Below are 57671 nucleotides of genomic sequence, written 5' to 3'. Positions count from 1 at the left end.
GTATAAAGTAAGAGTATTCAATTCCTAAGCTGAAAAACCAAGCCATGAAAATTAATATATGGAACGTATGCTATATTTCATCTTTGAGATAAGCAGTGTTCTCCCTTTTATCTTCAAAGGATATTCTGTTCAGAATATAAACCATATCCCATAATCGGGGTTGATTGCCCGGTTTTTTTTCAGTCAAGTTTTTTTAAGTGCAAATCCACAGTAGTCTGTGGATTTGTGATTTTATTTAACTTTTGTACTGTCTGTTTTTACTTTTGAAGTATCAGAGGTTGTGGGAGAAGGTATTGAGTTGGCTACAGCAGAATCTCCCATTCTGTTTCTTAATGAATCTTTGTCGTGAGCATCTTTATATTCTTCTCTTTTTTCTTTGTTTTGAGCACAACTTCCAAGAAAAAGAAGTCCAAGAACGGCTCCTATCCATAATTTTTTCATAATAGTCAATTTTAATGTTTGGTTTTAATCAAATATAAGAATTTAATTAAAAGATAAAAGATAAAAGATAAAAGATAAAAGATAAAAGATAAAAGATAAAAGATAAAAGATAAAAGATAAAAGATAAAAGATAAAAGATAAAAGATAAAAGATGTTGTCTTAAATGTCTGGATTCAATAATTTAATAGGAGTGGGCTTTAGCCAAAACCTAAGATAAGGGGTCTTTTCAAGCCAAAACTTCATTATAGATCCAACATTTGTGGCTATCCAATAAAAAAATCTGCAGAGCTTTCATCTGCAGATTTCCATTTTTAGATTGAATGTTTATAATTACTATTTGGCAGGAGATTTCACCACGAATCCTTTTTCATCTTGATACTATCAGGATTCGTCATCTTGGTAGTCATGGTATCAGTAGTTGTAGGCGTTACGCTTTTCCGCGCATTGTCTACCTTTGCTGAATCCCTGCTACTCGTTGACATGGTCGATTCTTTGGTTCCACAGCTCACTGCAAATATTCCTATTCCAAAGGCTGCTAGCAATAACTTTTTCATACTATTTTATTTTGGGGTGTTGTACTAATAAAAAATCAACAATTATTCCTAATAAGGTATGTGGAGTCTTAAAATATCGGTAAGGTTTGTTAAAAGATGTTATTGGGAATCGGGTTTCGTAATGCGGGTTTAGAGGTTTAAAGTTTAATATTTATAGCCTGGAAAGAACCTTTATGAACTCAATATTCAACTTCTCTCACACCCAAATTCTCACTCTCACACTCTCACACGCTCAAACTCTCGAACCCCGCAGCCACCTTACAAAAAAGCCTCGAAACCGAAATTCCGAGGCTGTTAAATCATTGATCAATGATCATTTATTGTTTATTATCCAAGATAAGGATATTTATAGTTCTTTGGAGAAACAAAAGTTTCTTTTACGCTTCTTACAGACGTCCATCTTAGAAGATTCATTTTAGAACCTGCTTTATCGTTGGTTCCTGAAGCTCTACCACCACCGAAAGGCTGTTGACCTACTACGGCACCAGTTGGTTTATCATTGATGTAGAAGTTACCAGATGCATTTTCTAAAGCTTTATAAGCTTCATTAATTGCATAACGGTCTTGTGAGAATACAGAACCTGTTAATGAATAAGGAGAAGAAGAATCTACTAATTTAAGAGTCTCTTTCCAATCTTGGTCTTCGTACACAAATACAGAAAGAATAGGTCCGAAGATCTCTTCTACCATACTTTCGTATTGAGGGTTTGTAGTTTCAATTACTGTTGGGTGTACGAACCATCCTTTAGAATCATCCACTTTTCCACCGATTGCCACAGTAGCTTCACCGGAAGCGTTAGCTCTGTCGATGTATCCTTTACATTTTTCAAAAGAATTTTTGTCGATTACAGCATTCACAAAGTTAGAAGTATCTTCTGGAGAACCTACTTTGATGGTACTCATCTGAGCTTCCATTACTTTTTTCACATCAGCCCAAAGAGATTTTGGTACATAAGCTCTTGAAGCCGCAGAACATTTTTGTCCCTGATATTCGAAAGCACCTCTTACCAATGCAGTAGCTACAGCTTCTACGTTAGCAGAAGGGTGAGCAATAACAAAGTCTTTACCTCCTGTTTCTCCAACGATTCTTGGATATGTTCTGTAGTTATGGATATTATCACCAATCATTTTCCACATTCCCTGGAATACTTTTGTAGACCCTGTAAAGTGAAGACCTGCGAAATCGCGGTGTGCCAATACTTTTTCAGCAGTTTCTTTTCCGTCAGTAAAGATCATGTTGATAACCCCTGCAGGAAGACCCGCTTCTGTCAATACATCCATGATTACTTTTGCAGAATATACCTGCTTGTCAGAAGGCTTCCAAACCACTACGTTTCCTAGCATCGCCATACAAGTTGGAAGGTTACCGGAAATAGCTGTAAAGTTGAATGGAGTTACCGCAAAACAGAATCCTTCTAATGGTCTGTACTCAACACGGTTCCAGATTCCGTTGTCAGAAACTGGCTGCTCAGAATACATTTCTGTCATGAACTCTACATTGAATCTTAAGAAGTCGATGAACTCACAAGCTGCGTCAATTTCAGCCTGGTGTACATTCTTAGACTGCCCGATCATGGTTGCAGCGTTGATCACATCTCTGTAAGGACCTGCTAAAAGATCAGCTGCCTTTAAGAAAATTGCTGCACGCTGTTCCCAGCCTAGTTCATTCCAATCGTTTTTAGCTGCCAATGCCGCATTGATAGCGTCATCCACATGCTGCATACCACCTTGATAGTAAAATCCGAAATCATGTGCATGATCCTGTGGAGACTGAAGCTGTACTTTTGTATCAGTTTTTACTTCTTTTCCGTTGATGATCATTGGGATTTCTACCTTTTCAGCCCACATTTTCTTATAAGTGTCGATAAGGCTTTTAACTTCCGGAGATCCCGGTTCGTATGAATTTACCGGCTCGTTTACCGCTAATGGTACTTGCGAAATTGCTTTTGACATATTACGTTTTATTATTTTATTTAAATTTAATAAGATGTGTATACAAATTTACAATAATTATAAAGAAAGAAAAAATGCCAGCTCTTTTTGTCAGATAAACTCTAAAATAGATCAGCTAATAATATATCAATTTATTTTTACTGTAAATTTTGTGAAATGTTAAGGTATTTGATCTTTTTTTTAGATTTAAGAAAAAAATACGCTGATTTGCTATAATTATAGGAATTGGGACAATAAAATATTTGTCATACTTTAAAAATAGCTATTAACCGCTGTAAATAAGGGATTTGTGGTGTAATGTTAAAATTGTATAAATTCACATTTGTTGCGATTTTGAACATTTTAAATAATTTTTTTGATAGCGGGAGGGGTAAGATTGTTCTACTTTTACATCATTATTAACAGGTATGAAAAAAAGAGTCTTATTTTTCTCTTTTATAATATTTTTCTCAGCGTTGTGTGCAGGTCTTTTTGCACATAAAGGGAAAACTCAGCCATACTCTGATTTCCTTTCAAAAATTCATCTTCTTCAGCAGAAATCTGATCAGCAGACTCAGCCTGAAATGTACAGCTTTTCAGATGTACAGGACGTACAGGACTCCAATGACTGGGAGAAAGTGAAATTTGATTATTCAATACTTGCACAGCAGTGGTTACACTATTTCTTTGCAGGCTACACTTACAATACACAGGTTGCGGCCGTTCAAAACCGTACTTATATTACAGCACCCAGATACATTCTGTATCATTGCTTGCAGATAGCGGGCTGCTAATCTCTTTTTAACATTTTTAATGATTCATCATGGTTTGTATTCACGTGAGTACAGATCTGTAGATATCATTCCCATTTTACATTTTTGAACATATCTGTTTGCCTTTACGGAGAGGTGAATAGGATATTGTTTGTCCAATTTTAAATAAAAAATATTATGCACTTAACACCGAGAGAAACGGAAAAGCTTATGCTGTTTCTGGCAGGCGAACTCGCTCTGAAAAGAAAGGCAAGAGGCCTTAAATTAAATTACCCGGAATCAATAGCATTGATCAGTCACTTTTTGCTTGAAGGAGCAAGAGATGGAAAAAAAGTAGCTGAACTGATGCAGGATGGCGCTAATCTTCTTACCAAAGAGGATGTAATGCCAGGTGTATCAGAAATGATCCACGATGTTCAAATAGAAGCCACTTTCCCGGATGGGACGAAGTTGGTAACCGTACACAATCCAATTCGTTAATACCTACTGATTATGATACCAGGAGAAATTTTTGTAAAAGAAGGTACAATTATCTGCAATGAAGGCAGAGAAACTGTAAAAATAAAAGTAACCAACACGGGAGACCGACCTATTCAGGTAGGTTCACACTTCCATTTTTTCGAAGTTAATAAAGCGATGAGCTTTGACCGCGAGAAAGCTTTCGGAAAGAGATTGAATATTGTAGCAAGTACTGCAGTGCGTTTCGAACCGGGGGAAGAAAAAGAAGTGGAATTGGTAGAAATAGGAGGAACCAAAAAAGCAATGGGCTTCAATAATCTTGTTGACGGACAGGTAGATTCTGAAGAACAGAAAAAAGAAAGCCTTGCAAAAGTTGAAGAGTTAAACTTTAAAAATCACTAAGATGAGCTTACACGTAGACAGAAAACAATACGCCAATATATTAGGTCCTACAGCCGGAGACAAAATCAGACTGGGAGACACTGAAATTATTATTGAAATCGAAAAAGATTTCACTCATTACGGAGACGAAGCCGTTTTCGGAGGAGGAAAAACCGTACGTGATGGTATGGGACAGAATGTTACCGCTAAAAGAGACGAAGGTGTTCTGGATCTTTGTATCACAGGAGCCGTAATCATTGATCACTGGGGAATTGTAAAAGGAGATATAGGAATCAAAGACGGCAAGATTGTAGGAATCGGAAAAGCAGGTAACCCGGATACAATGGACGGTGTAACACCAAATATGATCATCGGAGCTTCAACGGAAGTTCATGGTGGGAAAGGATATATCGTAACAGCCGGAGGTATTGATACCCACATTCACTATATCTGCCCTCAGCAGATCGAAACATCGCTTTACAGCGGAATTACAACAATGATCGGTGGTGGTACAGGACCTAATGACGGAACCAATGCTACAACCGTTACTCCGGGGAGATTCAACATGCAGAAAATGCTTGAAGCAGCAGAAGAATACCCTATGAATCTTGGTTTTTTTGGAAAAGGAAACTGCTCGGCAGAAGAACCTATCGAAGAACAGGTAGAAGCAGGAGCTTTGGGAGTAAAAATCCATGAAGACTGGGGAGCAACTCCGGCAACCATTGATGCAGCATTGAAGGTAGCAGATAAATATGACGTTCAGGTGGCCATCCACACCGATACTCTTAATGAAGGAGGATTCCTGGAAGATACGATGAGAGCCATCAACGGAAGAGTCATTCACACTTTCCATACAGAAGGTGCAGGTGGAGGTCACGCACCGGATATTATTAAAGCTGCAATGTATCCAAACGTGTTGCCGGCTTCCACCAACCCTACACGTCCGTACACAGTCAATACAATTGATGAGCACTTAGATATGCTGATGGTTTGCCACCACCTGAGCAAAAATATCCCTGAAGATGTAGCGTTCGCAGATTCTCGTATTCGTCCTGAAACCATTGCAGCAGAAGATATTCTTCACGACATGGGCGTTTTTAGTATCATGAGTTCAGACTCTCAGGCCATGGGAAGACCGGGAGAAGTAATCACAAGAACTTGGCAGACGGCTAGCAAAATGAAAGAGCAGAGAGGTGCTTTGGAAGAAGATCATAATGCAGAAAACGATAATTACCGCGCAAAAAGATATGTAGCGAAATATACCATTAACCCAGCTATTGCACACGGTATTTCAGAATATGTAGGATCTATTGAAGAAGGAAAATTAGCGGATTTGGTGATCTGGAAACCTGCATTATTCGGAGTAAAACCGGAAATGATTGTAAAAGGAGGGTTCGTCATTGCTGCTAAAATGGGAGATCCCAACGCATCTATTCCAACGCCTCAGCCGGTTATTTACAGAAATATGTTCGGAGCTCACGGAAAAGCGAAGTTTGGTACTTGTGCAAACTTTGTTTCGCAGATTTCTATTGACAATGGAACAATCGCTTCCTACAAACTGGAAAAAATGATTCTTCCGGTGAAGAACTGTAGAAATATTGGTAAAAAAGACCTTATCCATAATGATAAGACTCCTTTAATTGAAGTGAATCCTGAAAATTACAAAGTAACAGTAGATGGTGAATACATCACTTGTGAACCAGCGGAAACACTGCCTTTAACACAGCTTTATTACTTGTTCTAAGATAAACTTAAACAATAATGGATATCAACCTTATAGGTTTCAAAAGCCTATAAGGTTTAATCAAAGTTTATCCAATTCAATGTAAAACAACTATAGAACTAAGCTTAGAATGAAATATTTAAATAAAACAGTTTTTTCTCTTGCTATAGCGGGTATGTCTATGCTTTCAGGGAGTCTGAGTGCTCAGTTTCTGGGCGGACACAGGCTTAAGAGTGATGAAGACGGACCTAAAGGGCAGTTTATGGTCTACGGTTCATTAGACTATTCAAAAATTACAACACCGTCAAGCAGCAGCAGTACAGTATCAAGTGCACCGCTTGGGGTAGGATACTTTATCAATAACAACGACCTTATTGGAGTCAATTATGCGTACTCGCAGAATACGGTTGATCATAATGTGGTTTATAAACAAAATGAAGCGGGAGTTTGGTATAGCCCTTCAGTAATGCTTGGGAAATACTTTGTATTGATCGGCCAGGTGGATGCTCATTATGTTTGGGGGCAACAGCTTTCAACAGCAGCAGATGCTATGCAGAATTTTAACGGATTTCGTCTCCGTGCCTATCCTTTGATCGGGATATTGTTAGGAGGTGGCTGGGCACTGAAATTCAAATTTGCAGAACTATCCATGCTTCAGACGAAAACAAAAGAAGAAGGCTGGACAAAAAGCTATGTAGCAGGAATCAGTGGTTCCACTTTCGGGGTAGGAATTTCCAAAAACTTAGACTTCAGAAAAAAATCTAAAAATGATAATTAATCAAATCATAGGCAATCTCGCTGAAAATCCTTCGGAGAAAACCATAGACTATCTTGATCTGGAATGGTTTGAAACCACCAAAAGAATCCAGCGCAAAAAAACCAGACAGGGAACTGATGTTGCCATCAAATTTCTCAGAGAAGGGCAGCGTTTGCGTGAAGGAGATATTCTTTTTGAGGATACCGAAAAAATAATTGTAGTCAACGTTCTGGAAACAGACGCTATTGTGATGTCACCAGCATCTCTGTTGGAAATGGGTACTGTATGCTATGAGATCGGAAACAAACATATTCCGCTTTTCATTCAGGATGATAAAGTACTGCTTCCTTTTGAAATGCCCATGTTCAGATGGCTGGAAGCAAGTGGTTTCAAACCGGAAAAACAATCTGTGAAACTGCTGAATCTTCTTAAATCTAATGTAGAGCCTCACGGACATGGAAGTCTGGGATCAACAATCTTTACAAAAATCTTAAAAATGGCCGCCCCCAAAGATGAATAATATGAACATTAACTTCCTGTTAGGACTGCTTCATCTTGCAGATCCTACACTTCCTATCGGAGGATATACCCATTCTAACGGACTTGAAACGTATGTTCAGGAAAGAATTGTGCATGATCTGGCGACCGCAAAAGAATTTGTGCAGAATATGCTTCAGTACAACCTTAAATTCAATGACGGCGCTTTTGTAAAACTGGCTTATAAAGCAGCCGAAAAAGGAAACTTAGAGGCATTGATACTTCTTGATAATGAATGTAATGCGATAAAATGTCCGAAAGAAATCCGCCAGGCCAGCCAGAAACTTGGGCTCAGACTGATTAAAATTTTCAAAAGAAGAGACAGTTTTCCTTTTATGGAAGCTTTTGAAAAAGCAGTTCAGAATAAAGAAGCTAATTCTCATTACTGTATTGTGTTTGGAGTGTATGCTTACCTAATGAAAATACCTCTGTATGAAGCACTTTTAGGATTCTATTATACTTCGGTTGCCGGAATGATCACGAATGCAGTAAAGCTGGTTCCTCTTGGGCAGCTGGATGGACAAGATATTTTATTCTCACTATATCCCGTAATGGAAAAGACAGTCTGGGAAACCATGGAGTTGGATAGGGATATGGTGGGACTTTGTAATACTGCCTTTGATATCAGATGTATGCAGCATGAAAGACTGTATTCAAGACTTTATATGTCATAAAAAATAAAAATAAAAGACAAAAGGGAGGAAAGGCAAAATGATAAAAGAAGATTGGAAAAGCTAAGGAAGTAAAGAAGCGTAAGACTCAATGAATATGAATGCTTATTAGCCGAATGAAATGCCTTTGCATCCCTTACATTATTCTCAGTTAATAAAAAAACAACGCCCATTGCGTTTAAAAAATCAATTAAAAATTTAAAAAAATGGAAAATAGAAAGTATATAAAAGTAGGAGTAGCAGGACCTGTAGGTTCAGGGAAAACTGCATTATTGGAACGTTTAAGCAGAAAATTATTCGGGACTTATGATCTTGGAGTAATTACTAATGACATTTACACCAAAGAAGACGCTGAATTTATGGCAAAAAACAGCCTTCTTCCCCACGACAGAATTATCGGGGTAGAAACAGGAGGATGCCCTCACACCGCTATTCGTGAAGATGCAAGTATGAACCTTGAAGCAGTAGATGAGCTGGCAGCCCGTTTCCCGGAGATCGAACTGGTTCTTATCGAAAGCGGAGGAGATAATCTTTCTGCGACATTCAGTCCGGACCTTGCAGATGTTACCATTTTCATCATCGACGTAGCAGAAGGAGAAAAAATTCCTAGAAAAGGAGGTCCCGGTATTACCAGATCAGACTTATTGATTATCAACAAAATTGACCTTGCCCCTTATGTAGGAGCCAGTCTTGAAGTCATGGAAAATGATGCGAGAAGAATGAGAAAAGGAAATCCTTTCGTTTTCACAAACCTTAAAACAGATGAAGGACTGGATAAAGTAATAGGTTGGATTAAAAAATATGCTCTTTTAGAGGAAATTGAAGAACCGAACTTAGTAAGATAAATGGATAGTCGTTTAAATATAATTGCAGGATTCAAGGGGGGAGAATCCTATGTGAAAGACCTTTATGTCTCGCTTCCTTTCAGAGTAGTATCTGTAGGACAGCGAAAAAGTGACAAAAAGCTCTATCAGATGGTGATGAGCTCCTCTCCCGGAATTCTGGATGGAGACCACTACCATTTGGATGTTGCTCTTGAAAAAGGAGCTGCCCTTCAGCTGCAGTCGCAATCCTACCAGAGACTTTTCAACATGCAGGACCAGGCGCTTCAGGAGCTGAACGTTTCTATGGAAGATGAAACTTCTTTCGCCTATGTTCCTCACCCTATAGTTCCCCACGAAGATTCCAACTTTAAGAGCAAAGCGAATATTCATATCGGGAAAAACAGTCAGATCATCATCAGTGAGATCATTACCTGCGGGCGAAAACATTATGGAGAGGTTTTTAAATTAAAACGTTTTCAGAATGTGATGGAAATCTATCATAACAATAAACTTGTAGTGAAAGATAGCGTTCTGATTCAGCCTGACATGATTCCGATCAGCAGCATTGGAAACCTGGAGCAGTATACCCATCAGGGAACCCTGATTTTCTACAGTACAAAGGAAAATATAGACAAAAACGGATTGATAGAAGAGATCGTTGAAGCTGCAGCACAGCATCGTGAAGAAATGGAAGTAGGAGTTTCCGCCATGGAAGACAATGGTTTTGTAGTAAGAGCTTTAGGACACGGAGGAGAAATGATGTATAACTTCTTCCTGCATATTCAGGGAATCCTTTGGTCTTTAGAATAAAAATTAAAATGATTCTTTATTTAAGTTACAGAGAAAATATTCAATAGAGGCGGGCTTTAGCCCGCAATACTAAAAGATACGCTTCCATTGGCTTTAGCCAAAACTTAATAGAGAACAACAATAGATAAATAGAAAATGGACAGTACAGTTTGGGCGCTTCTTTTGAGTGCCGTTTCAATAAGTTTTATACATACCGCTTCAGGGCCGGATCATTATCTGCCATTTATTGTGATTTCAAAATCCAAAAAATGGAGCGGAATGAAAACAGCTATATTAACGGTTGTCTGCGGATTTGGACATGTGTTCAGTTCCCTGATTTTAGGTTTTATCGGGGTTTTTCTCGGATGGCAGCTGAATAAAATCTCCTGGTTTCAGGATATCAGAGGAAATTTTTCAGGATGGGCACTGCTGATCTTTGGAGGAGTTTACCTGGTATACGGCCTTATTCAGGCCATCAGAAACAAACCGCATAAGCATTTTGATGTAATGGGTGATGATGTGTATGTATACGAACATAATCACAGTGAAGTGGTAATGCCTCAAAAAAGAATAAAAGTAACGCCGCTTGTGCTTTTCATGATTTTCGTAATGGGACCAAGTGAACCTTTGATTCCTTTATTATTTTATTCAGGAGTGAAACATTCCATGTCTGAAATTGCAGTACTGGTAACTTCGTTCACTATAACTACAGTGTTGACAATGCTCGGAATGGTTCTTTTGGGACGCTATGGCTACTCAACACTATTCAATACAGAAAAACTGGAAAGATACATGGGAGTGGTAAGCGGAGCAGTAGTAACCGTTTGTGGTGTCGGAATGGTCTTTCTTGGCTGGTAAACGAGTTTCCGGTTTCGAGATTCGAGAGGGAGAGTTTGAGTAAGAGAGTTTGAGAGTTTGAAGGTTGAAGAAAGAATTGAAGCTGAAAAATGATGAATTTTCCATCTCGTATCTAATCCTTGTACCTCGCACTCCGAAACTTGCATCTCGAAACCCGAAACTCGCATCCAGCATCTAGCAACAAAAAACAACCAACAACCCTCTAAAATCACTCAATACTATTAATAAATTTTAAAAAAACTATGAACGAATTTTTAAAAAAACTACCCTTTATAGATCATGTTTTAAAAGGAATCGGGCAGATCATGCTTCAGGAAAACAGATGGACCGGGCTTTTGTTTCTTATAGGAATTTTTATGGGAAGCTGGCAGTGTGGAGTGGCGGTATTGCTTTCAACAGCAGCCGGAACTTTTACCGCAATGAAGCTTCATTATGACAAATCTGAAATCAATGCCGGGCTTTACGGCTTCAGTGCAGCTCTTGTGGGAGTAGCGTTGGCATTTTTGTTTCAGACAACGTTATTGATCTGGGTTCTTATCATATTGGGTGGGGCACTGGCAACTGTTATTCAACATTTCTTTATCCAGAAGAAAATTCCGGTATTTACTTTTCCTTTTATCATTATTACATGGGTTTTGGTATTTGCACTGCATCATTTTACCCATATTCCGCCCTCTGTGATGTTGAGCAGTGAAGTGGTTCCAACAGAATATGATGATTTTCTAGCCTGTACCAATGGATTTGGTGAGGTGATATTTCAAGGTGGAATACTTTCGGGAATGATTTTCTTTCTGGCTGTTTTCATCAGTTCTCCGATAGCCGCTTTATATGGATTGGCAGCATCTATTCTGGGTGCAGGATTATCGCAGTTGAATGGAGAACCTATCAAAGAAATTCACATGGGATTATTTGGTTTTAATGCGGTGCTTTCAGCCATTGTTTTTTCAGGTGTTAAAAAAACAGATGGTTTGTGGGTACTGATTGCAGTTCTTATCACCATTGCTATTGATGATCTTTTAATAGATAATCATTGTCTGGATATCGTTGGCGGAGTATTTACTTTCCCATTTGTAGCCGGAACATGGATTACCATTTTAATTCAGAAGGTATTTCTTAAAGCAAAAAGCTAAGAGGTTAGAGAGTCTGAGGGTGGGAGAGTTTGAGAATGAAAGACTGTTTAAAGTTTATGGTTCAAGGTTTAAAGCTCTTTCTCAATAATTGACTATTCACTTGCGAAGTAAAATTCACTGTCGACATCTCTCTAATTTCTAAATTCAAAATACATATTAAATCAAAAACAATTCAATCAAAAAATGAAGATAACAAAAATAGCAGCTGTTTTTCTGGTCATGACATTCAGTGGAAAAATAATGGCGCAGGAAACCGAAAAACAGTTGCTGATAAAAGATGCAGATGACAAATTCCCCATTGCGGATGTTTTGGTAAAATACGACCACAGAAACAGCCATACCCACACAGGAACAGACGGTACATTTGCCGTTCCTGTAAAATCCCTTCCTGATACCCTTGTGATCAGCCGTCAGGGATATGATGAAATAAAATGGGTAGTGACCCATGATGATGATAAAAATAAAATTATTTTTTTACAACATAAGCCCTTTCAGATTTCTGAAGTAGCCATCAATCACAGCTCGTTTTTATCAGCCATTACAAAGGTCGATCTGAACAAATTTCCAGTAAACTCAGCGCAGGATCTGCTCAGAAAAGTTCCGGGGCTGTTTATTGCACAACATGCCGGAGGTGGAAAGGCAGAGCAGCTTTTTTTAAGAGGATTTGATGCCGATCACGGTACTGATGTAAGCGTAAATGTAGACGGAATGCCAGTGAACATCGTTTCTCACGCCCATGGTCAGGGATATTCTGATCTACACTTTGTAATTCCTGAAACTGTTAATAATATAGATTTCGGAAAAGGGGCCTATTATATGGATCGTGGAGACTTTAACACCGCAGGATATGTAGATTTTCAGACGTATAATGGTTTAAAAAACAGTATGATTAAGCTGGAAGGAGGTTCTTTCAATTCAAAAAGAGTCTTGGGAATGTTCAATATTCTGCATGATGATCTGGGACGAAAAAATGCCTATATAGCCGCAGAATACAATTATACAGACGGACCTTTCGATGTAAAACAGAATTTCAACAGAGTCAATATCTTTGGAAAATACAATCAATGGCTTACTGATAACGACTATTTCAACATCCAGTTTTCAACATTCAATTCTTCATGGAATGCTTCCGGACAGATTCCGGAACGTGCAGTAGACGAAGGAATCATTGGCAGATGGGGAAGTATTGATCCTACAGAAGGCGGAAAAACGTCCAGAACAAACCTTCAGATGAATTTCAAGCATATTATTTCTCCTACCGAGCAGATAGATGCTATGGCTTTTTATTCAAAGTATAACTTCAACCTGTATTCTGATTTTACCTTTAATTTAAAAGATAAGGATCATGGTGATGAAATTCAGCAGACCGACGGCAGAAATATCTATGGAGCTGAAGTAAAATATACAAAGACTTTTTCCTTGGCCAACAGCTCTTTAAACTGGACTTCAGGAATCGGATTAAGAAACGATGATATCAATACTCTACAGCTCAACCACGTTTATCACAGAGATCTTCTGTTGGACAGATTATCTGATGTAATGGGAACGGAAACCAATCTTCATGCCTATTCAGGTCTGATATGGAAAATAGGAAAATGGACCATTAATCCTGCTTTGAGAGTGGATCATTTTATTTTTAATATGCATAATCTGCTGGATGTGGAACAATTACCGTCCGGACAATCAAAAGAAGCAACAAGACTGAGTCCAAAATTGAATTTCTCCTACGCTCAGAATGACAATGTAATGTGGTTCCTGAAAACAGGGATGGGCTTCCATTCCAATGATCTGAGAGTAGTAGTTCCCAATAAAAATGAAAATACGCTTCCATACTCTATTGGCGCGGATTTCGGGGTACGATTACATCCATTCAAATTCTTGATTATTACTCCGGCATTATGGTATATGGATCTTCAGCAGGAATTTGTGTATGTAGGAGATGATGCAGTGGTAGAGCCTTCCGGGAAATCAAGACGTTTCGGGGCGGATCTTGGAGTTCGCTTCCAGCCGTTGGAAAACTTTTATCTGAATGCGGATATCAATTATTCCCATGCACGATTTACCGGAGAAGAAAAAGAGCAGGATTACGTTCCGCTGGCTCCGGTAGTAACCAGCACAGGTTCTGTAAACTGGGATTTCCTGAATGGCTTTTCTTTAGGCCTTCAGTACAGGTATCTGGGAGCAAGACCTGCTGTAGAGGATAACAGCATCAGAACCAAAGCCTATTTTGTGAATGATCTTATGCTTTCTTATAACCGTCAGAAATGGGGCGCCAATTTTCAAATTAACAACCTTTTCAATGTGAAATGGAATGAAGCTCAGTTTGCAACAGAAACTCAGCTAAAAGGAGAAGCAGAACCTATTACAGATCTTACGTATACACCGGGAAGTCCTTTTGGAGTGAGAGTGGGAGTGTATTATAAGTTCTAATTAATAAAGTGAAAGGGTAAGAGAGTGGGAGAGTGAGAGCGTTTGGGAATATGGGGTTGGAGGATAGAGTGTGATATTCGGGTTTCGTGGCTATTCTTTCACTCTTTTGCCTTCTCTGCTTTAAAAATATTTTGTATAACTTTAAATAATCATAACAAGGATATGGAAGTACTTTCCAATTTTCAATATAAAAAGCTTTTTCTTCCGAATATTACGGACAAGATATTAGCCAATAATGCTGATATACAGCTGTATCGGATAGAAAACTATCTTAAAGGCATTCTGATGCCGGTGATTCCGTACCGTACCACGTTCAATTTTATTATTTTCGTTACCAACGGGCATATCAGACAGTATCTTGAAAATAAAGAATATCATGCTGAAAAAGGAGGCGTAATCTTTATCAAACAAGGGACAATCACCGCAACGGTAGAATTATCAGACGATATCGAAGGCTTCTTCCTCGCTTATGAAAATAATATTCTTTCTGAACAGGAACTGCCGAAACATAAAAGCAGCATCTTTTTCATGACTCCCTTCCTGAATCTTGACAGCCTGACTTATGGAACTATTACCCAGCTCCTCCCGATAATGGAGCAGGAATTGTGGCTGAATAATTTGAATATCAATGATGTAGTAGTAACGATGCTTCATCTTATTCTAATCAAAATGCTAAGCACAGATTCAGATACCCATCACAAATCTGCAACACGTCCCATGGAGCTGTCTCTGCAATTCCGGGATCTTTTGTTCAAATACCATGTGGGGGAAAAAAGAGTCGCTTTTTATGCGGATAAACTGTCCGTAACAGAAAGCTATTTGAATAAATGCGTAAAAGGAGTTACCCAAAAATCACCGAAACAGTGGATCAATGAGATAGATATCAATTACAGCAAAGCATTGCTTCATTCCAGTAAAGACATTGCAGAAATTGCTTACGAGCTGAATTTTCATACTGCCTCCCATTTTACCCAGCTTTTCAAAAAAATTGCCGGAATTACCCCAAAGGAATACAGGGTTCAGTTTTTGAACAACAGTAGAATTTCAGTCTGAGATAAAGAATCGAATTTGTGTAATGTCAATGGTCAATTTTTGCTGCGCAAGTTAATCAGTCAATGAGTTGATGAAGTACAGAATAAAAATTCACTGCGAAGCATATTCACCATTCACTATTGACACACAAACGTCCTACATCGTCTCGTTTTCCAGAATCTTCAGCACCAGCTTTTCTTCTTTTGTAAGATCAGCTTTTCCGTCATTTTCTTCAATGATTTCAAGCTCGTCAAGGTATTTTTTGATGGTGTTGTTTTCGTAAAGATTGATAACTAAAGGATGAACGTAATACTTTCTGCATACAGCTGAGGTATTTCCCAGATTCTCTGCTACCATATCCAAAGCTTCTTTTATTTTCTTTTTACTCTGGGCATCATTTTCTGCATAGCCTATTTCTTTAAAAGCAATCAGAGCGCCTACTGTTCCGGACCATGTTCTGAAATCTTTGGCCGTAAAATCTTCGCCGCTTATTTCTTTAATATAATCATTCACCATTCCGGAATCTATAGAATGTCTGTTTCCTTCATCATCTAAATATTGGAAAAGCTCTTTCCCCGGAATGTCTTTACATTTCTGAACCAGCCTGGCCAGCCTTTGGCTTCTAAGATCAACATGATGCATAACCCCTTTTTTACCTTTAAAAGAGAACGTTATTTTTTGTCCTTTTACTTTTACATGTTTATCCTTCAAAGTCGTTAAGCCAAAAGAACCGTACAGTTTTTCGTAAATAGAATTACCAATACGGATGTTGGTTCTTTGCATGAGGCTTACAATTAAGGCCAGAATTTTCCGCTTCTCGAAATTTCTTAATGCAAGATCCTGTTCTATATGCAGCCGCATTTCCGGTAACGCGTACCCGAACTGAAGCATTCTGTAAAATTTTGTATGATTTCTTAAAGCCGTCCAGAGTGGATGGTAGCGGTATTGCTTTCTTTGTTTTACATCAAAACCTGTTGCCTGCAAATGTCCATTTTCGAAAGCGCAGATCCATACATTTTCCCATGCAGGTGGAATCACCAGTTTGTTGATTCTTGTAATTTCTTCCTTATTCTTTACTTTTTTCCCGTCATTATAATAAGAATATTTCTTTCCTGTTTTCTTACGGGTAATTCCGTTGGTTTCTGCATCGGTGGTATATACGAGACGTACCGCCTTTGCAGAAGCTTCCGGATCCTTCATTATTTTAACAATTTTTGAAGGCTTAAGGTGAGAAATAATTTCCAAATCTGTATTCTTCTCCATAAGCATGGTTAAGAGTTTTTACCCTTCGAAAATATCAGTAAAAGAATCCCTACTATTACACAGACTAAGATAATTCCCCACCACATCCCTGCTTTAAAAATCGTTTCTACCGCTTCACAACTTGTTAGTGTCAATAAACTGAATATTGCAATACTGTAAAAGGTCCATTTTTTCATAGGTATGTATTTTGTTGGTGTGTTAGATTCTGAGACGGTCAGCTCTCCAATTTTTGATAGACCTTTTAATTTCATCTCCTGAGATGTTTTCATGAAGTGCTCTGTATAAAAGCTCTTTGAACTCATCATCATAGGTAAATCTCAATGCAGCAATCTCATCGAATCTCAGTTTTTCAGCAGTTTCATCAGATCTTTTATTGAAAATCTCGAAATAACGCTGTTTAAATTCCAGGACAACCATTCTGTTTTGAAGTCCCAGTGCATAATGCTGCCGTGTCATAAATGCCAGATAAAAAGCAAAAAAATCACGATGGAAAATAATATCCAGACCAGCTGATTTTCAGGGTCGTCCCAGATTTTATAAATTCCTAGAATCTCCAATATAATGAGCAATGGAAGATAAATAAAATGATGGGGCGGATAAAATTTCCTGTGGTTATTATAGTTTTGCTGTTTCATGAAATAGAATGAAGCAATAATCTTTCCAAAAATTTATTATTTTAATAATGTGGTAGCTTTTTTTACTGTAAAATGGTTTGTTTTGTTGAATATTTTTAATGCTTTCATTTTTTTATAATCTCTTTAAAAATAACAGATGATGAAGCAAAATAGCCGGTAAATTTGCCCTTCAGACCCCAATTTTTTTGTAACTTTCGGTGGTTAAAAATAAAAAGAATGACTTCAAAGGAAAAAGTGGCTGCACTTCGTGAAGAAATGCAGAAAAATAATGTTGATGCATTTATAGTATATTCTGCAGATCCGCATATGAGCGAATACCTTCCTGAAGAATGGCAGGAGAGAGCCTGGCTGTCAGGTTTCCTGGGTTCTGCTGGTTTTGTGGTAGTAACCAAAGACAAAGCAGGACTTTGGACAGATGGAAGATACTTTACCCAAGCCGCTATCGAGCTGGATGGTTCCGGAATTGATCTTTTCAAAGATGGAATGGAAGGAACTCCTCATTATATCGACTGGATTATTTCAGAAATCCCTTCAGGCGGTAAAGTGGCAGTAAGTGCTGTTGCAGCTTCCAATGCCAATTGGGAACTGCTTTCTCAAAGATTCAATGCCAAAAATATTTCTCTTGTAGACCTTCCGCTTTTAAAAGAAGTCTGGAAAGACAGAGGTACACCGTCTGCTAATCCTATTTTCGTACACCCGGTAGAAAGAGCAGGCAAATCTGTATCTGATAAAATTGCTGCAATCCGTCAGAAAATGGAAGAGCAGGAAGCTACCGTACACATTATATCAAGTCTGGATGATGTGGCGTGGACCCTGAACCTGAGAGGAAGTGATGTGGAAAGTAACCCTGTATTTTTAGGATACATTGTCATTACTAAAAATGATGCTGTTGTGTTTACAGGATTAGAGAAAATGGAAGTAACGGCAAGAAAACAAATGGATGATTCCTTTGTGAAAATGATGCCTTACGAAGAATTCTACAATTACCTGAAGATCTTCAAAAACGAAAAAGTGCTTGTTTCTCCAAACAGCAACCAACAGATTTTTGAAACATTAAAAACAGACAACCAGTTTATCAAAGCTCCGGTTCCTGGTAACCTGATGAAAGCCCAGAAAAACGAAGCCGAGCTGAATGGTTTCAGAACCGTAATGGTAAGAGACGGAGTGGCAATGGTGAAATTCCTTTATTGGTTAACACACAATGCAGGAAAAGAAGCGATGAACGAATATTCTATCGGACAAAAACTGAGAGGTTTCCGTGCAGAAGGTGAAAACTTTGTAGGAGAAAGTTTCGGATCTATTGTAGGATATAAAGATAACGGTGCTATCATGCACTATTCTGCCAAAAAAGAAGGAAGCAAAGAAGTAACCAATGAGGAAACGATCCTGGTAGATTCAGGAGGTCAGTACCTTGAAGGAACTACAGATATTACAAGAACTTTTGCCTTAGGAACTCCTTCGGAAGAGTTTAAAAGAAACTCAACATTGGTATTACAGGGATTAATCCGTTTATCAATGGTGAAGTTCCCGAAAGGAACAAAAGGAGTACACCTTGATGCTATTGCAAGACTTCCGCTTTGGATGGAAGGGAAAGACTTCAACCACGGAACAGGGCACGGTGTAGGAAGTTTCATGAATGTACATGAAGGACCACAAAACATCAGAAAAGATCTGAACCCACAGGAACTTCTTCCGGGAATGGTTTGTTCAAACGAACCTGGTTACTATCTTGAAGGACATTATGGAATTCGTCACGAAAACCTGATTGCCGTAAAAGAAGCAGAAAAAACAATCCACGGAACATTCTATGAATTTGAAACATTAACATTCTGCCCATTCTTCAAAGATACAGTGGTAAAAGAAATCCTTTCAGAAAGCGAAATCGCATGGCTGAATGGTTACCATAAAACTTGTGAAGAAAAGCTTACCCCTCATTTGGAAGGAGAAGTGAAAGAATGGTTCCTGCAATTAGTAAGCCCCCTTTAATAAAGATTTAGAGGTGAAAGTAAATGACAATCATGTCTTTAAACTTTAAACCTTGAACCTTGAATTTTAAATAGTAAACCGAATATTGTTAGATAAACCAAAAGTCCTGTAAGGTATTTCCTTCAGGGCTTTTCTTTTTATACAACCGTATTTTTACGGATATAATTCTAGGGATTCCACTGATGCATAAAAAACAGGGTTGACCTATCTTTGTTACAACAAAACATCATTCATATCTTCATAAATAACTCAAGTAAATTCAAAACGGTAGATCATCTCGTCCTGAGATGATTTTTTTTGTTGTTAATTGAAATTCATCAGATAGGCTATGATAATAAATGTCCAAATTGATTTATTTGAAAACGCAAAGAACCTATTAGAACATCTTATTTTAAGTGAGCTAAGATCTCGACAAAGTCACTTATGAAGCTATATGTTTATTCGACTGCTTAAAAAGAATCAATGAAATTGATTCCGTCTTTGCTTTCTTTAAATAAAAAACTCACAAAAATGAAAACTTTGCGTTTATAAAAAAGATTGCTTCCATCTTTTTATCTATTTTCGTAACTCGTTAGAATATCCTTACTTTTAAAAATCATGATACAAGACTACTTTCGAAGCTTTAATCTGTTTTCAGAAGATGAAATTGAAGAGTTTCTACAGCTTTTTGAAATCCGAAAGCTTAATAAAAATGATTATTTCGTACAGGAAGGCGAGCGGTGCAGAGAAGTTGCATTTATCAATTCTGGAATTTTCAGATCTTTTTATACTTCCGATGATGGGAAAGATATGACCTATTGTTTCAAGTTTCCCAATACCATGATTGCTGCTTACTCATCATTTATTTCAGGATGCCTCAGTAAAGAAAGTATCCAGGCAATCACCGATGTGGAACTGCTGATTCTGAAAAAGGAAAAAATGGATGTTCTCGTTCAGGATGCTCTGAACTGGACTCAGTTTTTAAAAATTATTGCTGAGCAGGAATATCTTGAACTTGAAAACAGGTTTTTTCAGCTTCAAAGGGATACTGCCACTCAAAGATATGCTGCGCTTATTGAAAATTATCCGGATTATATTCAGAGAATTCCGCTGCAATATTTGTCATCTTATCTGGGGATTACCCAAAGGCATTTAAGCCGAATTAGAAAGGAAATTTCTTTTTAGACATTTGTCCTTTTGATTGGAATGGAGGCACTATAATTTTGTCAAAAAAAATTATGGAGCAAAATATTTTAATTATCGGAGGAAATGGATTGGTTGGAAAGACAATTTCCCGAATTCTGAAATCAAGAAATCCTCATGTTACTGTTTTTATTGGAGGCAGAAAAGGCGGAAAAACAGATAAAGACCTGAAGATTGATGTTACAGACCCTTCCTCTTTTAAAGTAATTTCTGACAAAAAAATACATCTCATCATTCTTTCCGTGAATGATAAAGAAGATCATGTACTTCATTATGCAATTACTCATCAAATAGATTATCTGGATATTACAAAACCTACTCCGGCTTTGGTAAAAGCTTATAATATTGCCAGAAATGCAGAGGTGAAAAGCAGAATTGTATTCAGTTCAGGCTGGATGGGCGGGATTGTCCCCGGTTTAGTTAATACCTTATCTGATTCAGGGGATATTAATGAAGTAAAACTCTTTGTCTATTATTCTGTGAAAGATCAGGCAGGGGAGAGCTCTGCGCACTTTATGGCAGAAAATGTAGCGGTTCCTTTTGTCCATTATAAGAATGATAAACCGGTTGCCATCAGACATTTCCTGGATACTGAAGCTTTTAATTTTTCCTATGGAATCGGGCATAGAAGTGCTTATAATTTTGATGTGCCGGATTTATATATTCTCAACAAAGTAGAAAGAATTTCTGATGTGAGTGTGAAAATGACCTACAATTCAAAATTCATTACCTGGCTGCTGGGATCATTTCAATACCTTAGGATCTACAATATTCTGTCTTTAAAAGAAAGAAAAATGATTTTCGGATCAAGTGGAAACGGTGATCAGGCTGTTTTTGAAATTGTAGTTGATGATCAATCCGGACAAAAGAAATTAAGTCTTCAAAGTTTGAAAGGACAGGCAGAACTCACCGCTTTATCTGCCGTTCTGCACACCGAAGAACTCCTGAGAACTCCTCACGAAAATCAGGTGTATTTCAGTCATCAGCTGCATGAGCCTTTATCATTAATGGCACAGCTTAATGCTTATGATACTATAAACATCAACATCACACAATGAAAAAAATAGCCATTATCAACGGGCATCCCAATAAAGATTCCTTCAATTTTGGGGTTGCAGAAGCTTACAGACTGGGTGCAGCGGAAACAGGAGCAGAAGTAAAAGAAATTGTGATAAGGGATTTAAATTTCAATCCCAATTTACAGTTTGGATACCAGAAAAGAATGGAACTTGAGCCGGATTTGATGAAAGCCTGGGAAATTATTCAGTGGGCAGATCATTTGGTGTGGGTGCATCCTGTTTGGTGGGGTGGACTTCCCGCTCTGATGAAAGGATTTATAGACCGTCTTTTTTTACCTGGAATGGCTTATAAATATCGAGAAAATTCTGTCTGGTGGGACAAACTTTTAAAAGGTAAAACAGCTCATATCATGACAACATTAGATCAACCGGGTTGGTATTATCGTTTGTTTTTTGGAAGACCCAGCGTTAATCAGCTCAGAAAATCTATTCTGGAATATTGCGGTGTGAAACCCGTTAAGCTGACTTATATCGGGGTAATCCGGAATTCTAAAGATGAACAGCGGACTCAATGGCTGAGAAAAGTAAAGGAATTAGGAAAGAAACTGAAATAGTCTGCACAATAATTTTAGGTAACAGAGAATGATAACTTTATCTGGTAATAATGGCTTTTTATTATCAGATAAAGTTTCATTATTCAAGGAAAAAACTTTTTTTCTCCATTTTTACAGTCCTTTTTTACCCTCAATCCAATATGCCTGTGATTTTATACGCTTTGGCGAAACCCCTCTGGCTTTAAGGAATTTTCTGATCAGTGACATCCGTTCTCCGTTTCCGGTAAGATAAAAAACTACTTCATCATCAGAGATGGTCTCTTTTTCTTCTTTCAGAAAATCATTCAAAGCTTCAATCATTCTCATGGTATTGTTTTTAGGGCTGTGGTAACCATATAAATTCAGCTTTTCTAACGCAGAACATTCCTCTAATTCATGAAGACAGATGAATGAGGAGCCGGATTCCTCTACTGCTTCTTTAATCGAAATAGAACTTCCTAAAGAAGTTTCATCTCCCACAGAAAAATGAATTCTGGCATCAGGAGTAAAGAATTGTTTTCCTCTGGGCATTAAAAGTTTGATGGAATCTCCCTTAGCGAGTTGAGTTACAAAATGACTTCCGGCCGCAGACGCGTCATGAAGATGAAATAAAATATCAAAAGTTCCGGCATCTCTGTTGAAGTTGAAAGGAGAATAATTTCTGAAATCACGATCATTGATTCTTATTCCTATGGCGTAGGCAGGTTCATACTGAACATCCTGTAAGTCCGTTTCAAAGCGTATGAGACAAAGGTCATCCGTAATTTTTTCTATATGGCTAACGGTACATTCTTTAAATTTCGAGGACCAAACATTTTCTACGGTGTCATTGATCCATTTTGGCAGGCTTGGCATAAATTATTTTTTTATTGCAAAGGACGTTGCAAAATCAGAAAATAACGATAGCGGTTTCGGGGAATTGATTGGATTATTCGTGGTTGAGTGGCTATTGGTGTTGATTCCTGAATTCAGAAGGAGATTGATCTTCCAGTTTGGAAAATAAACGGCTGAAATAGGTGTGGTCACTGTATCCCAACTTATAAGCCACTTCTTTTACACTCAAATTGGTAAAAACCAGTAATCTTTTGGCTTCAATTAAAATTTCCTGATGAATCCAATGCTGTGCGGGCTTTCCCGTTATTTCACGAACGGCTTCAGTCAGATATCCTCTGGTGATATTTAAAGCTTCTGCATATTCAGATGGACTTTTCATGGTTTTAAAATCTTTTCGAACCAAACTCCTGAATGCTCTTGACAGTTGTAATGCACGATTTTCTCCTGAAGCCGGAGAAATACTTTTCTGAGAATATATCAAAGCAAACATGCCGAGAAAGGCATTGAGAAGTGACTGAACGACCAAAAATCCTTCTTTAGTGGAAAGCATTTCATTGGTATAGGCAGCATGAAGTAAACCGGCTGTTGTATTAATCTTTTTGACAAGGCTTTTATCCATAGACAGCGGTTGTATTTCACCCAAAGACTCATCGAAAAAAGAACGTACCGAATCAGGAACAAGCTCTGCTTTCACAGCAACAAACCATCCGCAGACCTCTTTCATTAAAAGCCCCTGATGCACCTGCCCCGGCAATACACAGAAAATAGTGGAATCTTTGGCCTCAATTGTTTTAAAGTCAACCATCATTCTTACATGGCCGCTTTCCATACAGGTGAAAATATAATGACTGTCCCGGTGTATCCCCTTATCCAGCAGAATATCCTCAGCTTCCTGAGTGCTTTTGTCCATCCTTTTCACATGAAATTGATGATGGGTAATGCCGTTTAAATTATAGGTGGGAATGGTCTGTTTCATCTTTTAAACCTGTTGTGAAGAGGATAATACGCAATGGTAAAATTACGTATTTTCACGGTTGCACAGTCAAAAGATTAATCTCAAATTCGCGGTGCATAATCATGATGTTTTCCTCAAGTCAGATTTTATATGAATATACACCGGAATTCGGAACAGAAAGAAACCTGTTCCGGATTTATTTTGCCTTAGAAAATGCCATTTTTATAGCCAGATAAGTCAGTACGCTGGCCATAAACCATTTTTGAACTTTTATCCAGACTGGGTTATTGGAAAAGAACAGCGCGACTCTTGAAGCGGTTAGTACAATGATAAAGTTGATGCTGAAACTGATCAGAACCTGAATAACTCCCAATTCCAGGCTTTGCGTGAAAACAGAACCATACTCAGGTTTGATAAACTGAGGAAAGAATGACAGGTAAAAGACAGCCACTTTTGGGTTTAATACATTCGTTAAAAAACCAATGGTGAAAAGCTTTTTGGGGCTATCATGAGCCACATTCCTATCGACATCAAAGATATTCCTGCTTTTAGGTTTTATAGCCTGATAAGCAAGGTATAAAAGATATACAGTTCCCAGTGTTTTAAGGACAGTATAAGCTAGTGGTACAGCCAGCAAAACAGCTGTCAGACCGAAAGAAACCATGATGATATGGAATAAAAACCCACATACTACTCCGGCTAATGAGATAAATCCAGACTTTTTACCCTGTGTTATAGACTTTGAAATAAGATAAATCATATTGGGGCCAGGGCTGATGACTAAAATGAGTGCAGCCAGAATGAAAAATATAAGTTCGTGAAATGGAATCATGGGAGTATTTCTTTAAGTGAGAGGATTTCCGGTGCAAAGATACGGGGTGTGTCTGATTTAATTTTATGAAAGACAAAAGAATAGTTAATTTTTATTCAATTAAATTTTATTTTCCACCTGAATGTGATTTAAAAATAAATACCATTCTCTTTTTTTTGTAAATTTCAACACATAAAATAATTATCATTCACAAATAAATATTACTATGACTACTGAAAACATCTTTGAAGCTATCAGAAAATGGAAAAATCTTATTGATTCTTATAAAAATGGAATTGATATAAAAGGATCGGAAATTTTGATTTTTTTAAATCAAGGAACTCACTTCAGCGTTTCAGGTGAAGAAATTGAACAATGGAAAAAAAATTTGGAAACAGCAGAGCCCAAAATGATTCATGTGTATGTGGGCATTCATGAAGACCAGCTGAAATTCTTCCTGATTGATTCTAAAAGCGATAAAGATGCTAATTTCAATACAATTCTTACCAAAGATTTTTTACGGAATTTCAGTGAATCCAAAATAGAAAGCAGTAATGATATTGTGTTAGATGTTCCTCCCATCACTGCAGAATCCGCCATTAACAGAAACTTCAGATGGAATATGTTTGGAACCTCGTGGCTGCAGGCTCAGAAAACAGAAGACATGTTTCAATTGATTTCCATTCCGTTTTCAGATTATGAGAAAATGGGAATTACGGGATCGCAGACATGTACCAGTTTCTTCGGACTTACAGATGATCTGGAAAAAAAAGATCCGGATTTCCCTTATCATATTGAAATTATTACGGTGAAAAGCCTTGCCATTAATCATATGAGTGAGACCGCAGAAAATTATTCTACCCCAAGACCTCCTTTTACCATTATTGATACTCTTAATGATTATCAACTTCTGAAGCAAAGCACCAGTGTTTTCGTATAACAGTTTATCCCTGTATCTGCAGATTATTATTAATCTCGTTTTATGTACAGGGCTGATTATATTGGTAAAAGAAGGGATGAAAACTAAAATTTCTGTGATTGTACTTCTTTTAGGAGAATTCATGCTTGAGCTGACAGATTTAGCCGGCCGAATGATGAAATTGAATACATTCAATACATACAATTATATGTTGAGCCAGTTTTTTGGTTTGATAGTTCTCACGGTGATCTATGGCAATTATTATATTCAGCTTTCCCGTGAGCTAAAATGGATGATCTATGGTTATGCAATATTAACCCTGATTACGAATGTGCTGTATGTACAAAATGATATGCAGGTTACCTTTTATTCCAATATTATTACCAGCATTATTATTTGTAGTTATGCAGCTTCCTATTTTATGAAAATCATTAGGGAAGGCAGAACAGATAGGAATATGTTTGTTGTAAACATTATTGTTTTTCTGTTTTTTTCTATAGAATGTCTCATATCCACTACGTATAATTTTTTAATCAGCAACCACCTGAACTGGGTAGCCCCTATCTGGCTTTTCAGAGGCATTCTGCTATTGTCTTTTTACATTGCTTTTATTAATCTGGGATGTGGCGTTGGGAAAATCAGGATCAGATAGTTGTATGGATATGGATTGGTATTGGACTGTTTTCTTTAACAACATTATTAATTACGTTATTGGTGATTAATTATTTAAAAAGTATAAAGAAAAACAAGCAGAAAGTCTCCAGGATAGTTCGGAACACAAGAAATGAATATTGGGAGAATATGCTGCTTTTGCAGGAACAGGACAGAGAATATCTGGCGGAAGAACTTCATGATAATATCATCTCACAGCTGAATCTCATCCGTTTGAATCTTAATGATAAAAATACAGAAGAGCTTAATCGTGATTTAAAAAGATCAATGCAGCTGATCCGGGAGTTATCTCACAACCTTACACCACCGGATCTTGATGAAATTGAGTTAGCGGATTTACTGGCAGATTACCTTGAACAGGTTAATAAAAATATAGATGTGATTTTCTGGCATTTCGCTATACAAACCCCAATCAGCAGTCCTGTAAAACTGAATCTTTTCAGAATCGTACAGGAACTGATCACCAATATCCTGAAACATGCTGATGCAAGTAGAGTAGAGGTTTCCTTAAGAATATCTTTGAACTATCTGATGCTGACGATAGAAGATAACGGCAGAGGATTTATTGCAGAAAATCAATCGGGAGGTATTGGTCTGAGAAATATTCAGTCAAGAGCACAAAAAATTGAAGCAATTTATAAATTTAAAACAGAGCCTGAAAAAGGCACAAAATTCATTGCCTGTATGGCCATACAATAAAAATAAACATGGAACACTCAACAATTAAAATCGGAATTGTAGATGACGATCTGCTGTTTGTACAGCTTTTGAAAAACTATTTTGAAAATAATGGAGACTATCAGGTTGTCCTGACCTCTACAGGTGGGAATCAGTTTCTCACAGAGCAGAATTCTGCAGTCTTAGATATTTTGATTCTGGATCTGAGGATGACAAATGGTGACGGTCTTGAAGTAATGGCTGAACTCGCCAAACAAGAAACGGAAACAAAAATAATTGTTCTTTCCAGCTTCTACCGCCGCTCATTCATGGGACAAATGCTGAAGATGGGTGCTCACGCTTTTTTACCCAAAGAAATTGAACTGGAAGAACTTTTGGCGGTCATCAAAACCGTTCACCATACCGGACATTATTTTTCCAATGATCAGATTGATGTCATGAGAACCCAGCTTTCCAATAAACTTCCGGAATTTCACGCTTTTTCCAGGAATGAACTTACCGAAAGAGAAATAGATGTTTTACGGTTGGTGTGCCAGCAATTGAGTACTAAGGAAATTGCAGATTCTCTTTTTATCTCACCCAAAACGGTAGAAACCCATAAGACCAATCTCATGATCAAAACAGGAGTGAAAAACATGGCAGGACTCGTTATTTACGCTGTACAAAACAAGGTAATAGATCCCAACGAAATTGTATTATTTGATAAATAGTTTCTACCCAAAAAGAATCAGGGAGCACATAACTGTACTCCCTGATAACAAGAAATCTAAAAAAACACTATAATTTAGGATTCAATACTTTAGCAATAGAAACTGCATCTGCTACAGTGTCCAGGCTATAGATCTGCAGAATACCCTGAGTAGTTGCTGCCTGACCTAAAATGTTTTGTTGGTTTTGTGCATTCACTGCATTTTCAAACATGATTCCTGTAGAATGTGCAGCAGATTGATAAACGTTACTTAAAGCCATTGCAGGAGATTCTGCTACTACTTTTACGTTTGACTGCGTTACTGCGTCTGTGATTTGTTCGTTTACTGGCATAATGATTATTGTTTATTTTGGTTAAAGGTTAACCGGATTTTCCGGCGGTTTGGATAATAGTTTTAAAGAGGTCCGCAAATGGATTACGGATTAAGGATTTTAGCCATAGAAACAGCATCTGCAATGGTATCCAGACTGTAGATCTGTGCGATACCCTGTGTAGTAGCTGCCTGAGTGACAACGTTCTGTTGGTTTTGTGCGCTCACTGCGTTTTCAAACATGATTCCTGTAGAATGGGCTGCTGTCTGATATACGTTGGCTATAGCCATTGCAGGAGATTCTGCAACTACCTTTACGTTCGACTGTGTTACCGCGTCTGTGATTTGTTCGTTTACTGGCATAATGATTATTGTTTATTTGGGTTTAAAAAACAACCGGATTTTCCGGTTGTTCGGATAAGGAATTTAAGCTGTTCGCAAAAATGGATTACGGATTAAGGATTTTCGCCATAGAAACAGCATCAGCAATGGTGTCCAGACTGTAGATCTGAGTGATACCCTGTGTAGTAGCTGCCTGAGAGACAATATTCTGTTGGTTTTGTGTATTTACTGCATTTTCAAACATGATTCCTGTAGAATGTGCAGCAGATTGATACACGTTAGCTAAAGCCATTGCAGGCGATTCTGCTACTACTTTTACGTTGGATTGCGTTACTGCGTCTGTGATTTTTTCGTTTACTGGCATAATGATTATTGTTTATTGGGGTTAAAATAACCGGATGTTCCGGTTCTAAAATTGATTGTATTCTGCGGTATACAAAATGGATTAAGGTTTAAGAATTTTAGCAATTGAGATAGCATCAGCAATGGTATCTTTACTGTAAATTTGAGTGATACCCTGCGTAGTGGCTGCTTGTGTAACGATGTTGTGCTGATTTTGATTGTTCATCGCATTTTCAAACATGATTCCTGTAGAATGTGCAGCAGATTGATACACGTTAGCTAAAGCCATTGCAGGCGATTCTGCTACTACTTTTACGTTCGATTGCGTTACTGCATCTGTGATTTGTTCGTTAACTGGCATAATGATTATTGTTTATTAAGGTTAAAAAACGACCGGATTATCCGGCTGAGAGAATGACTTTTTTCTCAAAAAAGTTTAAAAAATTACGGCTTAAGAATCTTCGCGATAGAAACCGCATCTGCTACCGTATCCAGGCTGTAGATCTGCAGAATACCCTGAGTGGTTGCTGCCTGACCTAAAATATTCTGTTGGTTTTGTGCATTCACTGCATTTTCAAACATAATTCCTGTTGAATGTGCAGCAGACTGGTACACGTTGGCTAGAGCCATTGCAGGAGATTCTCCTACTACTTTCACGTTAGATTGCGTTACTGCATCTGTGATTTGTTCATTAACTGGCATAATTGTAATTGTTTTTTTGAGATTGGATCTCGGTTAATAATTATTGAGGTAAACTAGTTTTATGTTGTATTTTTTAAACTCACCACAGATCCTCCAGATGAAAAGATTTCAAAGGCATTGGTATTGACAGGTTATGAATAAATTAGACTTGAAGGGTGGCTCTGAATACAATGGTTGAAACCCTATCTGTAAAATCTGCGCGAGTTTAAAGCATATTATATAGTAAAAGGATGCGGCTTCTATTTTTAATATCTGTCTTAAAAATAAATTCCTGCAGATATGCTGACAATGCCGGATTCCTTTGGGCAAATATGGATTCTGAATGACTGCTTTTGGGCATAGACAGCATCTGAAAGAAAGTGCAAAATAAATGTTGACCTGATTGTATTATGTTGAGGGCACCAGCTTTCATCTTTGCAGGGAAATCAACCGCATCCGTAGTTTTTTTGGAAACTGAATCAGAAGCGTCCTTTTCTTAAGGTATCCAGTTCCCTGATTTTCATATTTTTCGGACTCATTTTTTTTAAGCCCATGACGTAATTGCTGATCCCGGTCATCGCATTCCGTTGTTGATTCAGTGCGGAATTGATCTGCATCTGTCCGGTAGAATGGGCACTTACCTGTGTGGAAATAGCCTGAGGCACGGCAGTAGACATTCCTGTAATGATTATATTAATTTCGTCCATATTAATTTTTGTTTTTATGGTTCTAAGGTCGGATATTCCCGAATCTGGCATTCAGTTTATTCATTCGGTCCATGATTTTGAGCTCTTTCTCCTTTACCTTTGCTGATGAGGCTTCCTGAAGTTTTTTCAGTTGTTCCTCATAGTTCATTACAGGAGTATCAGGAGGAGCTTGTGTGGCAACCTGAATCTGGGCAGATTCCTGCTGTTTTACGGCTTCTTCCAGTTTTTCAAGGAGAGGAGCAAGCGACTTCATCGTCTCTTTGACAGCTTTGTCTTTGATATAGTTCACGATTTCATCTTCATGTCTTAACACAAAAGGCATAATTTCTTTTTCTACCATTTCTGGTTCAGTCACCGGTACCGGAGTTTTAGGAACGGGAGCTTTCTTGCGGATTCTTCTGCGCATACATCTTGTTTTAGAATATTATACAACGATTACAGCAGATAATTGATAAATGCAGACGCAGATTTCCAGTCCCGGTTGAGATCTTTAACCACGTTATATCCCGTAATCTCCAAAGCGATACATGCTGAAATCGCACTGGCAGACAACATTTCTTTTAACTGATGCGGAGGAAGAGTAAGGATATAATCATCCGGAATAATAAGTGACTTGGTGCCGGATGGTGGAGTTTCATTCACAACAATACTCAGTATTTCCTGAAAATAATGGGCAATCAGCTTGGAGGCCTGAAACTCCAGTTCCCTTTTTAATGCAACGACTTCATCCTGGGTCACCAGTTCTGAAATAGCACTTACATCCACATCATGTACAGAATATTGTGCTTCGCCGGTGTCTGATGGCGTGATGGTAATATCGGTTTTCAGCGTCCATTTTGATTTTTCAAGATTAATTGTGAGAAGCTTTGAATCATAATCCGGGACGGCAATTTCGTTCAGAGTGGTAAGAGGTAAGATTCTTACATTGCAGTAAAAGACCTTTGGATCATCCAGTTTGACCATAATCACGGCAATTCCTGTTGATTTATCTTTAGGTTCCACTACAAAAGACTGAAAATGATTGTATCTTTTGCCTCCTCTGTTGAGGCAGTTCACCAGTCTTATGGAAGGTTGAATATTAATATCGGAAGTCTGAAGATTAAATACAAAACGTTCCGAATTGTGTTCCGTCTTTTTAGGCTCGGCACTTTTGGTGTCCAGATAATTGATTTCACTGTTTTTGATCAGATATAATCTTTCATTTAAATCATTTAAACTTTCCAGGTTTAAAATTTTGGCGGGTTTAGTTACTGAGGAATAATTCATCTCTTATTTATTTTAATTTTTTCAATGAGTTGGGCGATTATTGTTTTTCTCTTTGGATGTACTTCAGATTCTTCTGAAGGGATTACTGCTTCTTTAATCTCTGGTTTTACGAGTGGCTGTGCCAGTTTTACTGACTTTAATACTAATTTTCCCCCATGATCAGCCGTGATAAAGCTCTTTCTCATACCTTCGTTTTCTGATGAGACTTCTTCCGGAACCGGATCTACTCGTTTTTTTTTTCAGGATCTTCAGTCTCAGGAATTACTTCCGTATAAGATGGGGGAGAAGAAGGTGCTTCTGAGACAGGAAGCGTGTTGACATTATAAATAGTATTGGAAATCTTTGCCTTTACTTCAGCATATTCACTTACCATTTTGAATAAGTCTTTCATCATTTCATTTCCTTTTCCTGCATCCTGACCCTGAAGGTTCTCGGCCATGTGAACAGAGGTTTCTTTACTTCCCGGAGCGGGTCCGAAAGTTGTTCCATACGTCAGTAAATTATTGGCTAATCTGCTTAATGCAATAAGACCTACCTGCTCGAATCCTTTTAAAAAAGACTGTAAATCCTGAACCATCATTCCTGTAGACTGTTCTATCATTACTTTCGTTACTCCGGTCATTGGAGAAGCCTTAGGCGGAGCCAATACCTCACTGTTCACAAATACTACAGCTTTCTCCGCCGGAGTGGTAGCATTGGCTGCCTGGGATTGTTGGCTTTCACTGTTATGTTCACTCATGATGGTAAGATTTTAGGTTATCCTTTTAAGATTTTAATGGCATCTGCAACAATCGCAGGGTTGAGCTGGTTCAAGTTCTGCTGGTTTGTCACAGAATTCTGGATGGAAATTCCACTGGCATGGGTGGCCATCTGGTAAAGCATACTCATAGCCTGTGCGGGAGACTCACCAAGTACGGTAACGTTCGTCTGCGTTACTGCATCTGTAGTCTGGGTGTTTACTGTATCTGCCATATTCTGGTTTTAATGGGTTACTATTGTTTTTATTTTCAAAGACTTTCCTTTCAACTCAACCTTTATATTATTTTTTGATTAAGTCTTCAATATGAGATTGGTGATCTCTTTTGTCTGATACAAATTTCATCAAACAGAATAAATCTTCATTAAGGGAAAAAACTGAATTTTAAAAAATAAGGGAATTCTCTCATGAGTGAAATTTTGAAAGAATGAATGGTATTTTAAAAATGATAAACTAAAAAAAAATTCTATAAGTTTAATTTGATAAACACTCAAACACTCAAACACTCGAAAGCCCGAATACATTATTCGTAAATACGGGTAAACCCTGAGTTTCCGAAAATAGGTGCATCCCCTCTATATCACCATCTGCTTTACCTTGAAATTTGTCTGATAACTTATTCTAACCTTTAAAATCATAATATGAATAATCAGAACAACACAAATTCGGAGGAGGTAATTCCCTTTATAATAGTGCAACCGGGATACGCCACAGGAGATATGTTTGCTATCGCTGCAACATTGATCAACAATCAACAATACCATGTATTAATATCTACAACGATGGATGAACATGAAAATGTGAGAGATCCGTATGACAACAGTAAATCAATTAGAGAGTTCTACAGAAGCTCAGGAATAGAAGAATACAGGATACATACTCATAATGTGAATGAAGTGAGAGCTCCCGGGCTGGCAAGTCAGCTGAAAATGGAAGCATTCAATATCATAAGAGAGCAATATAAAAATGATTTATCAAAAAGAGCATTTGAAAATAAATACTACAAGCCTGTAGGAGAGGGAACCCAATACATCGCCAAAAATTTTTCTGAGGAAATGAGGAATCAATTAAAAGTTGCATGGGAAATCAATGGAAGCCAGAATGATGCGATAAAAATATGGCTGGAAGAACAAGGCATACCCACAAGTGGAAATAATCTACTGATTTTATGGTCCCGTTTCAGCGGAAAAGGCGGAGATATTCATATAGAACATGATACCAGTTATTGGGGAATCAAACAGATTGTACACAGAGTGGCGGATATGTATGATGCCGTCATCATTACCGGAGATAAAGGATATGTGAAAGAAAGAGCAAAGAAATATGATGAAACAGCCAATGAGATTAATGTACACTATCAATCCAAAAAAGTATTCAATATTACAGAATTCTGGAAAGGAAACTCTCCCGCACTGAAAGCATGGGGAGGAAACACCCGTATGGGACAGTTTAAGCTCTACGAATATTTTGATACACACTTTAAGAATGTAAAACACCTTGGCTTCAGAAGCGGTAATCTGGAAGTGATGGCTATGCTGGGATATAAGGTTCGGTATATGGAAGAAAAAGGAAGTGAAAGTGGAGGCAGAATGACCACATGGTTTGAAACGGGAAGTGGTGAAACAGCGCTAGGGGGGAGAGCAACTGGATATGAAAGGCTTATATTGGCAGAACCACCTACAAGATCTGGTAAGTTTATTCAGTATAAGATTCAGGAAATAAACAGAGAAACCCAGGACAGCATTAAAAGATTGAAAGAGAGTTATGAGAGTTCAGGGAATCTGGATGTAAAAAAACTTGAAAAAGAGATAAAAGCAATAGAGGATGAGGGTGAGGCCAGAAAGAAAATATTTGCAGGTCCCGAAATGGCTCCTTCTCGTAAAGATCAAATTTATCCGACTCCCATCCCAAGAAAAGGCAAAGAAAGTTTTTCAGAAGGATTTAGCGAACGTGATATGGATACTATTCTCAGCTATTTACAACCTTCAGACTGGGTAGAAAGAGAAACAGGATATCAACGGATTATCGGGCAACGAAATAAAAGTTATGAAAGACTATTGGAGAGCTCCGAAAAAATAATTTAAAATAAAAATACGATGTTCCAAAAAATAGCATTCTGACATGATTCAGAATGCTGTTTTTGTTTCATTCAAATATAAAAAGTTTTAAACCTTACTTTCACCTTCTGGCAGTTCTTTTCTTTTTCTCCAGAAGAAATAAGCAACAACAGCTGTCGCGATAGGTAAAGCGATCCCAAACTCATCAATATAATAATTCGTATTCCCTGTATCTACAGTAAGCGGTGTGAAAATAGACTGGATAAATAGATTGTGGCTGGCATGTAAAATAACACCCGTCCATAAACTTCCGGATTTTAACCTGAGCCAGGTGAAGATAAAACAAGAAGCAAATATCATGATCGTAAAACATAAAAGAGCCAGCCATTTAGGTCCTCCTGTATTATAATTGGAAAAAAGCAGGAGAGGATAATGATAAATTGACCATATGAGACCCATCCAAAGAGAAGTCGCCGTATAAGAATTCATCTTAGCCAATTGCGGAGTAAGAAGACCACGCCATCCTATTTCCTCACCCAATGCAGATCCTACAGAACGTACCATTCCAAAGCTGCTCATCAGAATAATATATAGAATGATAGTAAGACTATCAGAAAGGTTCCAGCCCATTCCTTTGCCTGCTTCAGCTACAAACTCATGATTATAGAAACCACCGGCTCCACTGATCCAAATGATGAGATAAGGAACGAAAGCGTAAAGAATAGGAATGCAATAAGCCATGATCTGGTATTTCGTAAGTCCCCATTTCCAGCCGAGGGAAGAAATAGGAATTTTCCGGATACGGCAGGTAAGAAGAGCAGCAATAGCGGGACACCACATGACAATAGTGGCATATGATATAATTCCGCCACCAAGTTTTCCGGTACGGATACACATATAATAGACTGGGAGACAGAAAAGAAGAGTGAGAATCAGATAAGTGGCAATATTCTTCCTGATTTCGGATTTGGAGATGGTATTTTCCATAAACTGATCTGGTGTTGAGGTTTGTAAATGATTGAAAAATAGAAAGTTATTTTTAAATAAAAATACATTTAATTTTTTATATGAATATTAATTTTTAGCATCATTAGATCTAAAGAAAACTGCTTCTGTTTTTTAATAATGGAAAACTGTAAATTAGCCAAAACAATTTTTTCGAATACCCTAAACGATGTCCAAGCTAAAAACCATAAGAGAACAAAAAAATCTGACTCAGGAAGAACTGTCAGAGAAATCAAAAATCTCTGTGAGAACCATTCAACGCATAGAATCCGGAACAGAGCCTAAGGGGCATACGTTAAGAACACTGGCACAGACATTGGAAATCGAAGAAGTTGAATTACTGCAGACCCCGCTGCCGATCATTAATGAACCTGATGAGGTTGAAACAAAAGTAGAAGAAGAGCCAATTCCAATTCCGGTCAATTATTCTTACATTAAAATCATTAACCTTTCATCCTTATTATTTATCCTTTTACCTCCATTGAATATTCTCGTTCCATTGTTGCTGATGTTTACGATGAAGCAGAAGAATAGTCTCGTAAGACAAATTATCTCGGTTCAGATGATCTGGACAGTAATGGCTCCTGTTATCTTCTTCACCGGGATCTTTTTAAAGCTCGGGAGACCGTTTACGCTGATCCTTATGGCTCTGATTGTTCTCTCCAATGTGTTTATTATTATCCGCAATGCTGCAGAAATAGATCGGAATAAGAAATTGTATTTCTATCTGAAATTCAGTATGATATAAAACGTGTCAGGACTTTGTCGGGTTTTTGTCGGGTTCATTTTTAATGAAAAAACTGATGAAAATATAATCTTTGTCAAAAAAATAACAATGGCAAAGTTCTCACAGATTATCGTTTCTTTTTGCATCCTATTCTTTAGCATAACACAGGCACAAATCAAAAATACAGATCCTCTTTACAAAACAATAATGTCCAAAGACAGTCTGTTTTTTTCAGCAGGTTACAATCATTGCAACATCAGCCAGATGGAAAGTCTATTAAGCGATACTTTTGAATTTTATCACGATAAAGGCGGATATGAAGACAGAAAGCAATTTATAAACGATTTTAAAACCGGATTGTGCAAATCTCCGGAAACCTATCAACTCAAAAGAGTTCTGGTGGGGAAAAGCACTGAAATTTATCCCATGTATAAAGATGGAAAGATGTATGCTGCCATTCAGAATGGAGATCATCTGTTTTATGAAAAAGTAGGAAATCAGGCTGAGAAATTAGTGGGAGAAGCAAAGTTTACCCACCTTTGGATGTTGGAAAATGCTGAGTGGAAGCTTAAGAATTCATTGAGTTTTAATCATCACCCAAAGCAGACTACTGATAGTGAAACCATGTTTGATAATGATCAGTCGATGGAAAGCTGGCTGAAAGAAAATAATATTCCTACTCTGGGATTAGGAATTATTGAAGGAGGAAAGCTGAAGCAGGTAAAGGTTTTTGGAGATTTTAAAAAAGGAATTCCAGCACCTCATGATGCCCTATTTAACGTAGCATCACTCACCAAACCCGTTACAGCAATGGTAGCCTTACGTATGATAAGCTTAGGAAAATGGAAGCTGGATGAACCATTAGATACGTACTGGACAGATCCTGATATCATCAATGATCCAAGACATCAAAAACTGACGACAAGGATTATTCTGAGCCATCAGAGTGGTTTTCCCAACTGGAGATGGATGAATACTGATAAAAAACTGAACTTTCAGTTTGATCCCGGTACAAAATATCAATACTCAGGAGAAGGCTTTGAATACCTTCGAAAAGCGCTCGAAAAGAAGTTTGGGAAGTCGTTGGATCAGCTTGCACAAGAACTCATTTTTAACCGTCTCAAAATGAATCATACAAACTACATTTGGGACCAAGCCACTGATGCATCAAAATTTGTAACAGGATACAACGAAAAAGGAGAAGCTTACCCAATAGAAAAAATCAAAACGGCTAATGCTGCCGATGATCTGCATACCACGGTGGAAGATTATGGAAATTTTATGGCCCATGTGATGAAAGGAAAAAATCTGAAGCCTGAAATTTTTAAAGAAATGGTCAAAAAGCAGGTAAAGGTTAAAGAAAATAAATATTTCGGACTAGGTTTCGAGGTATATGATCTTGGAAATGATGAATATGCATTATCTCATGGCGGAGCAGATCAGGGAACAAGATGTATCACTATTGTATTGCCCAATTCAGGAAAGGGAATTGTGATATTTACCAATGTGGATGATGGTTATAAAGTCTATGAAAAGCTGGTACTTCATTATTTAGGTGAAGAAGGAAAAAAGATTGTAGAGATCGAAACCAGATAACTGCTTATGCAATGAAAATCTTTGTATATTCGGAGTATCAATCTGAAAATAAATACAATAGGGATATATTTGTTTTCAGGAATCAATAGTATGAACGGAAATAAAAACAAAACCATGTGGCAATATTATCTCATTCTTGGAGCAGGAGTCATTCTGTTTGCAGCAGCATTGCTGAGTCTCAAAAATACTCTTTTTTTCTTAAAAAATGCTGAAAAAGCAACAGCTACCGTCACTTCACTACGGGTGTTTGAATCAGACGGAGAAGTATTCAGTCCGCTTTTTACCTTTCGTACCCGGAATAATATAGAATATACCTATGAACTGCCGGAAGGTACCAATCCTTCAGCGTGGTAAGTAGGAGAAACAGAAACCGTTATTTATGATCCTGCTGATCCGTCTTCCGTAACGTTGTATACTTATTTCAGAATCTTTGCATGGCCTCTGATACTGGTTTCTATAGCTTTGCCCTTATTGGTAATAGGAGGAGGTTATTTTATTGCCAATCAGTTTTTAAAATAACCTTCTCCCGTTATATTTTTATTTTACCTTTTCAAGAAGATATAATTTAGCTCCCGAAAATGCCAGCTTAGGCATCAGGTTTCCCTCCAGCACCATGGTCTTACTATTTACATCAATCACAGAAATATAATTGTTAGAATTGTACTCAATATAATTCTCCTTTTCTTTCGTTGAAGGATTTTTTCCGAATTCCATAGAATATTTCACCCAGTCTTCATCCTGTGTACTGCAGTGTACAGGCTTGAATTTAGACTTTTTAGCCTTGAAAACAATCTGATCAAACCCCTCCGTACATTCTGAAGTAAAAGAGCCGTCTGGATTCTGATCTTTAGAGAAATCTTCAAAAGAACCACGGTATACTCCTACTACTTTCCAGGTGCCATCCAAACGGTCTTCATCTATTTTTCCTTTCGCTTTGCTTACCGCCCAGCTGATTCCGTTTACCGTTCCTTTTACTGCTTTATAGCTTAAGCTTACCGCTCCTGATACTACTTTGGTAGCCGTTCTTACCACACATGAATTGAGAACAAGGAGAGCCGATGCCAGCAATAGTATTTTCTTCATTTTGTCAAATTTTTAAGGTACGAAGATACTGTTTTTGAAAAAACTGATTGTTTTCAAAAGACTATTTATCAAAATAATGGGTAAGATCAGAAATACTTTTAATATGAAGCTCTTCAGCCTGCTTTCTCCTCATCATAAGGGCATAAGCATTATTAAAACCTAACGGTTTCAGCCATTGAATTCCATATTGTTTTCCAAATTCTGAATTCACGTAGTTATAGGTTGTGTCAGGACTTTTGGAAACATTTCTGATAGCCTCTTCTGTTGGCTTTAAAAGTACCAGAAGCCCGGTTCCCGTGTATTCAGGATAAAAATCAATGGCATCATTCATTAAGGCATCAAAACATATTTTTGTTCCTCCTAAACCGGTTTTGGTTTCCACTTTATAATCTGTATACCCTTCAATAAGCATAGTGTACATTTCTGCGAGAATATATTGTTCACCAAAGATTTTTGAGCCAATTCTGACTGTTCCGGAATTTCCTTTTCCGGGACTTTTGTACAGATTGTTTCTGATGAGAAAATCCTTTGCAATCTTTTCAGGAGCCTGATGAAGATGATCAGATCTGTAATTCAAGTCTGTCATAATAGAATCGGTGAACTTTCCAGCCAGGAGATTTAAGGTTTTCTCCAGTTCCGGAAATTTTTTCAGCGTTTTGGTCTTGATAATGGGAGCTGCGTAATAAGGCGGAAATATTTTTTTATCATCATCCAGTACATACAGATCATACGCTTTTATCCTGCCGTCTGTAGAATATCCGCTGATCAGATCCAGCTCCTTCTCATAAGCAGCCTTATACATAATCGCATCACTTACCACAAGGGGATTCACATTGAGTCCGTATACCGAACGAAGCCCAATATCACCATCCTGTCTTCCCATAAATTCCGGTGTAAAACCTGCTTTAATCGTCCGGTGTGACACAAAAGTCAGAAGATACCCTATTCCCAGAATAATAAGGACAACAGGAAGAATATATTTCAGTTTTTGAAAGAATTGATAACCTGATTTCTGAATCATAGCAATGACCTGATCAAGAAAAACAGCCAATAATGCCGCCGGAATAGCTCCAGCCAGGATCATATTTGTATTGTTGAGCGAGATTCCTCCGAAGATAAACTCTCCCAAACCTCCCGCTGCCACAAAAGAAGCCAGTGTAGCCACTCCTACATTAATAACAGCAGCAGTTCTGATACCGGCAATGATCACCGGCATGGCTAAAGGAAGTTTCACCTTAAAAAGAAGCTGGCTTCTGTTCATTCCCATGGCCTTGGCTGCCTCAATCACTGCCGGATCTACACCCGTAATTCCGGTATAGGTATTCCGGATGATAGGAAGAAGAGCATAGATTAATAAAGCAGCAATGGCTGGCTTCGGGCCAATGCCGAAAACAGGAATCATAAATCCCAGCAATGCAATACTCGGAATGGTTTGTAAAATACCTGCGATGCCCAGCACCGGACTGGAAAGTTTCTTCTTTCTGGAAATCAGTATTCCTAAAGGTACCCCAACAATGATAGCCAGAAGCAGAGACAAAAAGGTAAGTCCAAGATGCTGAATGATCTGGGTAGTCAGCTTTTCGTGCTGTTCAGCAATAAATTGGCAGAGACTTTGTTGCTGTGTCATACCATCTGTGATTTTCTGTAATGATTAAATGCTCTCACCACTTCTTCATAAATTTCAGCATTTTGATGGTCAGAACTCAATTGTTGTAAAATATCCCACACACTTGTATGGGCTGTACCGTCTGGGGTGGAGTAGGAGTTTCCCGGAGTGAGAAACGGACTGATATGATGTAAAGCCGTTACTTTATATTCCAGTAAAAGTCGGTTTTCAGCAAAAAAATCACGGACAAAATCGGTTGCCGGATGGTAAAGTATTTCTCTGGGAGTACCAGTCTGTACAATTTTTCCCTGATCCATCAGACAAATCCGGTGACCCAGTTCAAAGGCTTCCTGTACATCGTGGGTAACCAATATGATTGTTTTACTTTTAAGATCTTCCAGCGATTTAAATTCCGAATGAATATCAGCCTTGGTAATCGTATCAAGCGCTCCAAAAGGTTCATCCATCAGTAAAACGGGATTATCTGCAATCAGTGCCCTTGCAATACCCACACGCTGCTGTTGTCCACCGCTTAACTCATGGGGAAATCGGGGAAGAACTTCTTCAGAAAGGTGAAGTTTAGCCAAAAGCTCATGCGTTTTTCTTTCTGTTTTCTTTTTGTCCCATTTCAATAGTTCAGGAACTACCGCAATATTCTGCTGAATTGTATAATGAGGAAATAATCCGGAATGTTGCATGACAAAGCCAATTCCCATCCTCAGTTCCTCGGGTTTCTGATCACGGATGTTTTTGCCATCTATGAAAATGTTTCCGGAATCTGCCTCTATGAGACGGTTGATCATCTTAAGCGTGGTCGTTTTCCCACATCCGCTGGTTCCCAAAAGCACAAGGATTTCCTGATCAAGTGCCTGAAAAGAAATTTGATCTACTGCTTTTTTTCCGTTAAAACTCTTTGAGATTGATTCTACTGCGATCATCGGTAAAAAATTACTGGGCTAGTCTGATTCCTGTGAACTGCCATTTTAAATTGGTCTGAAAGAAATTACGGTAGGTATTTCTGCTGTGCCCCGGAGGTGTAGCTTCTGAAGCGCCTCTTAAAACCATTTGATTGATCATAAATTTCCCGTTGTATTCACCTACAGCGCCTGCTTCCTTCTTAAAATGAGGATAAGGCAGATAAGCAGAATTCGTCCATTCCCAGCGTGTTCCCCAGTCAAAATAATCCGAAGCTGTTTCCCATTCTTCCTCTGTGGGCAGACGCATTCCTTTCCAGGAGGCGAAAGCAGAAGCTTCATAGAAATTGATATGGCACAACGGAGCATCAGGATCTATTTCCTGTAGTCCATTGAGTGTGTAATACATCCATTTGTTTTCAATATAATGCCAGTACAGTGGCGATTTTGCTGAATTTTGTTTCACCCAGTCCCATCCTTCAGCATGCCAGTGCCTGAAATCTTCATAGCCACCTGCTTTCATAAATTCTAAATATTCACTATTCGTTACAAGCTGGCTGGCAATCTCAAAGTCAGGGAGATATACTTTATGCCTTCCTAATTCATTATCAAAGCAAAATCCTTCTCCTTTAAATCCAATTTCATAGATCCCTTCAGAAAACCTGAGCATTTCCAGATTTCCGGAACCGTTTTGTACGATCTTTTCTTTTGTATAAGCCGGGAAAAGCGGATTATGCCCTAAGATATATTTAATGTCAGTGACTAATAATTCCTGGTGCTGCTGTTCATGATTAAGTCCCAGTTCCAAAAGAGGTTCAAGATCTTCTGTCAGAAATGAGCTTTGAAGAAAAGCTTCCATGTGCTCATCTACATATTTTCTATACTCATACACGTCCGAAACAGAAGGGCGGCTGAGGTTTCCACGGTCAGTCCGAATTACCCGTGCTCCGATCGTCTCATAGTAACTGTTAAAAACAAAATTATACTGAGGATCAAAAACCTTATAATCCGGAAAATGCGGAGTAAGAATGAAGGTCTCAAAAAACCAGGTGGTATGACCAAGATGCCATTTCGGAGGACTTACATCTACAATCGGCTGTACTACATAATCTTCAATTTCCAATGGAGCACAGATTTCCTCAGAACGTCTGCGGATGTCCATATACTTTTTAGTGATATTTTTTGTGGTAATCTCTGGTGTCATGTCTTTTAGTTTTTAATAATTGGTGCTCAATGAAAGAAGCATGATTTTATTTTTTCACTTTTGCAGATATGCTGTACAGTCTTTTTTTATTTTACCTGCCAGATGGTATCTACAAACCATTTCTTAGAATCTTTGATCTCTCCGGTAATGGTAAACCCTGATTTTTCACCCAATTCCCTGATCTTTTCAGGAGAGAATTTCTGTGAGATTTCCATATCGATAAGTTCATTTTCTTCAAAATAAATCTTGGTGTTGCCAATGGTCACATCCTGACTGATAAGGCTTATCAGAAAACTTCTGCAGGCTCCGGTAACCGGATCATAATTCTGGTAATGCTGAAATTGTTTCACATCAAAATTACCATCCAGTTCATTGTTGATTCGGGTCAGAAGATTAAGATTAAAAGAAGCTGTGATTCCTTCTTTGTCATTATACGCATTCAGAATAGTGTGCGGATTTTTCTTTAGGTCAAATCCTACCAATACACGATCGTTCTGTGATAGATTGCTATTCAGATGGAGACAGAAATCCTCAGCTTCCTCCGGAGTCATATTCCCGATATTACTCCCTAAAAATAAAACAATTTTTCTCCGGTCAGATAAGGAAGCTGCTTTTTGAAGCATTTCAAAATAATCTCCTTCCAGACAGGTAATTTTCAGTTCCGGAAGCTGACTGCTTAGTTTTTTGTGGAGTATGGAAAGAATATTTCCCGAGATATCAATCGGCATGTAAGTAAAGTTAATCCCTTTCCTGATCAGCTGTTCCAGTAAATAGGTTGATTTCATTGCGTCTCCTGCGCCTAATTCAATCAGATCAAAAGATTCGTCTCCGGGAATGAGAAGATCAATAAGTTCATCTGTTTTATTTTTGAAAATATCCAATTCACAGCGGGTCAGATAATAGGAAGGCATGGCCATTATTTTCTGAAAAAGATGATCGCCGATCTTGTCGTAAAAATATTTTGAAGATAATTTTTTAGGTGTATTCTTTAGTCCGTTCAAAACATCGGAACGGAAATGGTCAACAGCATTCTTTTCACTCTTAGAGTGTGGGTCTAACTGTACATTCATAAAACTTATTTTGTGTGATTTTGTAGATTATTGCAATTATCCTGCCTTTTACAACATGAAAATTCTTTGCTTTTATCTAATTAAATATAAACAATTTTACTTTTAATAGGATGATTATCATGATGTTTTTACCAGATGTGGTATTTTTTATCCATTATGAGCCCTTTCTTTTAATTGTTAATGCTAACGAAGGAGCGCTGTCTGCTTTAGCACCAGAAAATCAGGATTGCCCCTTCAATATGACCTGTTCAAAGTATTTACCCTTATTCCTATTTCTGTTTCACCATAATTTTACCATCATAAAACATCACTATTATGAATACCACATTGAATTTCAGTAAAACAATACAATCCATTTTATCCCTGTTTATTTTGATGGGAGTAGGATTATGGTCTCTAAAAGCACAGACTTATACTGCTGGTGAAAAAGAGCAGGAAAACGCAACTGTCAGATTAGCTTTTCAGAATACAAAGAAAATCAGAGCCGGATTATTGGATGTGGGCTATGCAGAAATAGGTCCTGGAAACGGAAAACCTGTCATTCTTCTTCATGGGTGGCCTTATGATATCCATAGTTTTGAACAGTCTTCTGCGATACTTGCTGAAAAAGGGTATCGTGTTTTAGTTCCTTATTTGAGAGGGTATGGAACCACTACCTTCGTGTCACCCAATACAAAGCGTAACGGTCAGCAGAGCGCTATCGCATTGGATATCATTGCTTTTATGGATGCTTTGAAAATAGATAAAGCAATTATTGGCGGTTTCGACTGGGGTGCAAGAACAGCAGATATTATGGCAGCACTGTGGCCTGAACGTTGCTCAGGTTTGGTTGCGGTAAGCGGATATTTAATAGGAAGTCCGAAGGCTAATGAAAAACCTCTGTCACCCAATGCTGAATTTTTATGGTGGTATCAGTATTATTTTTCCACGGAAAGAGGGTATAAGGGGTATCAAGCCAACACAGTAGCATTTAATAAATTAATATGGAAAAATGCTTCACCCAAATGGGCTTTTGATGACCAGACTTACGAACGTTCCGCCAAATCATTTGATAATCCTGATCATGTTGATATCGTGATTCACAATTACCGTTGGCGTTTAGGATTAGCTAAAGGAGAAAAACAATACGATGTGCTTGAAGCCAAATTGGCAAAATCTCCGGCTATTACAGTTCCTACGGTTACTTTGGAAGGTGATGCCAACGGAGCGGCATTTCCTGCCCCGGAAAATTACGCGTCCAAATATACAGGTAAATATGTACACCATACGATTACAGGCGGAATAGGGCACAATTTACCACAGGAAGCTCCCAAAGCATTTGCAGATGCGATTATAGAGGTAGATTCTATGTCACAAACCAAATAATACAACAAACCCACTGCTGTTGAGCAGTGGGTTTTTATTTCTATCAATGGTAAATTCTTCTTATAAACCTTCTTCCAGCTTTAATTTATTCACTAAAGGATTGGCATACATGGCTAAGAAATACTCTTTGGAAACCGGGTCAGACGGATCAATACGCATTTCAAGCCTGCGGATAAATAACTGTTTTTCCTGTTCCGTATATTCGGAGGCGTAGGTATCGGTATTGTGAAGGAGATCGTAAGCGATATACTTGGTAGGCCAAAGCTTATAGTTGCTGATGATGGAGCGGTCAATCACCTGTGCAATCGCCTGCAGCTGTTTATTTTTATTGTCAATAGTGGCTGCGATATCATCCAGTTCCGTATCAATAACGTCACCGGCATGCAGATGAATACGCTTCTTTTGTCCCAGTATTCCGCTGAGCATTGTGGTAAAATCCTCATTTTTTCCTTTTATGTACTCCTCGTCTCTATGCTGAGCCAGCAGTTGAGGCATTTTTAAAGAATCAGTAGGATCGTATTCGTAAGAAATGGAGATAGGAACAATCTTCAATGTTTTAAAATAATCTGTCAGAGACTGATCTCCCGCTGCCATGGCAAGCATTTTTAAAACACCCTGCTGGGTGGCGTCATTTCCGTTTTTTGTACGGCCTTCACGCTGGGCAATCCATACAGAACGGTTTTCCTCTAGAATTTGCGTTTTAATATATTCAGACATGGTCTGTGAACTGGTAAGCTGATCACGCAGAGACAAACCTCTTTGTACTAAAAAGTTACGGTTCAGTTTAGCCAGTACGTTTAAAAACTTTTTGTGTACAAGGTTATCACCAATAGCAGAAGCGGTCATAATAAGACCACTTTCCAGCAATACCAGATTAAGAAGAGAGGTATCTAAAACAATATCTCTGTGATTTGAAATGAAAAGATAAGAGGTATTTTTATCCAATCTGTCGAAACCTGAAGTTGTTAATCCCTCAGAACTTTTCGCAAGAATCTGACGAACGGCGTAAGCCACAAACTGATGTTGAAAATCACTGATAGAATGAACCTCTTTAAACTGTTCCAGCCATACCTGCTCATCCGTATCAGGAAAAGTAAAGCTCATGAATGCTTTCATCATAGGATCACGGGCAACATCCGCTAATCTTTCATTCACTTCATGATCATAGAAATACCGGATTTCATCAAACTTCGACATGCAATTATTTAAAATTAAAACTTTTTGCAAAAGAACGAAAATTTATTTGGGCACAGGGTATAATGGGTGTTAAAGTATTATGAAGGGCGTAGGAGTTCAGGCTTAATAGCTCTCTTTTATCTTAGCCAGTTGTAGAAATTCAATAGAAATGGGCTTTAGCTCATTTAAATAAGAAAACATTCCTTCTTTTGGCTTTAGCCTAAACTTCAGCATATTTATTGAGATTCCTGTGGAATGACAAACTGTGTAGCTCATCTAAGCGTATAGTTTGTATTACATCTGGATAAATATCCATATTGAGCGTCCACTTTGTCATTCCGGTAGGAATCTAGGTTTTTTTATTATAAAATTTATGTTCTAATCAATCTTTTAAAAGACTTAGATCCGTAGTAGCTGAGGTAAGAAAATAATCATTAAAAGATTAAACATCATCTAACTTTCCAATGATGTCTTTAGTCTCAATTGGATTTCCCAGACTGATTAAAGTTTCAATGATAGAGAATGTTGAAATTCTATTTTTAGATTTAAAAATTAGAAAACAACATACCTGAAATATGACTGGGCTATTCTTCTTCATCCAGACGTATCTCAATGTTTCCTTCTTTCATGATAAATCTATATCCAAAAGGTATTGCTAAATATTTCAAAACATCAGGACGAGCAAAAGCAACATGATAAAAATGTACCATTTTTAATGACTTAATATCATCATTGTAATCATCTGTAATAAGATACCATCCACTCTCATCATGAGGTGAATCATATCTTATTCCTTCAACATCCTTTCCTTCATAAACACCATTTGAAATAACAACTGATTGATTAAAATTTGGAAAAAGAGGAATAAGATTTTGTTGCCAACATATTTCACTTTGCTTTCTAACAACTGAAATTGCCGTATCACAACCTTTATTAAAGTCACTACCGTCAGAATTTGCTTCATAGAGATCATAGTAGTTATTTTCACCCAACCTAAATTGTAAAAGCCATGAATAATAGCCAATGTTTTGGTTTTCAGAAATAATCGGTTTACTATCTATAATATAATCTATAATATACTTAATAACCTCTATATAGTTTTCGAGTTGATCATTACCAATGGTAATTCTAATTTCTTTAGATATATAAGAATCTAATTCTTTCGTTTCCAAGTAAAGATTATCTACTACATCTATTTGAATTCCTTTATATTTTATCATCTATTTAATAAACTTCTTCATTAAAACTATGATTATGAAAATAAATGCTACTCCTGTAAAAAATTTTATATACCCTGCTGTCTGATCTTGTATTTCTTTATAATTTCTTTTATCCCCAATGAGTTTACGGAATAAAAAATATATACCATTACCAATTAAATTGATAAGTATTTGCTGAAATATGAATTCAAAAATTCCCATTTTTAGTTTTTATGTTTATCTTCTGATAACGGTTTTATTAAACTTGTTGTACCTAATTTAAACATTCCAAAGTTATTACCCAAATTTATCCCTTTGTTTAAATACCTATTTATTATTCCTCTTGTAGCTGGAGCGGCTCTTGCAATTGCAGTTCCTTTAAATGTACTAGAGAATTTCGAAGCACTTAAAGATCCTAAATTATCAGCTAATTTAAAAGCTGTTTTAGGAAGAACTTGCTGACCTACTCCAGCAACTTTGAATTCTGATGACAAAGGGTTGAAAGTTGATGTAAAAGCAAGAGCTCTATCTCCTTCATTATATTGATTTGATCCGTCAAGATTACTATATATTTGTTGGCCTGTGAGGCCTGAAGTATGCTTACTTCCCATAAAATTGAACGTATCCAATACTTGAAAACCTAAATAAAAACTATTTGTGACATTATATGAAATTTTTCCAGCAAGATTATTAGAGGCCGCCCATTCTCCCCATAGCCCCTTACTTCCTCCATCCCATTGTCCGACATATGCTCCAGTAGATATATTTGTTCCTGCTGGAGTAGAAAAACTTCCACCTAAATTGTTACCACTTATATTATCTGTTACAGAGCCATCTTGATTTAATGAATAACTATATTTTCCAGTGCCCATAAATCCTTGTCCAGATATATTAGCATAAGAATAAACAGCAGCTGCGTCTTTAATTCCTGCTGCTTTAGCTTGAGAAACGGTCTTTACACTTGCCATATATGTCCATTTTGAAACGCCATTAATGTTTTCTAAAACCCAATCAACCGGTTTGTTACCATCAGGATCAACGTACCGAAGCGGGTTATTTAGCACATAATTATAAGGCGAAACTCCTGCAAATTTTTCAGTTAATGGATCTAGTACTCCCCATCGTCCAATATCTGACATATACATTCTGGCTCCATAATCACTCCATCCTGTCTCCTGCTGTTTCTCTTTTCCTTGAGTGGAGTATTTATAGTTTGGAGAAATTGAAAATGAAGTTCCTAAATAATCTCCAAATTCAAGTCCGAAAGGATAATAATTGGTAGTCCTGTCCACTTTCACATTTCCGGAAGCATCTTTATAATACGCAATTCTGATGTTACCCTGATGATCTGTATAATTGTAAATATACTTATTTTGAACGAAATCATAATATCCCTCTGAGGTAGGCACAAAATTTAACACATCATTGGAGTACTGGAATCCATCGAGGTAATCAGTTTTGTCTACGGTTTCCATCTGTCCCCTGCCTGATCCATAGGTATAAACTTTTCTGAGTTTAGTTCCCGCCGCATTATACAGGTATGTTGTGTTCACTTTTTTGTAAACTCCAGTATCATGGGAAACATAATCCTGATCGAATTTTAAATAATTAGGCAGATTAAGGTAATTGTATGCAATCTGTCGAATCCCTCTATCAATATGACTGGTCATATTCCCGTTACCATCATATGGGATAGGATTCCCAGAGGTATCCGGATAACCACCATAATTACCTGAAGTATCCGTTACTGAGGTGAGCCTGTTCCCATCATAAGTATAAGAAAGGTCATCCATTTGCTGTACTCCAAAATACTGCAATAATCTATTTCTTTTCAGGGTTTGGATATTTCCGTTTACATCATAAGTCAGAGATTCATTGTAGTAATCATTCATTGGAACCGTTACATTAGGCTCGGAATAAATCCCATTTTTTAGTCGGTCTAAAGCATCATACTGGTAATTAAACCTGCTAAACGGTCTGCCATCTGCTGCCTGCCAGTCTAATTCTGCAATATTTCCATTGTACTTTCCTGTAGAAACTGTTGAATATACAGGATTATGGTATTTAATCTCATAGGCAAAAAGCTTCCCGTTTAAACTCGTAGGATCATTTACTTTGGTAAGCCATCCACGGATATTATATACATGGTCTATTGACTGCAAAGGAGTACCCGTAGTATTTCCTGTCTTTTTATTAGTAAGCTGCCCAAGGTCATTGTAGGTGTTTTCTACAAGAAGTTCTTCTATTAAATTGTTCACCTTATGATAGTGCTTCAGCAGTCTTTTCTGGTCATCATATACAAATCTTTCTTTGATAAGAACCTCAGCGTCAGAAGCCCCCTTTTTGTGATAGGTATAGCTTTCATTCATAGCGCCAGAGAAGTCAACCAGAAACTCCTTTTTGGTATAGCCTCCTAAATGGTTCCAGCTTTTTTCAGCTACTTTTTCTCCTTTGGTATTGTAATAGAAATAGGTTTTTGTCCAATTATCATCCTCAATATTTTTCACATAAGAAGCTGTGGGCAAACCTTGGGTACTTACACCTCCGTTAACTGCTTTATCTTCATTAACAACATACTGATTCTGGATTTTTGCAGGTGGGAATTCTTTAGCGTCCCTTGGGTAAGTGTCATAATAATTAACGGAAAGAATACTTTCAGGGATAAAATATACAGCTGTATAATAAATGTTTATACCGTTCCTGAAAAAGCCTGCTGAACTCGGGGCATCATAAATCACAAGATTTGCAATCTGATTCTGAATTACGCTTCTACTCTCATTACTGCTGAATGTTCCAGTATAGGCAACACGCCCAAAGGCATCATACTTGGTCATCAGCCACTTCCCTTTGTTTTTAAGGTTCACGTCCTGAGTAAGTATTGGACGGTCAGTGGCATCATACACCACAGATTCCCAATCATCTCTTCCGGGTAGTCTTTTCTCGACTTGCCTGCCGAATCCATCATATCGGTACTGGTAACAAAGGGTATTGAGCAGCTCTTCTGTGATGGGCTTATGAATAGCCTTGGGAGGAAGTATAAAGGCTAACTGATCATATTCATTATATATATAGTAGGTGTCAATATGAGTATCGGCATCCAGAATTTTTCTAAGAAGCAGTATCTGGTCTTTAGCATTTCTAAATTCCACAACCTCATTTCCATCTTCATCTTTTACTGTATTTTTATATAATGTACCTGCTGTGTAAGTTTCACCTGGTGCTAAACTCAAACTACTTTTTGTGATTCCACCCTGTGTTGTGGTACTGGTAACATATTTATAGATGTCACTGGAGCTATTTGTCTCATATTTATATTTCTGCGTATGTCCACTACCTATTTTCCATGGATCACCTGCCTGGGCTAATTGTAATACTCTGTCTAATGGAGAATTTTCTATCTCTTTTTCCGTGTAGGCATTGGCTGCACCATAATAAGAATTAGCTGTACTTTCATTTACAATTCCGGTATGAATCGCTGAATTGAGGGTATTTGCAGGAACCGGAAAAATTTCCTTGACTTGTCTTCCAAATCCGTCATAAGTGATAGGGGTAACCAGGTCTTTTCCTGTAGTGGTAGCTTTTACATTAATAATCTGCTTGGGTCTTCCCAATCCATCAAAATAAGTGATCGCCTCTGTTTTCTTAGTACAGTCACCGCTTAGGCATGTTTTAGATTGTACAAAATTTTCTGTTGTACTTTGTGCATAGGTCGTCATCGCTGTAAACAGCAGACCTAATAATTGTATTTTTTTCATTTGTGTTTACTGTTTATAGTTATACTTAAATTCCTTGACTACCTTATAGCTGTAATTCCCGGCATTGTCTCTTTCCCTTACCTGGATTTGCTTCAATCGATTGGCACTGTCATACACATAGAGTTCCCTAACTCCTGATGGTTGTGTTATTGTAGTTACCCCCACCAATGGATCATAAGTATACTTAGTTACCATTCCAATGGGCTGAAAGGCATCAAGAGCCTGCAGAAGTTCGGCTTCTTTGGTAGGATCTGCTGCATCTTCATTGGATTTAGCCACAATATTAGCAATCAACCCTTCAACATCAGTATAGTAAGAAGCCCCAACAATTTTTGCAATAGGTCTTGTTTTGTTGTATCCCCAAACAATACTTACCGGAGTTCCATCTTTTTCTCTGTATTGAAGAATATTTCCCCTGTCATCATATTTATCATAAGAGACATCTTTAGAAGAAATAGCTGGATTCAGGGTATCATAAGAATATTCAGATAATGGAAGCACTAAATTTCCGGTAATCGCATGAGGTAGAGCAGTAGGATAAACAGTTTCTTCACGCGATGTTACTTTAGTGATATTATCTACTGTTTGCTGCGACTTTGTTTCTAGTGGAAGACCTACCATATTCTTACTGATCAACAGCTGGTTGCCTTTCTCATAGGCATATTGAAACGTTTTTTCTGCTGTCGACAGATCGGGGAATATGGTTTTCTGATTGGTCAGCTGAGTATGTTTTGGATTATTGTAGAAATACTGGGTTTCTGTTTTCATTGCATTTCCATTCAGATAGTCTGTTGTTTTCTGAGACTTTAGGTATTCGAAATGAGAAATGTTTTTATACTGCATAATATCCAGATTATCCAATTGCTCTTCATAGGTGATAACTTCACCTACATTCTTACCATAGCATCTTGCCTTATAATAATCTGTCACATTATTGGCTCCAATGGCCTGACAGTTTTCAGAAAAGACACTGGGATAAAAATGTTGATGATAGGCAGTACAATAGGTAAATGGAACCATTTTTGTGATATCTTCAGCGCTGCAGGTATAAGTAACATTCTTCGGGGTTGGATTTTCATAATTCTTTCGGATAGAATAGCCATCTACCTGGTATTTTCTGCTGTTGTCTTCCTCGTAGTTCATTTCAACGGTACGCATCAAGCTTCCTCCTGCATCAAGATATTGAGTCGAAATTTCCCGCCCATTATTCCAACCCAAATTCGTCCATACAGAGTTGCGGATATTATCTCCACGGAGAACTTTTCCAAAATCGTCAGAAGCAACAGAATATTTATGAATAATATTCGATTTTCCCTCTACAATCTCCTGAACGGTTTTATAAAATACATTGGGATGGGTGGCAAATAACTGATTGATATTAGTAGAAGTAATCATCGTGTAAGGAAACCTTTCAACCCCATTAGGAACTGGCCCACCAATATTTCCTGCGGGAGGATTTGTATAACAGGTTCTTGTAAACTTGAGCTGTTCCTCAAACGCAGGAGGTCTTAGTACAACTGCTTCTGTATATTGCTCATTCAAATCGCGGTAAACAAACTTTCTTGTAGATGCCACACCATTTTCTGAAGTGTCTACAATCTTAGCTATTCTTAAGCCTCCAATTGGTACTTCTTTGTCTCCATAAACAGCCTCTTTAGTGGTATAGCTTGCTGATGCTGTAGAACGTGTACAAACAAAGAGCGTCCAAAGTTTAAGGGTTAAAGGTTCATCTTTCTGAACATGGGCAAAAAGTCCGGCTCCATTATTAGTTGGAAAAGTAACCGAATTACCAGCACTGGTAACAATCCCGGTAGGAGTTTTAAAAAATAATGGGACAGCCTGGCCATTAGACTTTAATAGTGAAACAATTGCCCTGTGTTTCCCGGTAACCTGCTCGGCAGGGTCACAAGCATTATTAAACTGGGCACTTCCTCCCAGAGTGATGTCTTCTGTTCGAAGCGGTGTAAAAACTACCGTATTCTCAACATGACCATTATTATCATCGGCCGTGGCTTTAATCTGAGTTCCTGTTCTTTCCGATGGACTGAGCATTACATTTTGCTCAATCGCGGTATTATTTTCATAGGTAAACTCGGTAGATCCTTTAGTGGGATAAATAATTTTTTTAAGTATTCCAATTGCAGCTTCTTGCGGAACAACCGACTGGGATGAACTGGGATATGAACTCCACATTAACACATCCTCCTTGTAAGGGATCAGATTCGTATTGGAGGTATTTCCGTTATAATATCCCCAACTATCCCTGCTAAAGGCGAGTCTTTGGGGAAATACATCCGGCAGGTTGTACTCAAATCCATAGGTAGTATTTAAAACACTGTCTACGACGGAAGTAAGAAACAAGCGGTTATTAGCGGTAAGATTGTAATTGAGGGTAACATCATTAATAATACTGCCATTAACCTTTTTTGTAACCTTCTGTAATCTCTTATAGTCACTGCTGCCTCCCGATTGCAGATAATCGAAAATAATTTCTCCATAGGAAGGGTTGTTACTATAAATTCTTTTGATCTGTTTTCCGGTAACAGTCTGGTTATGGCTGATGAGCTCACTTACCTGAGGATATCGGATAAATGCCGGGTTGCCACAGGAGGAATACATAGCTCCACCATTGGGCGTGGTATAAGACAAGGTTTGGGATTGGCTCATCGTACCCGTATACCCACCATCTACATTCTCAATAAATACCATTTCTCCACTGGTTATGTCTTCTATTTTTGTCAAGTACCAGGCTGTAGTAGAAATGGATATCAGGGAGTGCCCATCTCCTGCAGTACGATTGGAGGTGGTTTCCTTATCTGTAAAGTAATATTTGGTTCCATCATCTACTGTTATGGTAAAGGAATTTCCTCCGCTGGTTCCTTCAATGACCACATCTTTCTGGGAATAAATAACAGGAATTCCTTTTTTGTCAAAGACAAATTTAATCTGCATCCCTCCAAAACTAGCCATATACAAATCCTGCTCCGTATCTACACCATCAAGAGAGGCATCCTGAAAGAACTGCATGACTGTTGGATGATTGACGCCAAGCTCATCAATATTAGTGGGGATCACAATACTACTCTGATGGTCTTCATCAGGCATATCTCTTATTACCCTGGTTATTACACCTCCTGAAATAAGATTCCAACCAAGTCCCGTAGAGCCGTTCATATCGTCTACTTTGATTCCATTAGAGAAATAATTGAGCCTGATGGGAATATTAATATTCTCAGTTGCAAAAGATGTTACAGGAATATCTACATTGGCATTCCCTGTGAAAAGGCTTACCGGAAGATTTCCAAATGCTCCCAGTTTATAGGATTCAGCAGATGGAGGAATAATATTGGGTAGTGTTGACTGTTTGCTGCCGGTAGTTTGCGCGAGAGCCACACCCATAGACAAGCAAAAGAATAAGCTTGTAATATTTCTTTTCATTGCGTTTTTATTTCTTAATTAATTTGGCGTTAGCCGTTTTATTCGTATCGGTTTTGATAGTTACCAGATACGCTCCCTGCACAAGAGCCTGGGTATTAATCTTTGTGACTTTGTTTTTGGTTTTAAGATTCTGAAGCTGTCTTCCGCTCATATCATACAAAACAATATCTGCCTCTTTGAAAGCCTGTCCTGAGCCAGTCGAAGGATCAAATCCTATTTCTACGTAGGCATAATCAGAAACAGGGTTGGGGTAGATTTTGATGTCATATTTTTCAATTAACTGATCAACTTGCTTGTCACCCAGTTTCACAATCTTCCAGTTTTCTTTTCCTAATTCCGTAGCACTGGTTCCGGCTAGTACAATTGAACCATCTCTGTTCAGTTTCAAATCTGAAAGTCTTTCTTCTTTTTGTCTGGATTCTCCTGTTATATGCTTTCGCCACTGCTCATTTCCATTTTGATCAAGGTATAACATCCAGAAAGTTTCATCATCGGTTTGTATTCTCCCTTCAGCCTGTGTGTAACCACCTAAAAGAATACCTTTAGAAGATTTGTCGTCAGCCGAATGAAGTACGCTCATTCCCATCAGAATATCTCTGTTTTTGAAGTTGTAGGATTTCTGCCACTGTTCATTTCCTCTTTCATTTAAAGAAATCAGCCAAAGATCTGTTCCTTCTTCAATGCCTACTGTTTTATTTCCTGATCTTTCTGATCTGGATTCTCCTCCGATGATGAATCCGTTTGAAGTCAAAGCCAGGGTTCTGATATGATCATCTGCTTTTCCTCCAAAGTTCTTTTCCCATTCCACTTTGTTTTCCTTGGAAAGCTTTACTACCCAAAAATCACCTTCTCCATAATTTTCTGTATTCTTTGTACCTCCTGCATTGCTTCGGGAATATGCTCCAAGTAGTGCACCTCCATCACGGGTTGGAATCATCTTTTCCACCTCATCCAAACCTTTTCCACCTAAAATCAATTGCGACGATTCTTTTCCGTCTTTATCTAATTTGGTAATGAAGATATCTTTTGAGCCGTGACCTTTTGCAGCATTTTGTACATTACCTGAAACAAAGAACCCTAAATCTGTCGTTTGAATTACTGCTCTGGCTTCTTCATCTGAAGAACTTCCCAACGTTTTTTGCCATAATTCATCCCCAAATTCATTGATACGGATTAACCAAATGTCTGAGCCGCCATTAGAATTATCCCTTTTATCCAGACCTTTTCCTGAATAAGAGGTTCCAGCTAACAAAAATCCACCATCCTGTGTGGTAACTGTTGCAGATAAATAATCATGATTTTGCCCTGAGAAATATTTTTCCCAGACTTCTTCTCCCTGCTGATTGAGTTTTACAAGGTGAAAATCATAACCATTGTTTTGTTTTTGGCCTGCTAATTCTGAGCCTGTCGAAGGGTCGCTCTGAATTGAGCTTCCCGTGATCAGATACTGCTGATCTATTGTAGTGGTAACCTGGCTTAAAAAATCCTGAGTAGAGGATTTGATGTCTTTTTGCCATATTACATCCGTTTCCTGAGCAGATAAACTCAAGATTGTGCATAAAGTAAATGCACAGAAATAATTTTTCTTCATAGGCTTGTGTTGTTGACGTGTAAAAATATTATTAATATGGGAAATATATACTCCGTAAAAACCCCATATTTCAACTATGATTTTTATGATATATTATTTTATCTCAATAGAATGTACTTTTTCATATGTTTTGTTTTTATATTAAATTATCTTAATCTATCATATTGCAAAACTATTTCAGAACAGCGACAGAACATGTCGCATTATAATCAAAAGGTATTTTATTTCTTTTGAGGCATGTAAAATTTATCACACGCATAGAGACATAAAGAAACTCCGTAAAAACATAACATAAAGCTTCCAAGATTGAGCTATATATAAAGCCTGGGATGATAAATCCACAATTTTGTACAATTACTCTAAACACGTATAAAAGGGGTAGTCAGTATTTCTTAAGTATCAACAGCCGGATAGATAAGCCCCTGAAACAGGTTATCAATATATCAAAAACCGGTCTTGAAATAACTGCAACAAGTTGGTTAAGTGTCGGTAGGTATTTCAGAATAAGCCGGAGGCATTTCACTTAATACCTACAGGCAGTTTTTAAATAATAATACCCCCTTAGGGAAGGGGGTATTGATACTTATGGAAATAGGTGTTTGAACTTTAGAACCACCTGCTGATACTTGTGTAACCAATTGTCGTTAGTTTTTTACATCATCAGGGGGAGTTACCGGAGGGGTAGAAGGGGCTGTAGTTACGAAAAACTGTTTCAGATCTTCATAAATAACATTCGTTCCCGGAACATTTTCTCCTGAAAGGAATTTCATGTTTCTATAGAAGGTGATAGCGTTGTGATAGTTATCGTGATCCAGTAAAACTTTAGTATCAGACAGCTGTTCTGTTAATGAGTCCATGATTTGCAGGCGCTGTTCTACCTGTTCTCTTCCCAGATAATCCTTATCGAATTCTACCTTATCTAAAAAGTTTGGAACATACTGGGGATATTGCTCCATGTAGATTTTAGCTTTGTTGACGAAGAGTTTGTTCTGTTCTGCAATACTTCCGTATTGTTGTCTTTCTTCCGGAGTAAGGTTGATGGTTTTTCCTGATAGCACTGTTTCAATAGTTTGCAATGCCTGATCCAGTTGAGTAAGTTCTTCAGCAGTAAAGCTGATACTGATTAAATTGTCTAGTGCCATAATATTGTGCTTTTTGGGTTTGTATGATCAAATATAAGGAGTGTAAATCATAGAAAAATAGGGTGTTATAAGATTTTTAAGGCGTGTTCATCAGAAAATGAAAACGGCATAATGGGGTTTATTTTTTCTTGGTTTTTGAAGAAAAAAAGAGGGAATAAAAACGAAAATGGCGAAATAGGAAAGGGGGGATCAGTATGGAGAAGAGAGATTGTAATTAAGCTGTTTTTAAGAGGCGTTTTTATAAATATTTTTCTATATTTAAAACTTCATAAATGTTGATTTATCATGGAACATACAATACATCAGGGACGCAATGTAAAACGATTCAGGGAAATGCTGGGCATCAAGCAGGAGGCATTGGCTCTTGACCTTGGGGACGACTGGAACCAGAAGAAAGTTTCTCTGCTGGAACAGAAAGAAATTATTGAAGACCCTTTGCTGAAAAGAATTTCTGAAGTATTGAAAATTCCGGTGGAAGCATTTCAGAATTTTGATGAGGAGCAGGCGGTGAATATTATTTCTAATACGTTTGATAATGGTTCTTTCCTGAACACAGGCCATACTCCTACCTTTAATGTAAATCCTATTGAAGAAATTAAGAAATTACATGAGGAGAAAATGGAACTTTATGAAAGGATGCTGAAGGAGAAGGATGAGATGATGGTGAGGCTGGAGAGGTTGATTGAGAATAGATAATTTGTTTAAGATATAAAAGAATCTGTCTCACAACTGAGGCAGATTCTTTTTGTTATAAAAGTACTTGTTTTACTGTTTTATTTTCATTACATTTA

The 57671-nt window shown here is 37.7% G+C and carries 58 protein-coding genes and 1 pseudogene; 27 read left to right on the top strand and 32 right to left on the bottom strand.

The window, feature by feature from the left end; translation table 11 throughout:
- Positions 1–231: 231 nt before the first annotated feature.
- The 3 genes from CQ046_RS18695 to pruA form a co-directional block, all read right to left on the bottom strand.
- Positions 232–441: a hypothetical protein gene (locus CQ046_RS18695; protein WP_105703737.1), complete on the bottom strand. Its 210-nt coding sequence runs from the start codon at positions 439–441 to the stop codon at positions 232–234.
- Positions 442–791: 350 nt separating this feature from the next.
- Positions 792–923, bottom strand: coding sequence for a hypothetical protein (locus CQ046_RS23990; protein WP_262498057.1), 132 nt, complete (start codon positions 921–923; stop codon positions 792–794).
- 399 nt (positions 924–1322) lie between these two features.
- Positions 1323–2948, bottom strand: coding sequence for an L-glutamate gamma-semialdehyde dehydrogenase (gene pruA, locus CQ046_RS18685; RefSeq protein ID WP_105703735.1), 1626 nt, complete (start codon positions 2946–2948; stop codon positions 1323–1325).
- A 407-nt stretch (positions 2949–3355) separates the two neighbouring features.
- Here pruA and CQ046_RS18680 point away from each other — a divergent pair, with 407 nt between their 5' ends.
- From CQ046_RS18680 to CQ046_RS18620, 13 genes are all read left to right on the top strand, one after another.
- Positions 3356–3721 (top strand): hypothetical protein, encoded by a 366-nt coding sequence (locus CQ046_RS18680; RefSeq protein ID WP_105703734.1) that lies wholly within the window; start codon positions 3356–3358, stop codon positions 3719–3721.
- A gap of 156 nt (positions 3722–3877) precedes the next feature.
- Positions 3878–4180, top strand: a complete 303-nt coding sequence (ureA, locus tag CQ046_RS18675) for an urease subunit gamma (RefSeq protein ID WP_105703733.1) — start codon at positions 3878–3880, stop codon at positions 4178–4180.
- Between the two features lie 12 nt (positions 4181–4192).
- Positions 4193–4561, top strand: a complete 369-nt coding sequence (gene ureB / locus CQ046_RS18670) for an urease subunit beta (RefSeq protein WP_105703732.1) — start codon at positions 4193–4195, stop codon at positions 4559–4561.
- 1 nt (position 4562) lies between these two features.
- A complete protein-coding gene (ureC, locus tag CQ046_RS18665; protein ID WP_105703731.1) occupies positions 4563–6284 on the top strand; it encodes an urease subunit alpha in 1722 nt (573 codons plus the stop codon).
- 109 nt (positions 6285–6393) lie between these two features.
- A complete protein-coding gene (locus CQ046_RS18660; protein ID WP_105703730.1) occupies positions 6394–7041 on the top strand; it encodes a hypothetical protein in 648 nt (215 codons plus the stop codon).
- Complete coding sequence (gene ureE / locus CQ046_RS18655) at positions 7031–7540, top strand: urease accessory protein UreE (protein WP_105703729.1); 510 nt, start codon at positions 7031–7033, stop codon at positions 7538–7540. The genes CQ046_RS18660 and ureE overlap by 11 nt, the downstream gene beginning before the upstream one ends.
- A 1-nt stretch (position 7541) precedes the next feature.
- Complete coding sequence (locus tag CQ046_RS18650; protein WP_105703758.1) at positions 7542–8231, top strand: urease accessory protein UreF; 690 nt, start codon at positions 7542–7544, stop codon at positions 8229–8231.
- A gap of 203 nt (positions 8232–8434) precedes the next feature.
- Positions 8435–9073, top strand: a complete 639-nt coding sequence (gene ureG / locus CQ046_RS18645; protein ID WP_047094673.1) for an urease accessory protein UreG — start codon at positions 8435–8437, stop codon at positions 9071–9073.
- The gene (locus CQ046_RS18640) at positions 9074–9862 is read left to right on the top strand and encodes an urease accessory protein UreD (protein WP_105703728.1); all 789 of its coding nucleotides are present in this window, start codon (positions 9074–9076) and stop codon (positions 9860–9862) included.
- 135 nt (positions 9863–9997) lie between these two features.
- Positions 9998–10699, top strand: coding sequence for a hypothetical protein (locus CQ046_RS18635; protein ID WP_105703727.1), 702 nt, complete (start codon positions 9998–10000; stop codon positions 10697–10699).
- A gap of 242 nt (positions 10700–10941) precedes the next feature.
- Positions 10942–11829, top strand: coding sequence for an urea transporter (locus CQ046_RS18630; RefSeq protein WP_105703726.1), 888 nt, complete (start codon positions 10942–10944; stop codon positions 11827–11829).
- 183 nt (positions 11830–12012) lie between these two features.
- A complete protein-coding gene (locus CQ046_RS18625) occupies positions 12013–14259 on the top strand; it encodes a TonB-dependent receptor (protein ID WP_105703725.1) in 2247 nt (748 codons plus the stop codon).
- A gap of 162 nt (positions 14260–14421) precedes the next feature.
- Positions 14422–15312: a helix-turn-helix domain-containing protein gene (locus CQ046_RS18620; RefSeq protein WP_105703724.1), complete on the top strand. Its 891-nt coding sequence runs from the start codon at positions 14422–14424 to the stop codon at positions 15310–15312.
- Positions 15313–15447: 135 nt separating this feature from the next.
- Here CQ046_RS18620 and CQ046_RS18615 read toward each other — a convergent pair whose 3' ends face one another.
- From CQ046_RS18615 to CQ046_RS18605, 3 genes and pseudogenes are all read right to left on the bottom strand, one after another.
- Positions 15448–16554 (bottom strand): DNA topoisomerase IB, encoded by a 1107-nt coding sequence (locus CQ046_RS18615; protein ID WP_105703757.1) that lies wholly within the window; start codon positions 16552–16554, stop codon positions 15448–15450.
- Between the two features lie 8 nt (positions 16555–16562).
- Entirely contained in the window at positions 16563–16730 is a 168-nt protein-coding gene (locus CQ046_RS18610; RefSeq protein WP_105703723.1) for a phosphatidate cytidylyltransferase, read from the bottom strand.
- 22 nt (positions 16731–16752) lie between these two features.
- Positions 16753–17189: pseudogene (locus CQ046_RS18605) on the bottom strand (DUF6526 family protein).
- Positions 17190–17405: 216 nt separating this feature from the next.
- On the opposite strand from CQ046_RS18605, the gene CQ046_RS18600 reads away from it, so the two are divergent.
- The 4 genes from CQ046_RS18600 to CQ046_RS18585 all read left to right on the top strand — a co-directional run bounded on the left by CQ046_RS18600 (position 17406) and on the right by CQ046_RS18585 (position 21990).
- Entirely contained in the window at positions 17406–19175 is a 1770-nt protein-coding gene (locus tag CQ046_RS18600) for an aminopeptidase P family protein (RefSeq protein WP_105703722.1), read from the top strand.
- 597 nt (positions 19176–19772) lie between these two features.
- Positions 19773–20339, top strand: coding sequence for a Crp/Fnr family transcriptional regulator (locus CQ046_RS18595; protein ID WP_105703721.1), 567 nt, complete (start codon positions 19773–19775; stop codon positions 20337–20339).
- A gap of 53 nt (positions 20340–20392) precedes the next feature.
- Entirely contained in the window at positions 20393–21415 is a 1023-nt protein-coding gene (locus CQ046_RS18590; protein ID WP_105703720.1) for a saccharopine dehydrogenase, read from the top strand.
- Complete coding sequence (locus CQ046_RS18585; RefSeq protein ID WP_105703719.1) at positions 21412–21990, top strand: NAD(P)H-dependent oxidoreductase; 579 nt, start codon at positions 21412–21414, stop codon at positions 21988–21990. Before CQ046_RS18590 ends, CQ046_RS18585 begins: the two co-directional genes overlap by 4 nt.
- Positions 21991–22101: 111 nt before the next feature.
- On the opposite strand, the gene CQ046_RS18580 is transcribed toward CQ046_RS18585, so the two are convergent.
- The 3 genes from CQ046_RS18580 to CQ046_RS18570 form a co-directional block, all read right to left on the bottom strand.
- Entirely contained in the window at positions 22102–22824 is a 723-nt protein-coding gene (locus tag CQ046_RS18580; protein ID WP_105703718.1) for a siderophore-interacting protein, read from the bottom strand.
- 91 nt (positions 22825–22915) lie between these two features.
- A complete protein-coding gene (locus CQ046_RS18575; RefSeq protein ID WP_105703717.1) occupies positions 22916–23779 on the bottom strand; it encodes a helix-turn-helix domain-containing protein in 864 nt (287 codons plus the stop codon).
- A 175-nt stretch (positions 23780–23954) separates the two neighbouring features.
- Positions 23955–24590, bottom strand: a complete 636-nt coding sequence (locus CQ046_RS18570; protein ID WP_105703716.1) for a LysE family translocator — start codon at positions 24588–24590, stop codon at positions 23955–23957.
- Between the two features lie 205 nt (positions 24591–24795).
- Here CQ046_RS18570 and CQ046_RS18565 point away from each other — a divergent pair, with 205 nt between their 5' ends.
- From CQ046_RS18565 to CQ046_RS18550, 4 genes are all read left to right on the top strand, one after another.
- Positions 24796–25509, top strand: a complete 714-nt coding sequence (locus tag CQ046_RS18565; protein WP_105703715.1) for a hypothetical protein — start codon at positions 24796–24798, stop codon at positions 25507–25509.
- Between the two features lie 76 nt (positions 25510–25585).
- Positions 25586–26140, top strand: a complete 555-nt coding sequence (locus tag CQ046_RS18560) for a hypothetical protein (protein WP_123906647.1) — start codon at positions 25586–25588, stop codon at positions 26138–26140.
- Entirely contained in the window at positions 26110–26859 is a 750-nt protein-coding gene (locus tag CQ046_RS18555; RefSeq protein WP_105703713.1) for a sensor histidine kinase, read from the top strand. The genes CQ046_RS18560 and CQ046_RS18555 overlap by 31 nt, the downstream gene beginning before the upstream one ends.
- A gap of 8 nt (positions 26860–26867) precedes the next feature.
- On the top strand, positions 26868–27548 hold the full coding sequence (locus tag CQ046_RS18550; RefSeq protein WP_105703712.1) for a response regulator: 681 nt from the start codon (positions 26868–26870) through the stop codon (positions 27546–27548).
- Between the two features lie 67 nt (positions 27549–27615).
- Here the strand turns inward: CQ046_RS18550 and CQ046_RS18545 are convergent, their stop codons facing one another.
- The 11 genes from CQ046_RS18545 to CQ046_RS18495 all read right to left on the bottom strand — a co-directional run bounded on the left by CQ046_RS18545 (position 27616) and on the right by CQ046_RS18495 (position 32167).
- Positions 27616–27879 carry a RebB family R body protein gene (locus CQ046_RS18545; RefSeq protein ID WP_047378387.1) on the bottom strand — a complete coding sequence of 88 codons (264 nt, stop codon included), beginning with the start codon at positions 27877–27879 and terminating at the stop codon, positions 27616–27618.
- Positions 27880–27962: 83 nt separating this feature from the next.
- Positions 27963–28220: a RebB family R body protein gene (locus tag CQ046_RS18540; RefSeq protein ID WP_105703711.1), complete on the bottom strand. Its 258-nt coding sequence runs from the start codon at positions 28218–28220 to the stop codon at positions 27963–27965.
- An 85-nt stretch (positions 28221–28305) separates the two neighbouring features.
- A complete protein-coding gene (locus CQ046_RS18535) occupies positions 28306–28563 on the bottom strand; it encodes a RebB family R body protein (protein ID WP_047378385.1) in 258 nt (85 codons plus the stop codon).
- An 81-nt stretch (positions 28564–28644) separates the two neighbouring features.
- Positions 28645–28902, bottom strand: coding sequence for a RebB family R body protein (locus CQ046_RS18530; RefSeq protein ID WP_228406993.1), 258 nt, complete (start codon positions 28900–28902; stop codon positions 28645–28647).
- Between the two features lie 83 nt (positions 28903–28985).
- On the bottom strand, positions 28986–29243 hold the full coding sequence (locus CQ046_RS18525; protein WP_047378383.1) for a RebB family R body protein: 258 nt from the start codon (positions 29241–29243) through the stop codon (positions 28986–28988).
- 458 nt (positions 29244–29701) lie between these two features.
- A complete protein-coding gene (locus CQ046_RS18520; protein WP_105703709.1) occupies positions 29702–29929 on the bottom strand; it encodes a RebB family R body protein in 228 nt (75 codons plus the stop codon).
- A gap of 22 nt (positions 29930–29951) precedes the next feature.
- Positions 29952–30335 carry a hypothetical protein gene (locus tag CQ046_RS18515; protein WP_105703708.1) on the bottom strand — a complete coding sequence of 128 codons (384 nt, stop codon included), beginning with the start codon at positions 30333–30335 and terminating at the stop codon, positions 29952–29954.
- A gap of 29 nt (positions 30336–30364) precedes the next feature.
- A complete protein-coding gene (locus tag CQ046_RS18510) occupies positions 30365–31195 on the bottom strand; it encodes a hypothetical protein (protein ID WP_105703707.1) in 831 nt (276 codons plus the stop codon).
- Entirely contained in the window at positions 31192–31380 is a 189-nt protein-coding gene (locus CQ046_RS18505) for a hypothetical protein (RefSeq protein WP_105703706.1), read from the bottom strand. Before CQ046_RS18505 ends, CQ046_RS18510 begins: the two co-directional genes overlap by 4 nt.
- Before the next feature lie 38 nt (positions 31381–31418).
- Entirely contained in the window at positions 31419–31934 is a 516-nt protein-coding gene (locus CQ046_RS18500; RefSeq protein ID WP_105703705.1) for a hypothetical protein, read from the bottom strand.
- A gap of 17 nt (positions 31935–31951) precedes the next feature.
- Positions 31952–32167: a RebB family R body protein gene (locus CQ046_RS18495; RefSeq protein ID WP_047433885.1), complete on the bottom strand. Its 216-nt coding sequence runs from the start codon at positions 32165–32167 to the stop codon at positions 31952–31954.
- Positions 32168–32593: 426 nt separating this feature from the next.
- Between CQ046_RS18495 and CQ046_RS18490 the strand changes: the two genes are divergently transcribed.
- Positions 32594–34036 (top strand): hypothetical protein, encoded by a 1443-nt coding sequence (locus tag CQ046_RS18490; protein ID WP_105703704.1) that lies wholly within the window; start codon positions 32594–32596, stop codon positions 34034–34036.
- An 81-nt stretch (positions 34037–34117) separates the two neighbouring features.
- Here the strand turns inward: CQ046_RS18490 and CQ046_RS18485 are convergent, their stop codons facing one another.
- Positions 34118–34996 carry a CPBP family intramembrane glutamic endopeptidase gene (locus CQ046_RS18485; RefSeq protein WP_105703703.1) on the bottom strand — a complete coding sequence of 293 codons (879 nt, stop codon included), beginning with the start codon at positions 34994–34996 and terminating at the stop codon, positions 34118–34120.
- Between the two features lie 187 nt (positions 34997–35183).
- Between CQ046_RS18485 and CQ046_RS18480 the strand changes: the two genes are divergently transcribed.
- The 3 genes from CQ046_RS18480 (at position 35184) to CQ046_RS23940 (ending at position 37691) form a co-directional block, all read left to right on the top strand.
- The gene (locus tag CQ046_RS18480) at positions 35184–35762 is read left to right on the top strand and encodes a helix-turn-helix domain-containing protein (protein WP_105703702.1); all 579 of its coding nucleotides are present in this window, start codon (positions 35184–35186) and stop codon (positions 35760–35762) included.
- A gap of 87 nt (positions 35763–35849) precedes the next feature.
- A complete protein-coding gene (locus tag CQ046_RS18475) occupies positions 35850–37337 on the top strand; it encodes a serine hydrolase (RefSeq protein ID WP_105703701.1) in 1488 nt (495 codons plus the stop codon).
- Positions 37338–37427: 90 nt separating this feature from the next.
- Positions 37428–37691, top strand: coding sequence for a hypothetical protein (locus tag CQ046_RS23940; protein WP_228406992.1), 264 nt, complete (start codon positions 37428–37430; stop codon positions 37689–37691).
- Between the two features lie 183 nt (positions 37692–37874).
- Here CQ046_RS23940 and CQ046_RS18465 read toward each other — a convergent pair whose 3' ends face one another.
- The 5 genes from CQ046_RS18465 to CQ046_RS18445 all read right to left on the bottom strand — a co-directional run bounded on the left by CQ046_RS18465 (position 37875) and on the right by CQ046_RS18445 (position 43214).
- A complete protein-coding gene (locus tag CQ046_RS18465) occupies positions 37875–38420 on the bottom strand; it encodes a hypothetical protein (protein WP_105703700.1) in 546 nt (181 codons plus the stop codon).
- 61 nt (positions 38421–38481) lie between these two features.
- Positions 38482–40047: an ABC transporter permease/substrate-binding protein gene (locus CQ046_RS18460; protein ID WP_105703699.1), complete on the bottom strand. Its 1566-nt coding sequence runs from the start codon at positions 40045–40047 to the stop codon at positions 38482–38484.
- A complete protein-coding gene (locus tag CQ046_RS18455) occupies positions 40044–40964 on the bottom strand; it encodes an ABC transporter ATP-binding protein (protein WP_105703698.1) in 921 nt (306 codons plus the stop codon). The genes CQ046_RS18460 and CQ046_RS18455 overlap by 4 nt, the downstream gene beginning before the upstream one ends.
- 10 nt (positions 40965–40974) lie before the next feature.
- Positions 40975–42144, bottom strand: coding sequence for an ergothioneine biosynthesis protein EgtB (gene egtB / locus CQ046_RS18450; RefSeq protein WP_105703697.1), 1170 nt, complete (start codon positions 42142–42144; stop codon positions 40975–40977).
- A gap of 86 nt (positions 42145–42230) precedes the next feature.
- A complete protein-coding gene (locus CQ046_RS18445) occupies positions 42231–43214 on the bottom strand; it encodes an L-histidine N(alpha)-methyltransferase (protein WP_105703696.1) in 984 nt (327 codons plus the stop codon).
- Positions 43215–43529: 315 nt separating this feature from the next.
- Between CQ046_RS18445 and CQ046_RS18435 the strand changes: the two genes are divergently transcribed.
- A complete protein-coding gene (locus tag CQ046_RS18435) occupies positions 43530–44579 on the top strand; it encodes an alpha/beta fold hydrolase (protein WP_105703694.1) in 1050 nt (349 codons plus the stop codon).
- Positions 44580–44639: 60 nt separating this feature from the next.
- Here the strand turns inward: CQ046_RS18435 and CQ046_RS18430 are convergent, their stop codons facing one another.
- From CQ046_RS18430 to CQ046_RS18400, 6 genes are all read right to left on the bottom strand, one after another.
- Complete coding sequence (locus CQ046_RS18430; protein ID WP_105703693.1) at positions 44640–45776, bottom strand: 1-acyl-sn-glycerol-3-phosphate acyltransferase; 1137 nt, start codon at positions 45774–45776, stop codon at positions 44640–44642.
- Between the two features lie 563 nt (positions 45777–46339).
- Complete coding sequence (locus tag CQ046_RS18425; RefSeq protein ID WP_105703692.1) at positions 46340–46975, bottom strand: hypothetical protein; 636 nt, start codon at positions 46973–46975, stop codon at positions 46340–46342.
- Positions 46976–47178: 203 nt separating this feature from the next.
- Positions 47179–50709, bottom strand: coding sequence for a DUF6443 domain-containing protein (locus tag CQ046_RS18415; protein ID WP_105703691.1), 3531 nt, complete (start codon positions 50707–50709; stop codon positions 47179–47181).
- 6 nt (positions 50710–50715) lie between these two features.
- Complete coding sequence (locus CQ046_RS18410; protein ID WP_123906646.1) at positions 50716–54147, bottom strand: hypothetical protein; 3432 nt, start codon at positions 54145–54147, stop codon at positions 50716–50718.
- Between the two features lie 7 nt (positions 54148–54154).
- Positions 54155–55738, bottom strand: a complete 1584-nt coding sequence (locus CQ046_RS18405) for a T9SS type A sorting domain-containing protein (protein ID WP_105703689.1) — start codon at positions 55736–55738, stop codon at positions 54155–54157.
- A gap of 644 nt (positions 55739–56382) precedes the next feature.
- Positions 56383–56880 carry a hypothetical protein gene (locus tag CQ046_RS18400; RefSeq protein WP_105703688.1) on the bottom strand — a complete coding sequence of 166 codons (498 nt, stop codon included), beginning with the start codon at positions 56878–56880 and terminating at the stop codon, positions 56383–56385.
- Positions 56881–57165: 285 nt separating this feature from the next.
- Between CQ046_RS18400 and CQ046_RS18395 the strand changes: the two genes are divergently transcribed.
- Positions 57166–57576 carry a helix-turn-helix domain-containing protein gene (locus tag CQ046_RS18395; protein WP_105703687.1) on the top strand — a complete coding sequence of 137 codons (411 nt, stop codon included), beginning with the start codon at positions 57166–57168 and terminating at the stop codon, positions 57574–57576.
- The last annotated feature ends 95 nt before the right edge of the window (positions 57577–57671 follow it).

This window comes from Chryseobacterium sp. MYb7 (assembly GCF_002979455.1).
In the GTDB taxonomy this organism is placed as follows: Bacteria; Bacteroidota; Bacteroidia; order Flavobacteriales; family Weeksellaceae; genus Chryseobacterium.
Note: the sequence above shows the minus strand (reverse complement) of the source record. Positions and strands in the feature narration are given on the sequence as shown.

What these genes read in the sequence shown, in the direction of transcription:
- CQ046_RS18695 (WP_105703737.1), bottom strand. Translation starts at nt 441, where the DNA reads ATGAAAAAATTATGGATAGGAGCCGTTCTTGGACTTCTTTTTCTTGGA.
- CQ046_RS23990 (WP_262498057.1), bottom strand. Translation starts at nt 923, where the DNA reads ATGTCAACGAGTAGCAGGGATTCAGCAAAGGTAGACAATGCGCGGAAA.
- pruA (WP_105703735.1), bottom strand. Translation starts at nt 2,948, where the DNA reads ATGTCAAAAGCAATTTCGCAAGTACCATTAGCGGTAAACGAGCCGGTA.
- CQ046_RS18680 (WP_105703734.1), top strand. Translation starts at nt 3,356, where the DNA reads ATGAAAAAAAGAGTCTTATTTTTCTCTTTTATAATATTTTTCTCAGCG.
- ureA (WP_105703733.1), top strand. Translation starts at nt 3,878, where the DNA reads ATGCACTTAACACCGAGAGAAACGGAAAAGCTTATGCTGTTTCTGGCA.
- ureB (WP_105703732.1), top strand. Translation starts at nt 4,193, where the DNA reads ATGATACCAGGAGAAATTTTTGTAAAAGAAGGTACAATTATCTGCAAT.
- ureC (WP_105703731.1), top strand. Translation starts at nt 4,563, where the DNA reads ATGAGCTTACACGTAGACAGAAAACAATACGCCAATATATTAGGTCCT.
- CQ046_RS18660 (WP_105703730.1), top strand. Translation starts at nt 6,394, where the DNA reads ATGAAATATTTAAATAAAACAGTTTTTTCTCTTGCTATAGCGGGTATG.
- ureE (WP_105703729.1), top strand. Translation starts at nt 7,031, where the DNA reads ATGATAATTAATCAAATCATAGGCAATCTCGCTGAAAATCCTTCGGAG.
- CQ046_RS18650 (WP_105703758.1), top strand. Translation starts at nt 7,542, where the DNA reads ATGAACATTAACTTCCTGTTAGGACTGCTTCATCTTGCAGATCCTACA.
- ureG (WP_047094673.1), top strand. Translation starts at nt 8,435, where the DNA reads ATGGAAAATAGAAAGTATATAAAAGTAGGAGTAGCAGGACCTGTAGGT.
- CQ046_RS18640 (WP_105703728.1), top strand. Translation starts at nt 9,074, where the DNA reads ATGGATAGTCGTTTAAATATAATTGCAGGATTCAAGGGGGGAGAATCC.
- CQ046_RS18635 (WP_105703727.1), top strand. Translation starts at nt 9,998, where the DNA reads ATGGACAGTACAGTTTGGGCGCTTCTTTTGAGTGCCGTTTCAATAAGT.
- CQ046_RS18630 (WP_105703726.1), top strand. Translation starts at nt 10,942, where the DNA reads ATGAACGAATTTTTAAAAAAACTACCCTTTATAGATCATGTTTTAAAA.
- CQ046_RS18625 (WP_105703725.1), top strand. Translation starts at nt 12,013, where the DNA reads ATGAAGATAACAAAAATAGCAGCTGTTTTTCTGGTCATGACATTCAGT.
- CQ046_RS18620 (WP_105703724.1), top strand. Translation starts at nt 14,422, where the DNA reads ATGGAAGTACTTTCCAATTTTCAATATAAAAAGCTTTTTCTTCCGAAT.
- CQ046_RS18615 (WP_105703757.1), bottom strand. Translation starts at nt 16,554, where the DNA reads ATGGAGAAGAATACAGATTTGGAAATTATTTCTCACCTTAAGCCTTCA.
- CQ046_RS18610 (WP_105703723.1), bottom strand. Translation starts at nt 16,730, where the DNA reads ATGAAAAAATGGACCTTTTACAGTATTGCAATATTCAGTTTATTGACA.
- CQ046_RS18600 (WP_105703722.1), top strand. Translation starts at nt 17,406, where the DNA reads ATGACTTCAAAGGAAAAAGTGGCTGCACTTCGTGAAGAAATGCAGAAA.
- CQ046_RS18595 (WP_105703721.1), top strand. Translation starts at nt 19,773, where the DNA reads ATGATACAAGACTACTTTCGAAGCTTTAATCTGTTTTCAGAAGATGAA.
- CQ046_RS18590 (WP_105703720.1), top strand. Translation starts at nt 20,393, where the DNA reads ATGGAGCAAAATATTTTAATTATCGGAGGAAATGGATTGGTTGGAAAG.
- CQ046_RS18585 (WP_105703719.1), top strand. Translation starts at nt 21,412, where the DNA reads ATGAAAAAAATAGCCATTATCAACGGGCATCCCAATAAAGATTCCTTC.
- CQ046_RS18580 (WP_105703718.1), bottom strand. Translation starts at nt 22,824, where the DNA reads ATGCCAAGCCTGCCAAAATGGATCAATGACACCGTAGAAAATGTTTGG.
- CQ046_RS18575 (WP_105703717.1), bottom strand. Translation starts at nt 23,779, where the DNA reads ATGAAACAGACCATTCCCACCTATAATTTAAACGGCATTACCCATCAT.
- CQ046_RS18570 (WP_105703716.1), bottom strand. Translation starts at nt 24,590, where the DNA reads ATGATTCCATTTCACGAACTTATATTTTTCATTCTGGCTGCACTCATT.
- CQ046_RS18565 (WP_105703715.1), top strand. Translation starts at nt 24,796, where the DNA reads ATGACTACTGAAAACATCTTTGAAGCTATCAGAAAATGGAAAAATCTT.
- CQ046_RS18560 (WP_123906647.1), top strand. Translation starts at nt 25,586, where the DNA reads ATGAAAACTAAAATTTCTGTGATTGTACTTCTTTTAGGAGAATTCATG.
- CQ046_RS18555 (WP_105703713.1), top strand. Translation starts at nt 26,110, where the DNA reads ATGTGGCGTTGGGAAAATCAGGATCAGATAGTTGTATGGATATGGATT.
- CQ046_RS18550 (WP_105703712.1), top strand. Translation starts at nt 26,868, where the DNA reads ATGGAACACTCAACAATTAAAATCGGAATTGTAGATGACGATCTGCTG.
- CQ046_RS18545 (WP_047378387.1), bottom strand. Translation starts at nt 27,879, where the DNA reads ATGCCAGTAAACGAACAAATCACAGACGCAGTAACGCAGTCAAACGTA.
- CQ046_RS18540 (WP_105703711.1), bottom strand. Translation starts at nt 28,220, where the DNA reads ATGCCAGTAAACGAACAAATCACAGACGCGGTAACACAGTCGAACGTA.
- CQ046_RS18535 (WP_047378385.1), bottom strand. Translation starts at nt 28,563, where the DNA reads ATGCCAGTAAACGAAAAAATCACAGACGCAGTAACGCAATCCAACGTA.
- CQ046_RS18530 (WP_228406993.1), bottom strand. Translation starts at nt 28,902, where the DNA reads ATGCCAGTTAACGAACAAATCACAGATGCAGTAACGCAATCGAACGTA.
- CQ046_RS18525 (WP_047378383.1), bottom strand. Translation starts at nt 29,243, where the DNA reads ATGCCAGTTAATGAACAAATCACAGATGCAGTAACGCAATCTAACGTG.
- CQ046_RS18520 (WP_105703709.1), bottom strand. Translation starts at nt 29,929, where the DNA reads ATGGACGAAATTAATATAATCATTACAGGAATGTCTACTGCCGTGCCT.
- CQ046_RS18515 (WP_105703708.1), bottom strand. Translation starts at nt 30,335, where the DNA reads ATGCGCAGAAGAATCCGCAAGAAAGCTCCCGTTCCTAAAACTCCGGTA.
- CQ046_RS18510 (WP_105703707.1), bottom strand. Translation starts at nt 31,195, where the DNA reads ATGAATTATTCCTCAGTAACTAAACCCGCCAAAATTTTAAACCTGGAA.
- CQ046_RS18505 (WP_105703706.1), bottom strand. Translation starts at nt 31,380, where the DNA reads ATGAGAAAGAGCTTTATCACGGCTGATCATGGGGGAAAATTAGTATTA.
- CQ046_RS18500 (WP_105703705.1), bottom strand. Translation starts at nt 31,934, where the DNA reads ATGAGTGAACATAACAGTGAAAGCCAACAATCCCAGGCAGCCAATGCT.
- CQ046_RS18495 (WP_047433885.1), bottom strand. Translation starts at nt 32,167, where the DNA reads ATGGCAGATACAGTAAACACCCAGACTACAGATGCAGTAACGCAGACG.
- CQ046_RS18490 (WP_105703704.1), top strand. Translation starts at nt 32,594, where the DNA reads ATGAATAATCAGAACAACACAAATTCGGAGGAGGTAATTCCCTTTATA.
- CQ046_RS18485 (WP_105703703.1), bottom strand. Translation starts at nt 34,996, where the DNA reads ATGGAAAATACCATCTCCAAATCCGAAATCAGGAAGAATATTGCCACT.
- CQ046_RS18480 (WP_105703702.1), top strand. Translation starts at nt 35,184, where the DNA reads ATGTCCAAGCTAAAAACCATAAGAGAACAAAAAAATCTGACTCAGGAA.
- CQ046_RS18475 (WP_105703701.1), top strand. Translation starts at nt 35,850, where the DNA reads ATGGCAAAGTTCTCACAGATTATCGTTTCTTTTTGCATCCTATTCTTT.
- CQ046_RS23940 (WP_228406992.1), top strand. Translation starts at nt 37,428, where the DNA reads ATGAACGGAAATAAAAACAAAACCATGTGGCAATATTATCTCATTCTT.
- CQ046_RS18465 (WP_105703700.1), bottom strand. Translation starts at nt 38,420, where the DNA reads ATGAAGAAAATACTATTGCTGGCATCGGCTCTCCTTGTTCTCAATTCA.
- CQ046_RS18460 (WP_105703699.1), bottom strand. Translation starts at nt 40,047, where the DNA reads ATGACACAGCAACAAAGTCTCTGCCAATTTATTGCTGAACAGCACGAA.
- CQ046_RS18455 (WP_105703698.1), bottom strand. Translation starts at nt 40,964, where the DNA reads ATGATCGCAGTAGAATCAATCTCAAAGAGTTTTAACGGAAAAAAAGCA.
- egtB (WP_105703697.1), bottom strand. Translation starts at nt 42,144, where the DNA reads ATGACACCAGAGATTACCACAAAAAATATCACTAAAAAGTATATGGAC.
- CQ046_RS18445 (WP_105703696.1), bottom strand. Translation starts at nt 43,214, where the DNA reads ATGAATGTACAGTTAGACCCACACTCTAAGAGTGAAAAGAATGCTGTT.
- CQ046_RS18435 (WP_105703694.1), top strand. Translation starts at nt 43,530, where the DNA reads ATGAATACCACATTGAATTTCAGTAAAACAATACAATCCATTTTATCC.
- CQ046_RS18430 (WP_105703693.1), bottom strand. Translation starts at nt 45,776, where the DNA reads ATGTCGAAGTTTGATGAAATCCGGTATTTCTATGATCATGAAGTGAAT.
- CQ046_RS18425 (WP_105703692.1), bottom strand. Translation starts at nt 46,975, where the DNA reads ATGATAAAATATAAAGGAATTCAAATAGATGTAGTAGATAATCTTTAC.
- CQ046_RS18415 (WP_105703691.1), bottom strand. Translation starts at nt 50,709, where the DNA reads ATGAAAAAAATACAATTATTAGGTCTGCTGTTTACAGCGATGACGACC.
- CQ046_RS18410 (WP_123906646.1), bottom strand. Translation starts at nt 54,147, where the DNA reads ATGAAAAGAAATATTACAAGCTTATTCTTTTGCTTGTCTATGGGTGTG.
- CQ046_RS18405 (WP_105703689.1), bottom strand. Translation starts at nt 55,738, where the DNA reads ATGAAGAAAAATTATTTCTGTGCATTTACTTTATGCACAATCTTGAGT.
- CQ046_RS18400 (WP_105703688.1), bottom strand. Translation starts at nt 56,880, where the DNA reads ATGGCACTAGACAATTTAATCAGTATCAGCTTTACTGCTGAAGAACTT.
- CQ046_RS18395 (WP_105703687.1), top strand. Translation starts at nt 57,166, where the DNA reads ATGGAACATACAATACATCAGGGACGCAATGTAAAACGATTCAGGGAA.